The sequence below is a fragment of the Paraburkholderia guartelaensis genome (assembly GCF_004353905.1).
Classification (GTDB): Bacteria; Pseudomonadota; Gammaproteobacteria; order Burkholderiales; family Burkholderiaceae; genus Paraburkholderia; species Paraburkholderia guartelaensis.
This window is the reverse complement of the sequence record NZ_SMOD01000032.1, coordinates 1-57,168: the sequence shown is the minus strand read 5'-3', so window position 1 is coordinate 57,168 and position 57,168 is coordinate 1. Positions and strand designations below refer to the sequence as shown.

Sequence of the window (57,168 nt, the reverse complement as noted above, 5' to 3'; positions counted from 1 at the left end):
CGACGTGCCGATCATCGTGCTCTCCACCAAGGAAGAACCCGCCATCAAGAGCGCGGCGTTCGCCTCGGGGGCCAACGATTACCTCGTCAAGCTGCCGGACAGCGTCGAGCTGATCGCGCGCGTGAAATATCATTCGCGATCCTACGTAAACATGCTTCAGCGCGACGAGGCGTATCGCGCGCTGCGCCGCTCGCAGCAGGAACTGCTGCGCGCAAATCTCGAACTGCGCCGCCTCACGCATTCGGACGGCCTGACCGGCCTCTCGAACCGGCGCTATCTGGACGAATTCCTGAGTGCGGAGTGGAAGCGGGCGGAGCGCGAGCGCACCGAAGTGTCGCTGCTGATGATCGACGTGGACTACTTCAAGCCCTATAACGACACCTATGGCCACGTGGCGGGCGACAACGTGCTGCGCTCGGTGGCGACGACGATCCGCCGCGAAATACGTCAGCCGCGCGACCTCGTGGCGCGCTTCGGCGGCGAAGAGTTCGCCGTGGTGCTGCCGGGCACGGGCAGCGCGGGCGCGCGGCTGCTCGCCGAGAAAATGCGCCGCGACGTGGCTGCGCTCGCGTTACCGCACGTGGGCTCCGCCGTGAGCGAGCACCTCACGATCAGCATTGGCGTGGCGACGCTCACGCCCGCGCCGGGGCTCGCGGAAACCGCGCTGATCGAGGAGGCCGACGCCGCGCTGTACCGCGCGAAGCGCGACGGGCGCAATCGCGTGGCGTTTTCCACGCACGTGTCGGGGCGGTCGTAAAGGCGCAGCGCCTCAGCCCGGCGTCCAGTCGTACATCAGGATCTTGGCGCGCGCGTCGTCTTCCACGAGCACCACGTAATCGCCGTTATCGCGCTGCGCGGCGCTCATGCCCATATAGATGTCCACCCACCCGCTCGTGTTGCCCACGTTCGCACCGGGCGTCATCGAGCCGACGATCTGGCCGCTGCGCGCGTCGTACACGTCGATCTTCTGCGTGTATAGCTCGGCGATGAACACATAGTTGCCGGCCACGGCGATCCCCACCGTCGTCACCTGCGGGCTGCTGCTCGTGTTCCAGGGCAACGATGCCTGCCACGTGAGCGTGGGCGAACCGCTCGACCAGTTGTCATAACGCGCGAGCACGGGCCCGGCTTCCTTCCAGTGCGAGGCATCCCACGGAATGTTCGCGGTGAAGCCCGTGATGTACATCGTGTCGGTTTCGGCCACGTAGACGATCCGCGCGATGCGGTTGAACGGCGCCGGCATCGGGAACATCTTCGACGATGCATAGGTGTACTGCGGATTGCCCTGCGCGTCGAGCCCTTGCATCGGCATCTCGCGAATCCCCGAAAGCGGCGTCGCGAGCCAGACGTTGCCGGGCGTGTCCACCCACCAGTAGCCGTTGCCGACGGTCGCGCCCGTCGAAGGGTTCGAGGTGATCTCGCTGGCGTCCACGTGGCCGTCGCCGTTCGCGTCGCGCCACATCCACTCGCCGTAAGTGGGCGGGCCGGCGGGCCAGTTGCCCGGCATCGGATTCTGTGCGAGCAGGCCCGAGGGAATCGCGACTTCGCCATCGGTCGCGCTCGAGAAGCGGTAAATGTTCAGGTAGTGCGCGTACTGGTCGAGCGTATAGAGGAATTGCTGGCCGTTGAAGCGGCGCACCATGGGCGAGCCGCGCACGCCGCGTGTGGAGTGCAGCGCGGGATCGTCGGGATACGCGAAGCGGTTGAGCGTGAAGCCCGCATAGGTCCATTGCTTGCCAGGCGCCTGGCTGTAGTCGAGCGTGAAGCGCTTCGAGCCGGTGAAGACGTTCGCGGTGTTGGCGGGGTCGAAGGCGGCGGCATCGACGAAGGTCAGGCCATCGAGGCGCCAGCCCAGCGTGCGCGTGCCCATTGCGTAACTTTCGAGCACCGCCCCCTGGCCGACGAGCGCGGTGCCGTACGGCCGCGGCCCCTGGCCGTTTTGCGCGACGTACAGGTTGCCCGCCTGGTCGTAGCCGATGCTGGTGATGCCGTTGAAGCGCCAGTCGCCGGGCGTGCCCTCCACGACGTGGAAGATACCCTGGCGCGTGCCCAGCGTGCCCGCCGCCGCCATCTGGCCGCCCGACGCGCGGGCGTAGAGCAGAATCTGCTGCGAGGGGCCGTTGTCGGCAATCGAGAGCTGGCCGGAAGGCGCGAAGGCGAGGTCGGTGGGCACCGTGCCCGCGGGCAACACGGGCGCATCGTTGAGCGCGGTGCCGTCCTTGCGGTAGTGACCGATGCTCGGGCCGTTCGCGTCCTGCATGCCCTGGATCACCCAGAGCGTACCGTCGGTGGCCAGCGCAATGCGGCCCGGTGTAGGCGCGGTGAAAGAACGCAGCTGACGCATGGTTTGTGCGTCGTAGACGACGATGCGGCTGTCCGCGGTATCCGAAACATACAACTCCGCGTCGGTGGCGGCGAGGCCGCGCACGGCGCTGTCGCTGCTGCTCGGCGCGGCGAGCACGCGCAGGAAGCTGTTTTTCGTCGCGTTCGCGCTGTTGCCGATGCCGCTCGCGAACGGCGCGCCCTGCGCCACGTTCGAGCGCAGCCGGCGCGTCACACCGAACCATGTCTGGTTGGCCGGCGGATAGTCCGCGCCCACGAGCCCATTGCTCTGGTTGCCGATCGACATCGCGGCATAGACATAGGTACTGTTCGCCGCGATGGCGTCGCCGCCCGCATTGCCCCAGCCATGCGTGTTGCCGGCCACGGCGAGCTTGTCGCCGCCGCGGTAGACGCCGATCTCGCTGCCGCTTTCGTCCCAGGGCGCGTTCGCGTAGACGGTGCCGTCTGGCGCGACGGCGATGGCCTGTACGTCCTGCTGCATCCACTTGCCGTCGCCGAAACCGAAGCTGTTGCCGATCCAGGACGTGGTGTAGTTGAGCGTGCTTTGCGCAACGCAGGGTTCAATGGCGAGACCTTGCAGCGCTAACGACAAGGCAATGAGGCGAGCAGCATTTTTCACTTGAATTCCTGTAAATCACGAACCTGCCGCAGGGCATGTGGCAGTTGGGCGTGATGCTCGCATGCGCTTTTAAGGAAATAATTCAAATATTATTCAATGCGGGTAATGTGGCCTTTTTTTATGCGGATGCGATGAACGGGCTGCCCCGTATGGAGCAAAATCGCTCGAGCACCGCGCAAAAGGGGAATTTCGCCGCCCGCTGGAATAATCGGCGCCTGCCGCGTGTTTGCCCCCGCATCGCCACCTATTCAGCATTGGTTCACGACCATGAAGTTCCGCGGGCCGCTCGACGAGCCGCCAGTTTCCGAAGCCGATATCCAGGCCTATAGCGACGGCACGCTCGCTGGCGCGCGGGCGGCACACGTGCGCCGCTACCTCGCGGGCAAGCCCGGCGAATGGCATCGGATCCTGTTCTACCGGCGCCTGAACGCCCAGATCCGCGATGCCTACCCGGCGCCAGGTGCGCCGACGGCACCGACTGCGCAGACGGCGCACTCGCTCAGCGCTCCGGCTCGAAGCAGGCGGGTGTTGCGCTACGCTATGGCTCTCGCGGCCGCCCTGGCGTTGGCGGGCGCCGCATTGGCGTGGGTCGGCGTGACCGAGCCGTCGCAGCAAGTGCTGAACAACGCCGCGGTGATGGCGCTGATGGAAGCCGAAAACGCGCAGCCCGAGGCGCTGGAAGCGGGCGCGGCGCGTGCGCCGTTCGATTTCGGCGCGGCAGGCCTGCACTTTCTCGGCGGCGGAGAAGTGCGGGTTGGCCCGTTCGCGAGCGCGCAACGCTATGTCTACGAGAACAAAGAGGGCGAGCGCGTGGTGCTGCTCGCGAGCCGCGCCTGGCTGGCGGGCGCGGCGCCTCAGTGGAGCGCCCACCGCGCGGGTCCGCTGCGGCTTCTGATGTGGCGCGAGCGTGGCACGCGCTGGGTGCTCGCGGGTGACGCACGAACGCGCGGCTTGATGCGCGCGGCGGACATCGCGACGCTCGCCACGCCGCAGTCGCGCGAAGGCGAAGGATCGTGAACCAGCCCGACGATGCGAGCCGCGCAATGACCCTTGCAGCAATCCAGGATGAAACATGGACATCCGTGACGAGTTGATAGAACACGTGCCGCGCCTGCGACGCTACGCGCGCGCGCTGATCAACAACCGCGAGCTCGCCGACGACCTCGTGCAGGACACGCTCGAGCGCGCCATCGCCCGCACGGAGTTGTTTCGTTCGGGCACCGATCTGCGCGCCTGGCTTTTCACGATCATGCACAACCTCTTCGTGAACCAGGTGCGTAAGTCGGCGGCACGCGGCGCGCACGTTTCCGTCGACGACGACAGCGTGCCCGAAACCGACTACGCCGTGCCCGCCACGCAGACGGGTGCGCTCGAAGTGCGCGATCTGGACTTTGCGCTGCAGCGACTGCCCGTGGAGCAGCGCGAGGTGGTGCTTCTGGTAGGACTGGAGGAGATGAGTTACGCCGATGTCGCATTGGCGCTCGACATACCGATAGGAACGGTCATGTCGCGACTGTCGAGGGGACGCGAGCGCTTGCGGGCGCTCATGGCCGGTTCCGTCCCGCGTGCGAATCTGAAGGTGGTGCGATGAGCGAACAACAAAATCCAGTCACGCAAGACGAGATCCACGCCTACGTGGACGGCACGCTTTCCGAGGCTCGCCGCGCCGATGTGGAGCGCGAGCTCGAGCGCAACCCCGAGCTTGCCGCGCGCGCGAGCGACTTCTTCGCGCTGAACAATCTGCTGCACGAGCGTTACGACCGCGTGCTCAACGAGCCGCTGCCTGCGCGCCTGCGTGTGGCCGCCCCCGAGCCCGAGTCGCAGACGGTACGCAACGCGCGCCCGGCCGCGAACTGGCCGCGCTTCGCGGGCCTGGCGGCGGCACTCGTTCTGGGCGTGGGCATCGGGTGGGGTATGCACTACGGCATGGGCGGCACGGGAGGTCCCGCAAGCGCGGCTGGCGGCGGCGAGCTGCGGGCGGTGAGCGCGGACAACTCCATGCGCTTCGCGCAGCAAGCGGCGCTGGCGCATGTCGTTTATATGCCGACGGTGGCGCGGCCCGACACGATGGACGACAGCCAGGAGCAGGACTTCGTGAAGTGGCTCGCCAACCGGCTCGGCACCAACGTGCACGCGCCGATGCTATCGAAGAGCGGGTTCGAGCTTTCGGGCGGGCGGTTGTTGCCGGCCGACGACGGCGGCGAAGTCGCGCAATTCATGTATCACAATGCGCGTGGCGAGCGGGTGACTCTGTGTATCTCGCATCGCAAGACTAGCGCCAATACCACTGCGTTCAAGCTCTATCAGGATGGGCCTGTGAATGTGTTTTATTGGGTGGATGGGGATTTTGGGTATGCGCTTTCTGGGGGGATTGATCGTAAGGAGTTGCTGCAGCTTGCGCATGATGTTTATGCGCAGTTGACGCAGCGGTGAGGGTTGGGTTTTTGGTTTTTGTTCCTGGCGCTTTGGCCTTTTCTTGTTTTCGCGGTGGTCTGCCTGGGTTGCCCCTGTGCGGGGCGGCACCTACTTTCTTTGCGGCGGCAAAGAAAGTAGGCAAAGAAAGCCGCTCAAACCGCTAATGCCTGCCACCGTTCACCTCGCGCCGTAAATGGTGAATGGCTCCGGAGCGTCTGTCACCACTCGCCCACAAACGAAGTGACAAGGCGCTCATCCTTCCGGCGGCGCTACGCGCGCCGAAGGGCATAACCAAAAACCAACGGGGCACTGAGTTTTCGCGAATGCGCATTCGTGCCCCCGGTTTCCCTTGCAGACCCAACCGCAGCGCGCGAAGCGAGCAGCGGGATGAATGAGCGCCTTGTCACTGACATTGAAGGTGCGAGGTGACAGACGCTCCGGAGCCATTCACGAAGAATGGCGCGAGGTGAACTGTGGCAGGCATTGGCGGTTTGAGCGGCTTTCTTTGCCTACTTTCTTTGCCGCCGCAAAGAAAGTAGGTGCCGCCCCGCACAGGGGCAACCCAGGCAGACCACCGCGAACACAAGGAAACGCGAAAGCAGCCAAAAACCGAGCGCAGCGCCAATCACCTAACCTTCACAGCCACAAAGCTCCTCGCATTATTCCGCTGAATCAGCAGCGACATACTCTTCGTCGCCTTCGCCTCGAGCGCGACAGCTTGCTCCTGCGATTCGACCAGCGTGTCATCGAGCGACAGCACGACGTCTCCAGCCCGCACACCCGCACTCGCAGCGGGTCCAGTGGAGGCTTCCACCATCAAACCAAGCGGCAACCCGGTCGAGCGCTTCTCCTCGGCGCTCAGCGCGTGCGCGATCAGACCGAGGCGGTCCGCGGCATGGCGCGGGGGCGGTGCTGCCGCAGCGGCAGGCTGCGCGCTCGTATCCGTCATCACCGTTTTGACGGCATGCACGTCGGACGGCGGCGCCTTGCTCACCGGATCCGCTACGGCGGGCGCGACCGGCGCGTCGGTCTTCTCCGCCGCCTGTGCGGCATCGGTTGCTTGAGCTGCTGTCGCACCTGCGGCTGCGCCAGCCGCCGCCGCAGGCGCATCCGCCGCCTTCGCCTCGAACGCCGTGTTCGAGAAGCCGGCCACCGCGGGCTGACGGTTGCGGATCACCTTGAGGGAGGCCGGCGTGGCGGGCGGGACGGAAGCGAGCGCGGCGGCGAGCGTCGCGGCCCGGTCGACGGGCTTGGTGCCGACCTGCACGATCACGTCACCGGTCCGGATGCCCGCTTTGCCGATGGGCGAGGCGGGATCGACTGCATCGACGAGCGCGCCGCCCGCGTGCGGCAAGCCGAGCGCCGCCGCGAGCCCGGGGCTCACGTCTTCGACTTGCATGCCGAAGGTGCGGATCGTCCCGCCATTGCCCGCGTTTGCCGCGTTCGCCGCGTTGGCGCTGCCGGCGGGCGCCGCCTTGCGCGCCTGCAACTGGGCGCGGAACTGGTTGGCGGCGTCGATCGGAATCGCGAAGGTCAGGCCTTGGTAGCGGCCGCCATCCGCGTAAATCTGCACGCCGATGCCGATGACCTCGCCCTCGCGATTGAAGATCGGGCCGCCGGAGTTGTCGGGGTTGACCGCCACGTCGGTCTGGAGGAACGGAAACGCCTTGCCGTCGGGCAGCGTGCGCGAGGTCGCGCTGAGGATGCCCGTCGTCACGGTGTTCTGATAGCTGTCCGGCGACCCGATCGACAGCACGGGCTCGCCGGCGTGCACCTTCGCCGTATCGGCGAGTTTCACGAACGGTAGATCGTGGGCGTCGATCTGCAGCACGGCAACGTCGCTTTGCGGATCGACGGCGACGACCTCCGCCTTGAACTCGCGCTTGTCCGTCAGCCGCACGGTCACCTGCTCGGCGTTGTCGACGATGTGCGCCGTGGTGAGCACGACGCCATCAGGGCTCACGATGAATCCGGAGCCCGCGCCCATCATCACGCGCGGTCCGCCGGCCTCGGCGTCGGACGCCGGCTTCGGCGCGCGCTTGAAGAACGCGAAGAAAGGATCGTCGGCGTCGATAGCCTCCTGCTCGGGCGGCGACGACGGGTCGTCGGGACTGCGCGCGATCACGTGCACGACGGCGGGGCCGTAGCGCTCGGCGAGCGAAAAGAAGTCGGGTGCGGCCACGGCCGCCGGCGCGGTTGCCTCGGCGGTGGTCTTCGGCGCGGCGGCCTTGTCGCTAGCCGCCTTGTCGCTGGCCGCCTTGTCGACGGCGGCTTTGTTGGCGGGCGGCTTGTTGGCCGGCGGCTTTGTGGCGGCCGGAGGCGTCGTTGCGGCGTTCGCCTCGTAACAGAAAGCGCTGGCAAGCGCGAGGGCAAGCGCCGCCGCAGGGCGCGAAGTGCGGGCGAAGATCAGGCGGAGCACAGCACACCTCCCAGTGGTCATCGTGCTGGCGGGCGGCACGCGAACGCGGATAGCAAACGAATGCCGACGAACATAGTGTAGTCACGCCACAAGACAATTGGGGGGCAGGGTTTGTCCTGTAGCGCACGCAAATCTGCAGGCACGCGTCACGGTGCATGCCCGGCGCATCGAAGATGACGCGTTGGTGACTTTGCGGCTGGCGAGGATGCTCGGGGTCGGGAGGGGAGGCGCCGAAAAAGCGCGCGAGACGCCCCGCTCGTTGCGAGCGGGGCGTTCTGCGGTGGCCAGGATGGGGAGCGGGTTTCGGCGACGGCTTTCAGCTACCCGAATACAGGTTGCAGAAGCTCACCGGCCCGACACACGTCCTGTGCGGTGCGCCGGCGTCGCTCGTGCCCTGCATCGGCGCGCCCATGCCGCTGGGTTCCTGCTGTTGATGTTGTGCCTTCGCACGCGCAACTTGTTGCGCGGATACGGGGCTCACGTCGGGATACGAGCTGTCGGTCACGAATTGCGAGCCGTTGGCCTGTGCTTCGATCAACTGTTCGCGCACCTGGGCACGCGTAAGTCCCTGCGCGGACGCGGTGGATGCCGCGCCGATGCAGGCAGTCACGACGAGCAAGGCGTAAAGCGGGCGGCGGATGATCATTTCGAACTCCTGATTAAAAGCATGGTTCGGCGACCGGCTGGAGCACGGTCGAATCAACGGAGACTGCAATGGGTATACTGCCGCGGGTGCGCTGTTATTCCCGTGGAGTTGCAGCGGCGGTGTGTTTTTCTACGTGAGCCGCACCTGGACCCAATACGGCAGGCCGGCGCCGACCAGGCTGACGCCGACGAGCGCGAGCGCGCCGGCAAGGAGAAGAACGAGCGGACTGACCCGCGTTCTGAGCAGCACGCAAAGCGACACGATAGCAATCGCCTTGGCGGGAAGGCCGCCGTTCAGCGACTTGAGCAGCACCCAGCCAGCCGCGAGCATCATGCCGGCCGCGATGGGGCGCAGGCCGCGCTCGAGCGCCAGCTGCCACGCCGCACCCTGATAGCGGCCCCAGATATGCGTGACGCCATAGATGAGGATGCCGGTTGGCAGCAGGAGCGCTGCGGTCGCCACGAGCGCGCCCCAGAACCCGGCGACCTGCCAGCCGATCAACGTGACAAGCAGCGAGCCGGGGCCCGGCGCCATGCGCGAAATCGCGAAGTCGGCGGCGAATTGTGAATGCGTCATCCACGGATGCACTTCCACGACCTGGCGCTGGATCTCCGCGACGATCGCCTGGCCACCGCCGATCGTCACGAGCGAGAGTGGCGCGAAAATGGCGGCCAGCTGACCGAGCAGGCGTGAATTCATCGCGCACCCCGGCGGATCGCCACGTATTCGTAGAGCACGCTCACGGCGCCGCCTGCCAGGACCACCCACACCAGCGACAAACGCAGGATGCCGATCGCAAGAAAGGTCGCCGCCATGAGGAGCAGCGGAAGCACTTGCCGCCGCACGCGCCGCGCGGTGACGACGCCCATCGACAGCGACAATCCCGTTGCCGCTGCGGCGGCGCCAGCGATCAGAATCTGCGTGAGCGGATGGAAGATGAGCGCGCCAACCACGCTGCCGATGACGACGATCAGACACGCGGGCGGCACGAGGATGCCCGTGACGGCCACGGCGGCGCCGCGCCAGCCGAGCAGCCGATGCCCGATCCAGATCGCCATGTTCTTCACGTTGATGCCGGGTAGCGCCTGCGAGATGGCGAGCCCGTTGAGAAAGTCCTCTTCGCTGATCCAGTCGCGATCCTGGACGAATTCGCGCAACAGCCAGCCGCTCAAACCGCCGCCGAAGCTCGTCAAGCCAATGCGGCTGAAGATCAGAAAGAGTCCGAACAGCGTGGGGCGCGGCGAGGCGTTTGGCGTGGAAGCAGTCACGGGGATGACGGAAAGGAGGTAATGCCGAATAGCTCGGCGATCGTCTCGTGCGGCCTTTCTTTCCGGTTCCTGCTCGATTGGGTCGATCTTTTACCGGTGTTCGAATTGGCATCGCGGCAATGGTCGGCGAAATTATAGCGCCGCGGCACTTGTGACGCGGCGCGCCCAGCGGCGCGCGGTCATGCAAAACTCAGCGCGAGGTCAGGGCCGTTATGATGGTCGGACTCGCAGCGGTTCGATCGCTGTGATCGCCGTACCGCGCTGTCCGCCGTGTGCCGCCTGGCGTGACGTGATCAAAACGCCTTGTCGCCATTGCTCATGCCCAGGAAAAAGACCAACGTCTGGCTCAAAGGTCTCGAACTGCTCACCCGCATGAGCACAACGCGACCGAAGAAAAAGGCCGCCGTACGCAAAGCGGCGCCCGCAAAGGCTGCCCAGGTCGCGAGGCCGGCAGCCAAACCGGCGAAGGGCGGCGGCAAGGCGCACGTGGGGCGTGCGCAACCGGTGGGCACGGGCGGCAGGTGGATCCGCTCCTATCATTCCGCGCCGCCCAGGGCCGGGCATCTCGTCAACCATCTCGCGTATGCGCTCTATTTGCCCGCCGGCGCGGCCAAGGCCAGGGTAACGGGCACGCCGCTCGTGGTCATGCTGCACGGCTGCAAGCAGACGGTAGAGTCGTTCGCCGCGGGCACGCGGGTTTGCCGGCTGGCGGATCGCGCAGGCTTCGCCGTGCTGCTTCCCGAGCAGGCGAAAACGGCGCACGCACAGCGATGCTGGCACTGGCACGGCGACCATGCGCAATCGGAGGCGCCGGCGGTCGCCTCGCTCGTCGATGCCATCGTGCGCGAGCACGGATTCGATCGCGAGCGTATCTACCTGGCGGGCATCTCGGCGGGAGCCGGTCTCGCGTCCGTGCTCGCCATGCGCTATCCGTTGCGCTTCGCCGCGGTTGGCCTGCACTCGGGGCCGGTTTTCGGCGCGGCCACTTCCACGATGAGCGCGATGAACGTCATGCGTCACGGCAGCCGCGAAGACCCGGCGCATCTGGTCGATGCCGCGGTCGACGTCGCCACCCATCCGGGTGTGCCGACCTTCATCGTGCAAGGCGAAATCGATGCGGTCGTGGCGATGCGCAACGCCGCGCAACTCGGCATGCAGTTCGCGCGTGTCAACCGGCTGCTCGATACGCAGGGCGAGTTGCGCGTTGGCGAGATCCGGACCTATAGCCGCGACGCGGTGGCGTACACCGACTATGTCAAGTCGGGCAGGCTCGTCGTGCGGGTGTGCCTCATTCGCGGACTCGGGCATGCATGGAGCGGCGGCGATCCGCGCGAAGCGTTTCATTCGGATCGGGGCCCCGATGCGATGGCGATGATGTGGCAGTTCTTCCGGCGGCAGCGCCGAAGTGCGGCAGGTGAAATGGCGTGAGCGGGGCGTTAGCCCTCGTTTGCGCGGCGTACTCTTGCGGGAAGCAGCATGGCCGCCGCGAAGCACAGGAGATGCAGGCCGCAAAGCGCCGCGAACGCCGGCAGGAATTGCCGCGGTTCGGCAGCGGTGGAACTCGGGACTGCCAGGGAAACCGCGATAGAGATGAGCGTCGTGGCGAACGGGCCGCCAATTCTCTGCGCGATATTCAATGCGGTGTTCGCCACGGGAAGCCGGGCTTTCGGCATCCGGGCATACGCGGCGGAAATCGAAGGAATGCTAATGGTTCCCTGTCCTACGCCCGCGATGAACAGACTGGCCAGCGAGAGGCCCGTGGAGAACGCGTTGCCGGTCATCCACAGGAACGGCAGCGTCGCGACCAGCGCCAGCAGCGCCCCGCCTGCCGCGAGCGCGCGGCAGCCCAGCCGCTCAGTGAGAGAGCCCATGCAGGCGAACGAAGCCATCATCCCCGCGCCCGTCGCCGCGAGAAGCCAGCCCGCATGCGCGGCACTTAAGCCGCAGCCTGCTATGAGGTAGAGCGGAACGGCAAGCTGCCGTCCATACATGATGCCGTTGGCGAAGAATTGCGTGACGGCGGGAACCGCGAACGTCCGGTCCGCAAAGAGGCGCACGTCGATCAGCGCCGCCGTAGGCCGGCGTAGCGAGTGCCACACGAATCCCGCGAGCAGCGCGGCACCGGCTAGCAGAAGCCCTGCGCCTTCGGCGTGCATGGCGCTCTGGAATCCATAGACGAGCGCGGCGAGCCCAGGCGAAATCAAGGCAAAGCCCGCGAAATCGAAGCGGCGCCTTTGCGCTTGACGGGCGTCGGGCGCGAGCAGGCGCGCGGCCAGCGTGACGCCGAGTATGCCGACCGGCACGTTGATCAAAAAGAGCCAGGGCCAGGTTGCCCGAGCCAGCACGGCGCCGGCAAGCACTGGCCCGAGGATCGGCCCGAGCAGGATGGGCAGTGTGGCATAGCCCATCACGCGCTCCATGTTCTTGCCCGCGACGCGCCCGATCATCATCTGCGCCATGGGGGCGAGCAGCCCGGCCACGAGTCCCTGGAATATGCGCGCGGCGATCAGTTCCCCCATGTTTTGCGCTGCGCCGCACAGTACCGAAGCGAGCGTGAAGGCCGTGAAGGCAAAGAGATAGAGCCGCTTCGCACCGACACGGTCCACGAGCCAGCCGTTGAGCGGAAGCATGAGCGCCATCGCCAGCAGGTAGCCGCTCATGATCCACTGCGTCGTGGCAACGGGCGAGTGGAGCGCATGGCCGATGGCGGAGAGGGAGACGTTCACGAGCGTCGAGTCCATCTGCGCCATGAACGAGCCGATCGAGACGACGACGGCGACCTTCCAGACGGACCGGGGAATCCGGCTGGCGGCGCCGCTGGGATCTCGCGTTCCGCTCATCGTTCAGCCAGCCTTCTCATGATGTCGCCCGCCTTGAAAAGCGCGGCGCGCTCATCTTCGTCGAGGTTCGCGATGGCTTGCGAGAGCCACAGTTGTTTCGCGTCGCGGTTTTTCTTGCGCAGTTGCTTGCCCTTTTGCGTCAGCTCGATGAGCACCTGGCGGCCGTCGGTCGCGTGTGGCGTGCGCGTGACGAGGGCCATGTCCTCGAGCGCCGCGACGGTAGCGCCCATCGACTGGGGCCGCATGCCTTCGGCGCGTGCGAGCGCGGCAATCGTGGCGGGGCCGTCGTTGGCCAGCCGCGACATGACGACGGACTCGGTCATCGAAAGGGCACCCGCATACGACTCGTTGCGCGTGCGCCGCACGAGCATGCCGATCGCCTGCATGAAGTCGATGACGGCGGGTTCAGGGGTTTTGGCAGACATGACGATCCACGCGGATTCGGATGCGATATGTCATCGAATGATGAGGATAAACAGCCAAACTTGCAAGTTTACCTGTTTAAATTTTGAAGACCTGAGGGGAGGGATGCCAAACGGTTAACGCCAGGCGCGCGCCAATTGAGGCGTATGCTTGCCATCAAACGACGGCATTCAACCCCGATGGAGACACGCATGGCGGCACTTCAAATCGACGATGTACCGGCCGCGATCCGGCAGGCCAAGCGCATGTTGCGCGCGCAACTGCCGAATTATCGCGAAGTGTTCGAGGAAGTCGCGCAGGTCATTGGTGAAGAAGCGCGGCACATTGCCCAGCTGCGCGAGGCGGGCGAGGCCGTGATTCCGGAGATCGCGTTCGCCGATATCGCGGCGCAGCGCGTAAGTCCCGAGGCGATCGCGCTCGTGAAAGCGCGCGGCGCCTGTGTGATACGTGGCGTGTTCGAGCCGGAGCAGGCCGCGCGCTGGGACGCCGAAATCGCCGATTACGTGGCGCGCAACGATCTCGACGCGCGTGCCGCCGAACGCGCGGCGCAACGCAACGCCCTGCCGCCGCAGGCGAGCCGCCCGTTGATCTATGGCCTCTACTGGTCGAGGCCGCAGGTGCAGGCGCGCGAGTCCGCCGAACTGACGGCCGCGCGCGTCTTCCTCAACCGCCTATGGCGCCACGAGAGCGAAGGGCGCGTGCATTTCGATCCTGATGTCGTGCCCGTCTACGCCGACCGTCTGCGGCGCCGGCCGCCCGGAACGGCTGCCCCCGGCCTCGCGGCGCATTGCGACGGCGGTGCGGTCGAACGGTGGGTCGACGAAAATTTCCGCCAGGTCTATCGCCACGTGTTCTCGGGCGACTGGCGGCGCTACGACCCATTCGACGGCGCGTACCGCACGCACGCGAGCGAGATTCCCTCGCGCATCGCCTCGTCGATGTTCCGCACCTTCCAGGGCTGGACCGCGCTCACGCCGCAGGGCCCCGGCGACGGCACGCTGCAGATCGTGCCCATCGCCAACGCCATGGCGTACGTCCTTTTGCGCGCGCTTCAGGACGACGTGGCCGAGGACGACCTGTGCGGCGCGCAGCCGGGCCGCGGACTGCCGATCAGCCATGAGTGGCATGCGCCGCTGTTCGATGCGCTGACATCGATTCCTCAGATGCAGGCCGGCGACACCGTGTTCTGGCACTGCGACGTGATTCACTCCGTGGAAGACGAGCACCGCGGCAGCGGCTACAGCAACGTGATGTATATTCCGGCCACGCCGGGTTGCGCGAAGAACGACGCCTATTTGCAGCGCCAGTTGCCGAGCTTTCTCGAAGGCCGCAGCCCGCCCGACTTTCCCCCAGAGCATATCGAAGCCGATCTGGCGGATCGTGCGGGCGTGGCCGATCTCACCGCGCTCGGGCGCACCCAGCTCGGCTTGCCCGGCGTGGCCTAACATGTGCAGATGACCCACGCGTGTCGGCGCACCGATTCGCGCGCTTGCCTGCAAAAGCACGCGTATGGCATGCTGTGCGCCGATCAACCGGCCATGACGACCATGGATTTCGCTTCGTCCGTCGCAACGTATGGCGCCGACCTGTCGGGCCTCATTTGCGGTTTTCGCTTCACGCCTGGCCAGCCCGGGCAGCCCGTCACGTGCGACGATGTCCTCGAGGCGCTGCGGCGCACGCACGAGAGCGGCGAGCCGCAAGTCGCGCGCGACGACACGTTTTACTGGCTGCACTTCAATCTCGCCCACGCCGCGGCGCAGCCGTGGATGCGCGCGCATCTCGACCTGCCCGACGCCTTCTTCGAGATGCTCGTGGAAGGCTCGCACTCCACGCGTATTGAACACGTCGACAACGGGCTGTTCGCCGTGGTCAATGACGTGATGTTCGATTTTGAACTCACGCCCTCGCAGATCGCGACGCTCTGGTCGTACACGCACGAGCGCATTCTTGTCTCGGCGCGCCTGAAGCCGCTGCGCTCCATCGACCGTCTGCGTGGCTACGTGCGCAGCGGCGAGACGTTCCGCTCGCCGGCCGAACTGCTCATCCACCTGATGCGCGACCAGGCCGACCTCATGGTGGAGATCGTGCGACGCACGAATGTCGACGTCGATCGCGCCGAGGATCAGTTTCTCGCCTTGCGCCGCTCTGCGAGCCGCCACGAACTCGCGGCCATGAGGCGCATTCTGGTGCGCCTGCAACGGATGCTCGCGCCGGAGCCGGGCTCGATTTTCCGTCTGCTCGCGCGCCCGCCGCGCTGGCTCCAGACAGCCGACATGCAGGACCTGCGCGAGGCGACCGAAGAGTTCTCGCTTGTGCTGGGCGACATGGCCGGACTCGTCGAGCGCATCAAGCTCTTGCAGGAAGAGATTGCCGCGCGGCTCGAAGAGCAGAACAACCGCACGCTCTTCACGCTCACGCTCGTCACCGTGCTCGCGCTGCCTATCAACATCGTCGCGGGCTTCTTCGGCATGAACGTCGGTGGCATTCCGCTCGCGGAAAACCGCCACGGCTTCTGGCTCATGGTGGTGCTGGTCGCGACCTTCACGGCGTTGCTGGGATGGTGGGTGTTCCGCCGGCGCGGCGACACCTGAGGTTTGCGGGGTCGCCGGCGGCCTCCCAGACGCGCGCTATATACTAGGCGCTCGAATTTCCTGTTTGAGCGCCTGCCATGACCGTTCCCTCGTCGATGCCCGAGGCCGTGCCGCCCATAAGCAAAGCCGGGTGCGCCGGGGTGCGGGAGCAGGGCGGACCGTTGCGCTCGCACGATCATGCGTTTTCGCTCCCCGCCGGGCACGACGCGGCGGATCCGTTGCTCGACGGCCTGCTGAGGCTCGTCGCGGCGCATTTCGGCGTGGCGGCAGCCTGCGTGGTGCCCGGCGAGGCGCCCGCTGAGCGTGGGCTGGGTGCCGGCGTGGACGAAACGCTCTACGAGGCGCTGCGCGTGCTGGCGCATGGCTGCGGCGCCGGCGAGGCGCGCGAGCCGCTCATCGTGCCCGATATTTCCGAGGATCCCGCCTGGCGCGACGTGCTTGCACACGCAAGCAAGCCGCTTCGTTTCGTGGCAGCGTGGCCCTTGTACGGCGCGCAGGGCGAACACGTGGGCAGCCTCTGCCTGATCGACCCCGCACCGCGCGAACTGGATGCCGCCGGGCGCGCGAGCCTCGGCGACTTTGCGCGTGTGGCGGCCGCGCTGGCCGTGCGGCCCACGCTCACCACGAGCGGCGACATCGCAACTTCCGCCACCGGCGAATCCACGCTCCATACCGAACTCGAAGCGTTGCGCGAGCACGAACGCCTGCTCGCGCATGCCATCGCGGGCAGCGGCACGGGCATCTGGGACCGCGACGTGGTGACGGGCGAGATCCGCTATTCGGTGGGCTGGAAGGCGATACTCGGCTACGCAGACCACGAGCTGACGAGCCGTATCGAAGACAGCTATCTGCGGCTGCATCCTGACGACCGCGACTACGTGAAGGCCGCGATGCAGGCGCATTTCGACGGCCGCACGCCCACTTACGAGGTCGAGCATCGCATTCGCTGCAAAGATGGCCGCTACAAATGGATCTGCAGCCGCGGCAAGGTGATGAGCCGTGACGCGCACGGGCGGGCGCTGCGCATGATCGGCACGACCACGGACATCACCTCGATGCGCGAGATGGCCGAGCGTTTGCGCGAGAGCGCGGCGCTCATCACGAACCTCACGAACGAAGTGCCGGGCCTCGTGTTCCAGCGCCGCCAGTTGCCCGGCGGCCGCGCGTTCTTCTCCTATGCGAGCGCGGGCATTGCCGAGATCTACGAACTCACACCTGAGCAGGCCGCGCACGACACGGCGTGCATCGACGCGCTGATTCATCCCGACGATCTCGACGCATGGCGCGACTCGTTCGAACTCTCCGCGGCGAACCTCACGCCGTGGCATCTGGAGTTTCGCGTGCTGCTGCCGCAGCAGGGCCTGCGCTGGCGCCAGGGCGACGCGAGGCCGCAGCGGCTCGCAGACGGCACGACGGTCTGGCATGGCTTCATCACGGACGCCACCGAGCGCAAGCGCATCGAAGCCGAACTGCAGGAATTCGCGAGCACCGACGGTCTCACACGTCTGGCCAACCGCCGTCATTTCATGGCGCGCGTCGAGGCGCAACTGACACAGGTGCGGCGCGGCGGCGCGGGCGCGGCCGTGATGATGTGCGACCTCGATCACTTCAAGTCGATCAACGACCGCTGGGGCCACGCAATCGGCGACGACGTGCTGCGCCATTTCGCCGAGATCCTGCGCACGCAGTTGCGCACGGGCGATATGGCAGGGCGCATCGGCGGAGAGGAGTTTGCGATTCTGCTCGCGGCTGCCGACCTCGAAGGCGCGCAAAGCGTCGCGCGGCGCATTCAGGAGCACTTCGCGGCGCAGCCGCTCGGCGTCGACGGCGATGTGGTCGCGCTGACCGTGAGCATCGGCATCACGCTCATGAATGCGGCCGACATGAGCGCCGAAGGCGCGCTCACGCGCAGCGACTTCGCGCTCTACCGCGCGAAAAAGGGCGGCCGCAACCGCATCGAATGCGCATAAAGTGCGTTCACGTTAGCTGACGTTTGCGTGCGCCGGGCACTGCGCGCGCCCGCTGCCAGCGCGTTGGTGTATGTTGGCGTCATACCGTAGCCGCCCTCCATGACGGCCCTGGTGCGGAGGACGCCTTGCCCGAAGTCTCGCCCAACCCCGGCGCGGTCCGCTCGCGAGTCTCGCGTTTGCTCGTGCTGCTGGTCGTGGCGCTGATTCCGATCCTGCTGTGTGTGGTGCTCGGGCGTTACGAGGCCGAGCGCATCGCACAGCGCGAGGCGAATCTCGCTTCCGCATTTATCGTCGGGCAGGTGGTCTCGATCGTCGAGACGGCGCAGAGCGCGGCGCGCACATTCGGGCCGCGTGCGAACGAAGCGTGCAATACGCTCTCGCCGGATCTCACGCGCAAGGCCGCCGCCGTGCCCTATGTGCGCACGCTCAACATCCTTTACGAAGGCCGTATCGCCTGCTCGTCGGCGTACTCGCAACAGGCTGTCCCCGATGGCGGCTGGCTCAACGGCAGCGTGCCGGCCTCGAAGGACGAATGGCTCCTGATCGTCAACGACACGCCGATGGTGCGCAACCGCCCCTCGCTGCTGGTTGGCGTTGCGGGTGAAGCAGGGCGCGCGGTCGTGGCCGTGGTGGACGTGCAGTATCTGATGGACCTGCTGCATGGCGCGGCGCCGCTCACGGTGTTTCGCCAGGCCGAGCTGAGGGTGGGCGAGGGCAGCGTATTGCGCGAAGCCATGGCGCTCGTGAACGTGCGCGGCGCACCGTTGCTGGCCGATGTGCAAAAGCCCATGTCGGGCACCATGATCGAATTGAAGATCTACGGGCGGCCCGAGCGCATTCTCGAATATTGGCGCGGCCTGCTGCTGCGCTATATGCCGTGGGCGGTTGCCTTCTCCGCGTGGCTCGTCTGGCTCGTGCGCCGCTTGCAGCAAAGCGGGCAGTCGCGCCGCGAACAACTGCTGCGAGCGATTCGTGCGAATGAATTCCATGTCGAATACCAGCCGCTCTACGGCGTGGAGACAGGGCGGTGCGAGGGCGTGGAGGCGTTACTGCGCTGGGTGCGGCCAGGCAAAGGCGCGATTCGTCCGGACGAGTTCATTCAGGTGGCCGAAGAAGAGCACGTGATCGTGCCGCTCACGCAGCATCTGCTGAAGCTCATCGAGCGCGACGTCGCGACGTGGGACGTCGCGTCGGGCTTTCACCTTGGCGTCAACTTCGCGCCCGAGCATCTGTCGGGCGTACAGCTCGTGAGCGACGTGCAGGCGCTACGGGCGGCTGTTGCGCCGCGCGGCGCGACGATCACGCTGGAGATCACGGAGCGCACGCTGGTGCGCAATACCGAGCAGGCGCGCAGCAATCTCGTGGCCTTGCGGCGCGAAGGCGTGAAGGTCGCCATCGACGACTTTGGCATGGGCTATTGCTCGCTCTCGTATCTCGAGAAATTTCCGTTCGATATCCTGAAGATCGATCGCGGCTTCGTGCTGACGATCGACTCGGAAGGCAGCAAGGCGGCCGTGCTCGACGCCATTATCGATCTCGCGCATAGCCTTGGCGCGCGGCTCGTGGCCGAGGGGGTGGAAACGCAGGTGCAACGCGACTATCTGTGTGCGCGCGGCGTCACCTATATCCAGGGATTTTTCTATGCGAGGCCCATGCCTTCGGAGGCGTTCGTGCGCTGGTATCGCGCGAATGGGGCGCATATGTCGCCGAATCCGCACATGACGGCCGGCACATAGGGCGTGCGCGTTGCACGCCCGCGTATTCCTGCCGGCGTGATTTGCTTAGCGCGAAACATCGGTTCTGCGAACGCGTGCGGCCCGGTAGCATCAACGCTTCGATGGCTGCGCCGTGTGGGTGCATGCCCCATGCCAACACGGAAGCGCTGAAGATGACTCGCCCCACGCCGCCCAGGCCCTATACCCGCCGCCATTTCCTCGCCACGCTGGGCGCAACGCTCGGCAGCGCTGCGCTGCCCGCCACCGCGTTCGCGAAATATCAGCCCGACCAGTTCCGTATTGGCTATCAGAAGGCGGCGAGCACGCTCGTGCTGCTCAAGGCCAACGGCACGCTCGAAACGCGCCTGGCTCCGCTCGGCATCAAGGTGTCGTGGACCGAATTCCCGGCCGGACCGCAATTGCTCGAAGGCCTGAACGTGGGCGCGATCGACTTTGGCTATGTGGGTGAAGCGCCGCCCGTGTTTGCCCAGGCCGCGGGCGCGGATTTCGTCTATACGGCGTATGAGTTGCCCACGCCGCACGCGGAAGGTGTGGTGGTGGCGAAGAACTCGCCGATCCGTGATGTGGCAGGACTGAAGGGCAAGAAAATCGGCCTGAATCGCGGCTCGGACGTGCACTGGTTTCTCGTCGCGCTGCTGCAAAAGCAGGGCCTTTCGATCGGCGACGTGCAGCCTGTGTATCTGGCGCCCGCCGACGCGCGCGCGGCGCTGCAAAGCGGCGCCATCGATGCGTGGGCGATCTGGGACCCGTTCCTTGCGGCCGTCGAATCGCAGGACGGCGCACGCTTGCTTGCCGATGCAAGCGGCGTGGCGAGCCATCATCAATTCTTCTTGAGCCAGCGCGAATTCGCGCAAAACCGCAAGGACGCGTTGGCGATTGCGCTGGATGAACTCGGCAAAACGGGGCAATGGGTGCGCGCCAATACGGCGGCCGCGGCCGCGAAACTCTCGCCAATCCAGGGCCTGGACGCGGCGACAATCCAGACCGGCCTCACGCACTACGCGCATGAATACCGGCCTATCGACGCCGCCGTGATCGCGCAGCAGCAGAAGATCGCGGATACGTTCTACGACCTGAAAATCATTCCGCGCCGCGTGGTGACGAAGGACGCCGTGCTCGCCTGAACGCGCGAGCACGGGCGCCCCGTGCTCAGATAACGCCTGGCGCTTAGTGCTGCGACGACCAGCCCTTGTAGCTGCCCACGTTGTCGCGCGTGACGAGTTGCGGCGTCATTTCGATCATCGGGTTGGCGGGCTTCTTGCCGTTCATGATGTCGTAGCCCACCTGCACCGCCGTTTGCGCCATCTTCCACGGGTCCTGGCTCGCCGAGGCCTGCACCAGCGTATCGGTCTTGAGCGCCGTTTCGATATCAGGCGCGCCGTCCACCGACGTAATCACGATGTTGCTGCGATGCAGCTGCTTCGCCGCAAGGTCGCTGCCAATGGCCTGCGGATCGTTGATGGCAAACACGCCGGCAATCTTCGGGAAACGCGTGAGGTAGCCCTGCATCACGTTCATGCCGCCTTCGCGCGAGCCCTTGCCGTCCTGATCGTCGGAGAGAATCTTGATGCCGGGCGTCTTGGAGAGCACCTGCTTGCAGCCGTTCACGCGGTCGATTACGGCCGAGACCTGCGGCCCGTTCTGGATGATCACGTTGCCGGTGTTGTTGATCTTCTTCGCGAGGTATTCGCACGAAATCTCGCCGGCCTTCACGTTGTCGGTCTGCACGGTGGCGTCGGCGCCCGCGGCGGCCACGTCCACGGCCATCACCACGATACCGGCCGCCTGCGCCTTCTTCACCGCGGGCAGGATCGCCTTCGGATCGGTCGCGTTCAGAAGGATCATGTCCACGTGCGCCGAAATGAAGTTGTCGATCTGCGTGAACTGCTTGTTGAGGTCGTAGTCGGCGGAAACGGCCGTGACCTTGGCATTCGGGTTGATCTGTTTGGCCTTCGCTTCCGCACCCTGAACGATCGTCACGAAGTAGGGGTTGCCGAGCGAACCCACGGTAATGCCGATCGACTTGAGCTGCTTGTCGGCGGCATGCGCGCCTTGCAGTGCGAAGCCGAGCGTGAGGGCGACAGCGGCGAGAGCGGCTTTCTTCTTGAACATGAGGTTGTCTCCTGAGGGGTCCTGTTTGGGTGATTTCCCGGCGAGCGCAGCAGGACCGCCTGCGCTCGCAATTGTTTCCGGCTGATGCATGTCCGATGCTGCTTACGTGCGGGCCGAGCCGCGCTGGCGGTAGCGGTCGAGCGCCACGGCGCCGACGATCACGAGGCCCTTGATGATGTACTGCCAGATGTCCGAGACGCCGAGCAGAACGAGACCATTGGTCAGGACTGCGATGATGAGCGCACCGATCAGCGTGCCGATGATCGAGCCCACGCCGCCCACGAAGCTCGTGCCGCCCAGAATCACTGCGGCGATCGCGTCGAGTTCGTAGGACTGGCCCAGTTGCAGGCCGTTGGCTGCGTAGAGACGGGCCGCCGACATCACCGCGCCGAGACCTGCGAGCAGGCCCGACACGGCATAGACGAACATTTCGATGCCCCACACCTTGATGCCCGAGAGGCGCGCCGCTTCCGGGTTGCCGCCCACCGAGTAGATGCGCAGGCCGAGCACGGTACGGCGCAGCACGAACCACGAGCCGGCCACCACCACGAGCGCGATGATCACGAGCCAGGGCACGCCGAGCACCGTGCCGTTGCCGATGAACGCGAACGACAGCTGCGGGTTGAAGATCGTGGTGTCGTGACCCATGAGGCGCGCAATGCCGCGCACCGCCGTGAGCGAGCCGAGCGTGACGATGAACGGCGGCAGGCGCAGGAGCGCGATGAGCGCGCCGTTGATGAGGCCGAAGCCGAGGCCCACCGCGAGCGCCATCGGTACGCCGACCCAGCCCCAGCCCGCGAAGTTCGAGCCGATCATGGCGGCCATGGCGGCGGCGGCCAGCACCGAGCCCACCGAGAGGTCGATGCCGCCCGTGAGAATCACGAAGGTCATACCGGCGGCGAGCACGATGTTGATCGACGCCTGCTGCGTGACGATCGAAAGATTCTCCAACGTAAAGAAGCCATCGTTGAGCAGACCGAAGCCGATACACAGCAGCACCAGTACCGGCAGCATGCCGGCGGTGCGCACGAGCGACTTCATGCGCTGGCGATGACCGTCCACCGCGACGCTGCGTGCGGGTTGAGCGCCTTGCGCGGGCTGTGTGGGCGAGGCCGCGACACCGTGCCGGGGAAGAATGCTTTTCATGTCGTACTCCTGAGGGACGTTTCTTGCGTATGCGGTGAAGGTCAAGCGGCTTCGTCGAGCGGGTGCTGCGAGCCTGTGGCGAGTTCGATGATTGCTTCCTGGGTGATGGGCTTGCCGGTGTAGCCGCCCAGCTCGCCGGCGAACAAGCCTTCGCGCATGACGAGTACGCGGTCGGCCACGCCGATAATTTCGGGCAGCTCGCTCGAAATCACGATGATGCCCACGCCGGTTTTGGCGAGGTCGTTGATGATGCGGTAGATCTCGGACTTCGCGCCGATATCGACGCCGCGTGTGGGCTCGTCGAGAATCAGCACGCGCGGCTTCGTTTCCAGCAGTCGCGAAAGCAGCACCTTCTGCTGGTTGCCGCCCGAGAGCGCGCCCACGTTCACGCGCGCGTTCGGTACGCGAATGGAGAGCGAGCGTATGGCTTCCTTCGCACGCTCGCCGCCGCGCGCGAGGTCGAGCACGCCCATGCGCGCGTCGCGCCCGGCCACGGCGACGTTGATGTTGTCGCGCACGCTCATGTCGAGAAAGAGGCCCTGATGCTTGCGGTCTTCGGTAAGGTAGACGAGGCCCGCATTGATCGCGTCGCGCGGCGTGTGCACGTTGAGCGTCTTGCCGTCGATGGCGATCTCGCCGCGCACGCGCGGCTCCGCGCCGAAGATGAGGCGCGCAAGCTCGGTGCGGCCCGCGCCCACGAGGCCCGCAACGCCGAGCACTTCGCCTGCATGCAGGTCGAGGCTGCAGCCGCGTACGCGCTTGTCGTCGGCCACGTCGCGCACGGTGAGCACAGCCTTGCCCGGATCGTAAGGCGCGTGCGCTTTTTTGTAGAAGCCCGAAATATCGCGGCCCACCATCATGCTCACGAGGCTTTCCGCGTTGAGCGCGTCGCGCATGAGCGTGCCCACGTAGCTGCCGTCGCGCAGCACGGAAACGCGGTCGGAGAGTTCGTAGACCTCGGCCATCCGGTGGCTGATGTAGATGATCGCAAGCCCTTCGTCGCGCAACTGGTTGATGAGCTTGAAAAGGCGCTCCGTTTCGCGCGAGGAAAGCGGCGTGGTGGGCTCGTCCATCACGATGATGCGCGCGTCGCTGTGTACGGCGCGTGCGATTTCCACGAGCTGACGCTCAGCGATGGAGAGCGAGCCCACCAGCGTGGTGGGCCCGAAGCTCGCGCCGAGGCGCTTGAGCACGTCTTCGCAGCCGCGCTCCATGGCGCGCCGGTCGACCGTGCCGAAGCGGCGGCCGCCCTTGCGCAGTTCGCGGCCCGCATGAATGTTCTCGGCAACGGAGAGATTGGGCGCGAGGCTCAGTTCCTGATAGATCACGGCCACGCCCAACTCGCGCGACGCATGCGGCCCGTCGATCACGACCGGCTTGCCTTCGATGAGAATCTCACCGCCGGGGTCGGCCTGGTAGGCGCCCGAGAGAATCTTCATCAGCGTGGACTTGCCCGCGCCGTTCTCGCCCATGAGCGAGTGGACCTCGCCGGGGTAGACGGTGAGGCGCACGTTGTCGAGTGCGCGCACGCCGGGGAAGGTCTTGGTGATGCCCCGCATTTCCAGCAGCGGCGGCGTGGACTCAGAGGGCGACATGGCTCTCCTCCTGCGCTTGTGCGTAAGTTTGTGCGCCGGCACCCATGAGGATGCCCGCGCGCGGCGAAAAGTTGAAGAACATGGGGAGCGTGGCTGCGCCGAGCGCCCCCGCATCGGGACCGAAAGTGCCGCGCACCAGAGCGGGCGTGCCGCGCGCCTCGGGCGCGGTAGCGGCGACTGCGAGGCGCAGGCGCTGCATGAGCGTGTCGATCAGGCCCGCGTCCACGTCGGCGTCGAGCACCACGGCCGGCACATCGAGCACGCAGAACGCCGAGCGCAGCGCGGGCGCGAGCGCATCGATGCAGTCGTCGAGCCATTCCTGCACGCCGGGGTGGCCGCGCGCGATGCACGCTTCCAGGTCGGCGCGGCTGTCGATCGTCTCGCCGCAATACTGCAGATGGCGGCGCAGCGCGATGAGCGAGGCGCGCGAAAGCAGGATGTCCCACTGGCCCGGCGGCTTATGCGCCGAGGGCAGGCGGCTCGGCGGCACGGGCATCACTGCGAAATCGCCCGCGTTGCCGGTGAGGCCGCGCACACAGTCGCCGTCGATGGCGATGCCGCCGCCGATCGCCGGGCCGAGAAACAGGTAGAGGAAGTCGTCGCGCTGGCGCCCGCAACCGTAGAAGATCTCGGCGATGGCGGCTGCGTTGCCGTCGTTTTCGCTGAACACGGGCAGCGCCGTGGCGCGGGCCAGTTCGCCCGCGAAGTCCACGTCGTTCCACACGCGGAAGGTGTCGGCAGGCAGGCCCAGTTCGCGCAGCCAGCTGCCGAGGTTGTACGGCTGCGCCACGCCGATGCCGGCGAGGCGGCTGCGTTCCTCGGTTGTGAGGAGCCCTAATAGCTCGGCGATGTCGCGCTGCACGATCTCCTGCGCGACCGAGGGTTGCGGCAGCAGCATGTCGCGCGAGCGGCGCTCGATCATCTGGCCCGCGAAATCCACGAGCACGGTTTCGATGTTGGTCCGGTCGAGCCGCACGCCGATGGCGAACGCGCCGCGTGGCGAGAGGCGCAACAGCGAGGCGGGCTGGCCGCGCTGACCGTCGCGGCGGCCGCTCACCTCGATCAGGCCGTTGGCCGTGAGCGACGTGATGATGGTGCCCACCGCGGTGCTCGTGAGATTCGCGAGACGCGCGAGATCGGCCTTCGACGCCTCGCCCGCGCGACGCAGCGCCTGCAGCAGCAGGCGTTCGTTGAAGCGGCGGACGTTGGCGGAATTGCTGCCCTGACCGACATGCGGACTTCTCACGTGTCTCCTCCTGTCGATCCGGAGTTGGCGCTTTAGCGCTGACTCCGGTCCCATGCAAAGCAAAAGAGAGGGTCGGCCTGGAACTGCGTGACCGACTAAATAAATCAAGTTGATTTATTTAATGCCAGAAATCGGGGGCTGTCAGCCTGGGGAAATCCCGTTAAGGGTAATGGGGCGTGATAAGCGGGACGGACGCGATGCGCGCCTTGATGCAAAAGCTTAGGAGACTTTTGCGCAGAAGGGGAAGAAGCGGGGAACGAGCAGCCGGCGTGCCCGCGCGCGTTCGTGTGGCGCGCGGGCGGCAGGGGATGAGGGAGCGGGACAGCGTGTTACGAGCGCACTTCGCTCGCGTCACGGCAAGCGAACAAACGGCGCGCCGACCAGGGCCGCCTGGTGCTTTCTGCGCTTTCCGCCACCTCACGCCACCAGCGCTCCCCCCGATGCGGCTCGGCCAGATCGAGCCGCTCGCCGATGCGCGGCGTGGAGAGCGTCACGCCGCGCGCGAGCGCGAGCCCGGTCACGCGCTCGAACGGATCCTGCCAGCGATGCATCGCGAGATCGAACGTGCCGTTGTGAATCGGGACGAGCCACTCGCCGCGCAAATCCACGTGCGCCTGCACCGTTTCTTCGGGCTGCATGTGGACGTAGGGCCATTGCGGGTCGTACGCGCCGGTCTCGATGAAGGTCGCGTCGAACGGGCCGAGGCGTTCACCAATGGTGCGAAAGCCGTCGAAGTAGCCGGTGTCGCCGCTGAAGAACACGCGCAGGTCGGCGTCGGCGATCACCCACGACGCCCACAGCGTGCTGTTGCCGTCGAACAGGCTGCGCCCCGAGAAATGCTGCGCGGGCGTGGCGGTGAACTCGATGCCCTCGACACTCGCGCCTTGCCACCAGTCGAACTGGCGCACCTTCGCACCGTCGATGCCCCATTCGATCAACCGATCGCCCACGCCAAGCGGCGTGAGAAACACGCCCGTCGTGGCGGCGAGCGCGAGCACGGTTTCGCGGTCGAGGTGGTCGTAATGGTCGTGCGAGAGGATCACGCCGCGCAACGGCGGCAGGTCGGCAAGCGCGATGGGCGGCGCGTGAAAGCGCTTGGGCCCGAGGTGCCGGAACGGCGAGGCGCGCTCCGCGAAAACCGGGTCGGTGAGCCAGAACTGGCCGCGCAGCTTGAAGAGCAGCGTGGAATGGCCGAGCCGGTAGACGCTGCGGTCGGGCGCAGCCTCGAGCTGTTCGCGCGTGAGCGCCTGAACGGGCAGCGAGCCGGCGGGCACGGTGCCGCCCGGCTTGTGGAAGATCATGTTCCACATGATCTTCAGCGTCTTGCCGATCCCCTCGGCCGGGCGCGGACGCACGTTGCGAAAGCGCTCGCCGTCGTGTTGCGGCGAGGTGGACGAGAGCTCGCGGCCGCGTTGTGCGGCGCTCAGGCCCAAGGTACGGCTCAGCGATGCGAAAGGCGAGGTCATGTCGGCGGCTGCCTTTGGAAACAGGAAGTAGACTGCACAGTGTAGTTTATTCTGGCGAAAAGTAAACTGTCTGGTGTAAGATTTGGGAATGGATTGCATCCCCGCCACCCCTCAGCGCCTGACCGACCGCAAGCGCGCCGCCATCGTCGCGGCGGCCATCGACGAATTTCTGGCCTCCGGATTCGACGCCACGAGCATGGACCGTATTGCGGCGCGCGCGAGCGTCTCGAAACGCACGGTCTACAACCATTTCCCGAGCAAGGAGGCGCTGTTCGCGTCGATCCTGTGTCAGCTCTGGGATGCGAGCGCGACCGCCGATGCGCCGACCTACCGCGCCGGCGAACCGCTGCGCGCGCAGCTCGTCGAGTTGCTGATGCGCAAGCTGCGGCTCCTGAGCGATGAAGCGTTTTTCAAGCTTGCGCGCGTGGCGATCGCGGCGGGTATCCACTCGCCCGAGCGCGCCCGCGACATGGTGGCCCGCATTGGCGAGCGCGAAGAGGACGTCACGGTCTGGGTGCGCGCCGCCGCCGCCGATGGCCGCCTGAAAACGACCGACCCGGCATTCGCCTCGCAGCAACTGCATGGCGTCGTGAAGGCATTCGCCTTCTGGCCGCAGGTCGCGATGGGCCAGCCCCCGCTCGACGAGGCGCAGCAACGCCAGATCGCCGAGTCCTCCGCCGATCTCTTCCTCGCGCGCTACGCGTGAGCGTCCGAAAGCGCGCCTGGTCGCGACGCGCAACGGTTCATCTGGAATAGACTCTTGCCTTTCAGGATCGCAGGCTGACTGAGAGGACACGTTCATGCCATTCATGCTGCTCATCGCCGAGCCGCGCGGCCAGCGCGAGACGCGCGCGCAATCCGAAGGCGAGGCGCTCTACGCACGCATGGTCGAGTTCGCGGATGAACTCGCCGCCGAGGGCAAGCTGATCGACGCGCACGCGCTCACCTCCGACACCAGCGGCGCACGCGTGCAGGTGCGCGAAGGCCGTACGAGCATCGTCGACGGCCCGTTCGCCGAGGCGAAGGAGATGATCGGCGGCTTTTTCCTTGTCGATTGCGCAACGCGCGACGAGGCACTGGCCATCGCGCGGCGCTGTCCCGCGGCGCAATGGGCGAGCGTTGAGGTGCGCGAAACCGGTCCGTGTTTCCGCTGAGGCGGCGCTTCACCAGGTACTTTCCCCAGGCACGTAAAAAATTTCGCTGTCGTTTGTCGATTTCCGCGCGCCCCGCGCGTCGTGTTCATGAGCGCACCCAAGGGTGCCGCTTGCTTCGAGTGTCCCCAAACATCACATTCAGGAGAAGGCAATGCGATTCATGATCATGGTGCGCGCCAACGCGCTGACCGAAGCGGGCGAGCCGCCCGACGACGTGGAAGTTTTCGCCGAGATGGCCCGCTATCACGAGGAGCTGGCGAAGGCCGGCGTGCTGCTCGACGCCTCGGGCCTCCAACCCAGCTCGCGTGGCTTTCGCGTGCACTACACGAACGGCAAGCCCACGATCCTTGACGGTCCGTTTGCCGAAACGAAGGAGCTAATCGCCGGCTATACGCTGATCCAGGTCCGCTCGCGCGACGAAGCGCTCGAATGGGCGCGCCGGTTCCCGTCGCCCTTCGGCAAGCACACCGAGGGCGAGGTCGAAGTGCGGCAACTCTATGAACTCGACGAACTTCCGCAGTGCGAGGGCGTCGAGAGTTTTCGCCAGCTGCAGGAACAACGTAAGGCATCCTGAGCATTTGCTCGATCACCGTGAGGCTCCAAACATGCATAAGCACATCTTCGTCAATCTGGGCGTGCGCGACCTCAAGCGCTCGATGGACTTCTTTGGCCACCTCGGCTTCAAGTTCGACCCAAAATTCACCAATGACCAGGCCGCCTGCATGGTGCTGGGCGAGAACATGTACGCCATGCTGCTCACCCTCGATTTCATGCGCGGCTTCACCGACAAGGCGCTCGTGGACGCACGCGAAAGCACCGAAGTGCTGACCTGCCTCTCGTGCGTGTCGCGCGAGGAAGTGGACGGGCTCGTCGACAAGGCGCTCGCGGCGGGCGGCACGTCGAAGCGTCCGCCGATGGAGTGCGGCACCGACATGTACGGCCGCAGCTTCGAAGACCCCGATGGCCACATCTGGGAACTGATGTACATGTCGCCGGCGGCGGTCGAAAAGGGCGCGCACGGCTCGTGACGCAAGCGCGCGACCCTCACGACCCATTCACGGCAACGCGCCGCGCGGTCGAGGCCGTGTGGCGCATCGAGTCGGCGAAGGTGATCGCCCACGCCGCGCGCATCGTGCGCGACGTGGGTGTGGCCGAGGAAATCGCGCAGGACGCGTTCGTCGCCGCGCTCGAAGGCTGGCCCGCGAGCGGCATTCCCGACAACCCCGGAGCGTGGCTCATGACCGCCGCGAAACATCGCGCGCTCGACCGGCTGCGTCGCGCGGCCTCGCATGCCCGCGCGCACGAGGCGATGGGAGCGGATCTCGAAGCGCTCGAAGCGCACTTCGCGCCCGACTTCGTGGAGGCGCTCGACGCCGCGCGCGAGGACGAGATCGGCGACGATTTGCTGCGGCTCGTGTTCGTGGCGTGCCATCCCGTGCTGCCGAAGGAGGGGCGCGCCGCGCTCACGCTGCGTCTGCTGGGCGGCCTCACCACGGCTGAGATCGCGCGTGCGTTCCTCGTGCCCGAGGCAACCGTCGCGCAGCGCATCGTGCGGGCCAAGCGCACGCTCGCGGCGGCGAAAGTCCCCTTCGAAGTGCCGCGCCTCGCCGACCTCGAACCCCGGCTTGCTTCGGTGTTCGAAGTGATTTATCTGATCTTCAACGAAGGCTACACGGCCACGGCGGGCCCGGACTGGACGCGCCCCGCGCTGTGCGAAGAAGCGCTGCGCCTTGGCCGCATGCTGGCGGAACTCGTTCCGCTAGAGGGCGAGGCGCACGGCCTCGTTGCGTTGATGGAACTGCAGGCTTCACGCCTGCCCGCACGTGTGGACCGGGCAGGGCGCGCCGTGCTGCTCGCCGACCAGGACCGTAGCCGCTGGGACGCGCTATTGATTCGGCGCGGGCTTGCCGCGATCGCGCGCGGCGCGGCCTGCGCGGGTACGCCGGGCCCGTACGCGCTGCAGGCGGCGCTCGCGGCTTGCCACGCGCGCGCCCCGAGCGCGGCGCAGACCGACTGGGCGCAGATCGTCTCGATCTACGACGCGCTGCTGAAACTCGACGCCTCGCCCGTCGTGCGTCTGAATCGCGCCGTGGCGGTGGGCATGGCACAAGGGCCGCAAGCGGCGCTCGATCTCGTCGATGCGCTGTGTGCGGAACCCGCGCTGCGCCACTATCCGTGGCTGCCGGCCGCACGCGGCGACCTGCTCGAAAAGCTGGCGCGCCGTGCCGAAGCGCGTGCGGAATTCGAGCGCGCAGCGGCGCTCACGCAAAACGCGCGCGACCGCGAAGTGCTGCTGGCGCGTGCGCAATCGTGCGTGCCGCGCGCTTGAGGGAGCCATCGCCGGAAGGGTCACGCTTGCGCTTCTGAAATATCGGGGCACAACGTTTGCTACCAGTGCGCGCGAACCCACTCACTTTGCGCGGCCCGCTGCGCAGGCTTCCGATGATTTCAAAAGCGACGATTCTGGCGGTTTCGTGCTCGGCCTTGCTGGGCACGGCGTGTGTGCATCTCGGCCCGACGCGCTTGCGCGCCGATCAGGTCGACTACGCAAGAGCGCTCGGCGATGCAAAAAAGCGTGGAATACTCGCGGCGGTGGTCGGATTGCGCTACGGCGACGCGCCGGCCTTTCTCACGGTAAGTTCGATCATCGCCGCGTATCAATTCGATTCCACGGCGGGCGCCACAGGCAATATCGGCTCGGGCGCGCAGCCGAACTACGCGCTTGCGACCGGTAATATCTCCTGGTCGAATCGCCCGACTTTCACGTTCACGCCAACCACGGGCGAGGCGTTCGCCTCGGCTTACATCCGGCCGCTCGCGCCGGAACTCATGATGCCGCTCGCCGAAGGCGGCATGCCGGTCGATCTGCTGCTGCGTATCGGCGCGCAATCGATCGGCGGGCTGCAGAACGGCAGCGCGCTAGGCGGAGAGGGCAGCGCGGGCTCGGCGGGTTTCTTCCAGTTGCTTCAGACGCTACGGCGCCTGCAACTGGAGGGGGAACTGAACGTGGAGTCGCGCAGCGAAAACGGCAAGACCAGGGTGTTTCTCGCGCTCGGCGCGACGAATAGCGCGCAGTCGCCGCAGGTTTCGGCGGACCTGGCGCGGGTGCGCGAACTGCTCCATCTCGCGGCGGACACGCGCACTTACGAGATCGTCTACGGACCCTCGGCGCAGAGCGGCAATCGCATTCCGATGGTGACGCGCTCGGTGCTCGGCATCCTCACGGATATCGGCGCGCAGGTGCAGGTGCCGGACGCCCAGGTGCAGAGCGGCGCGACGAAACCGACTGTCGGGCTCATTGGGGGCGAAACGCGGCCGATCATCATCGTGCACCAGGGGCCCAAGGCGCCCGCGGACGCCTACGTTGCGATCGAGTACGACGGCACGGCGTATTGGGTAGAACGCTCCGACTTCGACTCGAAATACGCGTTCACGGTGCTGCAAAACCTCATGGCGCTCGCGGAAGCCGAGACGAGCAGCAAGGCGCCGGTCGTGACGATTCCCGCGAACTAGGCTTGAGCCGTCTCGCTACGCAAAGCGCTTGCGCGCGAACATCCCAAGGTCGATGCGGCTTTCGCCCTGCGTGATCCGCTCGGCCAGGGCCTCGCCGATCGCGCTGGCGAACTTGAAACCGTGTCCGGAAAAGCCGGTTGCGATGTGCACATTCGGGCAGGTGGGCACGCGGTCGATAATGAAATGCTCGTCCGGCGTCATGTCGTATTCGCAGGCACGGCCCACGCGCAGCCTGCCCGCGCCCGGCAAGTAGCGTTCCAGGAAGGCTTGCAGATCGCCGAGATCGGTTGGCTGGGTGCCGAATGGCGCGAGTGGCGCGTCCGCAGCGACGGGCTCGCCGGTGTCGTGGCGGCCCAGTTTCAGGCCGCTGCCGTCGAGATCGGGAAACCCGTAAAATCCGCCCACTTCCGAGGCGACGAAAAAGCCCGGGAAGCGCTCCGGCGCAAAGAGCCCGGGCTCGCACTCGAACCACGCGAAACTCTTGCGCACGCGCGTGACCGGCACGTCGAGGCCTAGTGGCGAAAGCAGACCGCGAGTCGATTTGCCGGCGCACACGATCAGGTCTCGCGCGGTGAACTTTTCGTCGTTGTCGGTCCAGACGTTGACGCTCTCCCGCCCATGGCACTCGATGCGCGCGACGCGCGTATTCGTGCCCAGCGTGGCGCCGAGCGCGATCGCGAGCTGGCGGTACGCGCTGATCGCGCGCTCGCAATACAGCACGCCCGCACCGGGTTCGAAGTTCGCGATCTGCTCTGGCCGCAGCCGCCACGCGGGCCAGCGTTTGCCGGCAGTGGCTGAGTCGAGCGTTTCCAGCGGGATGCCGTAGCGGGCGGCGCTCGCCTGCACCTCGCGCAGGAACGTGTCGTCGGGCGAGCCGATATTGACGACGCCCGTGCGCACAAAAAGGGCCGTTTGCGCTTGCTGCTCGAGGTCTTCCCAAAGCTGCTGGGCGCGCAAGGCGAGCGGCACGTAGGCGGCGCCTTCGCCGTAGGCGTGGCGAATGAGGCGCGTACCGCCGTGATGCGCACCCTGATCGTGAGGCGGATCGCCGGCGTCGAGCAGGAGGACCTTGTTGCCGAGACGGCTCAGATAATAGCCGGCCGCCATGCCCATCGAACCCGCACCGACGATGAGCGTGTCGAAATGTCGATTGCTTGCGTTTGTGTCCTGCATGGATGCCCCGTGCGCGCCGCGGCGCGCGAACGTGAGCGCGCCCGGTCCCGCAGATCGGGACGGGCGCGCCGTAAAGGGCATTCATTGTCGGCGCTTCGCGGGCGCCTGTCGAGCGAGGCCGGGCGCGTGCCGGATCAGGTCCGTTTGTGCGGCGGCAGGCTGAGGAGGGCGTCGCGCTCGAGCTTGTCGAGCAGGCCGACAATGCGGCTGCGCTGAGTTGCAACCAGATCGTAGGTTTCGGCTACGGCGCGCAGGCGCTTGCGCCAATAGGCGTAGTCGAAGCCCTTCACGGCGGCGTCGCCGTTGTGGGCGTAGTGCTGCACCATGCGTTCGACGTGGTCGAGTTGCGTATCGGCCAGCGCCGCCGGCAGAAGTCCCGAGGCCTTCTGAGGCGTCGGTTTGGCTAGGGTGCTCATGTTTTTTTCGGTTCTCTCAGGTCGCCTTTACGGCTGCACGGCCCCGGATCGGCGCGTTCCTGGCACATGAAATGCCGCGCACGGCTTGCCTAAACTCCCCCGGCAGGCAAAGCAATGCGGAATGCGCGAATTCGGACCATCCATCGACAGGCCAGCCGCCGCCAAGCGGGCAGATTCGCCTCGTCGTCGCACAAATCTAGCGCGCTTTTTCGGGGCGGCTTGACCGTGCGTCTCAATATTTGGCGCCGTGGCGGTTTCGCCACGCTGCCTGCGCGTCAGGCCCGCGCGCGCCGCCTGCGCGGCCCCGTGGACATGCGCGTGACAAGCTCGGGCGGCGGCCCGAGCACCATGGGCGGCTGCTGGTCCGGTTCGTCGATCAGCCGGATCAGGCTGCGGATCGACAGTTCGGCCACGGCCTCGGTCTGGATCGCGACCGTGGTGAGCGCGGGGCGCATCTGATGGGCGAGCTGAATGTCGGTGATGCCGATCACCGACACATCGTCGGGCACGGCGCGCCCCATGCTGACCAGCGCCTGAATCGCGCCGATCGCAAGCAGGTCGTTGGTCGCGAAGATCGCGCTCACGCGCGGGTGTCGCGCGAGCAATTCCTGGCAGGCCGCGTAGCCGGAGTCGATCGAATCGCGTACCTGCATCTGCGCCACGTTCGCGGGATCCACGCCGCCTTCGCGTAGAGCCGTTCGGAATCCTTCCGAACGCGCATCCTGCAAGCCGCCGCAGCCGTCGCCGATCAGCATGGCGATATTTCGGTGTCCCAACTCAAGCAGATGCTGCGCCGCGAGTGCGCCTGCGCGCGCGAAGTCAACGGCCACGCATGGCAACACGGGCGGGTTCTCTGGGTGCTCCCACATCGCCAGCAGAATGGGGCCGTTGTGCATGGCCGAGATGCACAGTTCGTTCATGGCGATGTCGGTGTTCATCACGAGCACGCCGTCCGCGAAAGTGCCCGCGATCTGGTTCAGGTAGGCGCGGCCGATTTGCGCGTCGTCGTCGGTGTTGCAGACCATGAGGAAGTGGCCCGCCTTGCGCGCGGCGCGCTCGGCCGCGAGCACGAACTCGGGATAGAACGGGTTGGAGATGTTCGAGAGCATGAGCGCGAGCGTGGACGAGCGCCCCTGCGCGAGCGCGCGCGCATTGAGGTTGGGCCGGTAGCCCAGTTCGGCGATGGCCTGCAGTACGCGCTCGGCCGTCTCGGGGCGAACCTTCTCGCGGTTGCGCAGCACGTTCGAAACGGTAGCCGCCGTGACGCGTGCGCGCCGCGCGACTTCTGACAAGGTGACCATGTCGGACCTTTCCCACATTCAGGGAAGATGATTCAAATGTTGCAATGCTGCGGCCGGGTTTGCTACTTTTCTCCCACAACATCAACGGAGACAACGAATGCGCGATTATGCCGGATTCGAATTTAAGCGGTTAAATGCCCGCTGCGCAAGGGCTGTGGGAAGTTTTCTGCATAAAAATTTAAGCGCTTAAATTTCGAGGCGAGAACATGGCGACGATACAGCTCTCGGGCGTCGGCAAGCGCTACGGCGATCATCCGCCGGTGGTGCGGCGTGTCGATCTCGACATTGGGCATCATGAGTTTTGCGTGTTCCTCGGGCCTTCCGGCTGCGGCAAGTCCACGCTGCTGCGCATGATCGCGGGCCTCGAAGAATTGAGCGAAGGCGAACTGCGCATCGGTTCGCGCGTGGTGACGGACGTGCCCGCCGCCGAGCGCGGCGTGGCGATGGTGTTCCAGAGCTACGCGCTCTTTCCGCACATGACGGTGTTCGAGAACATCGCGTTCGGCCTGAAGATCGCCAAGGTGCCGAAAGCGGAGATCGAGCGGCGCGTGCGCGACGCCGCGCGTAGCCTGCAACTGGAAGCGCTGCTCGACCGGCATCCCAAGGCGCTATCGGGCGGACAGCGGCAGCGCGTCGCCATCGGCCGCGCGATCGTGCGCGAGCCCGGCGTGTTCCTGTTCGACGAGCCGCTTTCCAATCTCGACGCCGCGTTGCGCAGCCATACGCGCATCGAGATCGCGCGCCTGCACCAGCGCTTCACGGATGCGAGCGTCGTGTACGTCACGCACGACCAGGTCGAGGCGATGACGCTCGCCGACCGCATCGTGCTGCTGCACGCGGGCGCCGACATGGAGCGCCACGGCAGCGTGGCGCAAAGCGGCGCGCCGCTCGATCTCTATCACCACCCGAAGTCACGCTTCGTGGCCGGGTTCATCGGCTCGCCGCGCATGAACTTCATCGACGCGAGTGTCGACTCGGTGGATGAAGAGGGCGTGCGCGTCACGCTCGAAGGCGGGCAGACGCTGTTAGCCTGCGTCGACGGCCGCACATTGCAGCGCGGCCAGCCGGTCACGCTGGGCGTGCGGCCCGAGCATCTGCGGCTGACTGGCGACGATCAATCGATTGCGTGCGCAACGGTCCTCGCCGAGCGCCTGGGCGAACATAGCTATCTGCATGCGGATCATGCGGCTGGCACACTGGTCGCCAAAGCGCCGGGAGATTCGCTTATCGGTGTGGGCGAACGCATCCGTGTGCATGTGCCGCCGCAGGCGTGCCATCTGTTCGACGCCGAAGGCGCGGCGTTGCGCCGGCTCGCGGCAGCGCATGCGCCGGCGCTGGCCTGATTTCGTTATACCCCGCCGGTAGAGCGGGTCACCAGGTCTGGCGGCGCGGGTGCCGTCAGTCGACAAAGGCAGTCCAACAGCATGTTGGATGGATCGACACAGGAGACAACAGATGTTTTCCAATCGCATGAAAACGTTCGGTTCGCTGGCCCGCGCCTCGGCCGCCGTTGCGATCGCTGCGGCGACGGCGTTCGCGAGCATCGCCGCCAACGCCGGGACGCTCACCGTCAACGTCTCGGCGCGCGCCAACCAGCGCTCGACATGGCAAGACGCCTTCGACCAGTTCAAGAAAGCCAATCCCGACGTCGACCTCAAGGTCTCCTATATCACCGAGGAAGCCTACAAGGTGCAGATGGGCGGCTGGCTCGCGACCGATCCGCCCGATGTGGTGTCGTGGCACGACGGCGAGCGCATGGCCTATTACGCCGAGCGCGGCCTGCTGGAAGACCTTTCGCCGGACTGGGCAAAGAACGGCTGGAACGAGCAGTATGCGTCGGTGAAGAGCGCATCCACATGGAACGGCAAGCAGTATGCCGCGCCGCTGGGCTATGACGCCTATGGCTTCTTCTATCGCAAGGACCTGTTCGCGAAGGCCGGCATCAATTCGGAGCCGAAGACCTTCGACGAATTGCTGGAAAGCTGCAAGAAGCTCAACGCCATTGGCGTCGCGCCCATTGCCGTGGCCGCGCGCGACAGCTGGACGCTCGCTGCCTGGTTCGACTATCTCGACCTGCGCATCAACGGCAACGAGTTCCATCAGAAGTTGATGGCCGGTCAGATTCCCTATACCGACCCGCGCGTGAAGAAGGTCTACACGACGTGGAAGACGCTGATGGACAACCATTGCTTCATGGAGAACGCGCTTTCCTACGACGTGGATTCGATCGCGCCGGTGCTCGTGAACGGCAAGGCGGCAATGATGCTGATGGGCACGTTCTTCTCGGCGAGCTTCCCTGAGAACATGAAACAGAACGTGGGCTTTTTCCGCTTCCCGATCATCGACGCCAATGTGCCGACGGCCGAAGACGGTCCCGTGAACGTGCTGCTCATTCCGGCGAAGGCCAAGAACAAGGCCGACGCGCGCCGGTTGCTCGCCTTCATGGAAACGCCCGCGATCAACGCCGAACTCGCGCACGGCTGGGGCCAGCTGCCTTCGAACAACAAGGCGGCCGAGCCTGACGATCCCATCTCCAAGGTGGGCTTCCAGACGCTCGCGAGCACGAGCGGCGGTATTGCGCAGTTCTACGACCGCGACATGCAGAAGGAAATGGCAGACGAAGGCATGAAGGCCATGCAGCAGTTCTACAGCGATCCGTCGCAGCTCGATACGCTGCTTGCGCGCCTCGAAACGACGCGTCAGCGCATCTATCACAAGTAAAGCCGCGGTGCGGCCGGCGCATTGCGCCGCCGGCCGCACCTTCTTCGATCACCGGCGAGACTTCACCATGTCCGATACCTTGGCGCGCCCCATCGGGGCGGCGCGGCCGCGTCGCGTCTCTACTGTGCGGCGGCAGCAGAATCGTGCCGCGCTGTTTTTCCTGCTACCGGGCTGCGCGCTCTTCACGCTGTGCGTGGTCTACCCGATCTTCAGCAGCATCACGCTCAGCTTCTATAACTGGGACGGGATGACCGCGAAGACATTCGTCGGTCTCGCCAACTACGTCGAGCTGTTCCAGACCGACACGTTCTATACCGCGCTCAAGAACAATCTGTTGTGGCTCGTGTTCTTCCTGCTCGCGCCGCCGCTCGGTCTCGTGTTCGCACTTTATCTGAACCAGCACGTGCGCGGCATACGGGCCGTGAAGTCGCTGTTCTTCGCGCCGTTCGTGCTCTCGGGCGTGGTGGTGGGCCTCGTGTTCTCGTGGTTCTACGATCCGACCTTCGGCTTGCTCAAGATGATCGTCGGCCATGGCATTCCCGTGCTGGGTGACCCTAAGCTCGTGACGTTCGGCATTATCTTCGCCGCACTCTGGCCGCAAACGCCGTTCTGCATGATCCTGTATCTCACGGGACTCACGGGTATCAACCCGGAGATCGTGGAAGCCGCGCGCATGGAAGGCGCGAAGGGCTGGCGGCTCTTCTGGCACGTGGTGCTCCCGCAGCTTCGCCCTGCCACGTTCATGGCCATCGTGCTCACGGTGATCGGCGCGTTGCGCAGCTTCGACCTCATCGCCGTGATGAGCGGCGGCGGCCCCTTCGACAGCTCCACCGTGCTCGCGTACTTCATGTACGACCAGGCGATCAAATACTACCGAGAAGGCTATTCGGCGGCGATTGCCGTCGTGCTGTTCGCCATCATGCTCGTTTATATCGTGTTCCATTTGCGCCGCATGCTGCGCGAAGAACGCTGAATTTTCCGTCGCTTTCTCGTCGCTGTTCACGGAGTCGCTGCCCATGTATCCGCTTCCCGTCGATCGCTGGAAACCCGCGAATCGCGCGCTCTACAAGATCTCGTTGCCCATTGCGCTCGTCATCTGGCTGCTGCCCATGCTCGCCGTGCTCGTCACGTCGATCCGGTCCACCGAGGAACTGCAGCAGGGCGACTACTGGGGCTGGCCGAAGCACTTCGCGCTGCTGGAAAACTACGGTGCGGCGCTCACGCAGACGCCGATGCTCCATTACTTCGCGAACAGCGTGCTGATCACGGTGCCTTCGGTGATCGGCGCCATCGCGCTGGCTTCGATGGCGGGCTTCGCGCTCTCCACGTATCGGTTTCGCGGCAACACGGCGGTGCTGTTCGCCTTCGTCGCAGGGAATTTCGTGCCGATCCAGATTCTCATGATCCCGGTGCGCGACATGGCGCTGCGCGTGGGGCTCTACAACACCGTGTGGGCGCTCATCATCTTTCACGTGTCGTTTCAGACCGGATTCTGCACGCTGTTCCTGCGCAATTTCATCAAGCAGCTGCCGTTCGAGCTGATCGAGGCCGCGCGCGTGGAAGGCGCGAGCGAGTGGGCCATTTACTGGCGCATCGTCATGCCGCTCGTGCGGCCGGCGCTCGCCGCGCTCGGCATTCTCGTCTTCACGTTCGTCTGGAACGACTACTTCTGGGCGCTGTGTCTCACCCAGGGCGACGACGCCGCGCCGATCACGGTGGGCGTAGCGGCGCTCAAGGGACAGTGGACCACGGCGTGGAACCTCGTGGCTGCGGGCTCGGTGCTTGCGGCGCTCCCTTCGGTACTGATGTTCTTCGCCATGCAGAAACACTTTGTCGCGGGGCTTACCTTCGGCGCGAGCAAGGGCTGAGCGAGCCCGGCCGCAGCCGAAGGCCCTTTTTTATCTCATTCGTATTACTGATGTTATTCCGAGGCGGATTGTCACTCATGCAAATCGGTGTCTGCTACTACCCCGAACAATGGCCGCACACGATGTGGGCGGACGACGCGCGCCGCATGGCCGAACTCGGCATTACGCACGTGCGCATTGGCGAGTTCGCCTGGAGCCGCATGGAGCCGCGCGCAGGCGTTTATGAGTGGGCCTGGCTCGACGACGCGATCGAAACGCTCGCGGCTCGCGGCCTGAAGATCGTGCTCGGCACGCCCACGGCCTCGCCGCCGAAGTGGCTCGTCGACGCGACGCCCGACATGCTCCCTGTGCGCGCCGACGGCACGCCATGGAACTACGGCTCGCGCCGCCACTACGACATTGCAAGCGAAGCCTACCGCGCGCATTGCGTACGCATTACGGAGGCGATGGCGCAGCGCTACGGCGCGCATTCCGCCGTGGTCGCATGGCAGACCGACAACGAACTGGGCTGCCACGACACCGTGCCGAGCTGGTCGAGCGCCGCGCAGCGCCGCTTCCAGACGTGGCTCGCGAAGCGCTACGACACGATCGAGGCGCTCAACGAGGCATGGGGCAACGTGTTCTGGAGCATGGAGTACCCGTCGTTCGAAGCGGTGGGGCTGCCCGTGCGCACGCCGACCGACGCCAACCCGGCGCATCATCTGGACTTTCGCCGCTACATGTCGGACGAAGTCGCGAGCTTTCATCTCGAGCAGGCGGAAGTGCTGCGCCGCCACGCGCCGAATGCCGACGTGTTGCACAACTTCATGGGCTTTTTCACGACCTTCGATCACTACCGGTTCGCAGCGGACAAGGCCATCGATGTGGCGACGTGGGACAGCTACCCGATTGCGCGCACCGAAGTGATCGGGTTGCCGGAAGCGCAAAAGGCTCGCTACGCGCGCACCGCGCACCCCGACGTCTCGTCATTCGATCACGACCGTTACCGTACGATCGGCGGCGGACGCTTCTGGGTGATGGAGCAGCAGGCGGGGCCGGTGAACTGGGCGCCATGGAACCCGGTGCCCGCGCCGGGCATGGTGCGTCTGTGGGCCTACGAAGCGTTTGCGCACGGCGCGGAACTCGTGTCGTATTTCCGCTGGCGGCAATGCCCGTATGCACAGGAGCAGATGCATTCAGGCCTCAATCTGCCGAATAACGAGCTTTCCCCCGGTGGCCGAGAGGTGGAGCAGGCCGCACGAGAGATCGCGGCGAGCGACGTGTTGCGCACGCTCGCGCCGGCGGGGCGTGCCCAGGTGGCGCTCGTATTCGACTACGAGACGCAGTGGATGTTCGAGATCCAGCGCCACGGCGCGAGCTTCGACTATCAGACGCTCGCGTTCGACTACTACAGCGCGCTGCGCGAACTCGGCCTCGATGTCGAAATCGTTTCGCGGCACGCGGATCTTTCGGCGTACCGGCTCGTGGTGGTGCCGTCGCTGGCTGTGATCGATGACGCCTTTGTCGATCAGATCGAGCGCAGCGATGGGCTCTGGGTGTTCGGGCCGCGCAGCGGCTCAAAGACCGCGCACTTCGCCGTTCCCGGCGACCTGCCGCCCGGCGCTTTGCAGCGCGTGCTGCCGTTACAGGTGCTCGAGGCGGAATCGCTGCGGCCCACGCTCGCGCCAGCGGTCACGATAGGCGGCGTGCAGGGCGAGGCACTGCATTGGCGCGATCACGTGCGCGCCAACGGCGCCACGCGCGTTCAAGCGCAATTCGAAGACGGCTGGCCGGCGTTGCTCTCGCATGGCCGTGTGCGTTACGCCGCTGCGTGGTTTTCGCGCGACTTGCATCTCGCCATGCTCGACGAAGCCGCGCGCGGCGCGGGCCTCGAAACGCAGCGCTTGCCGGAAGGCTTGCGCGTGAGCCGACGCGGTGGACTATGCTTCGCCTTCAACTTTGGCGAGCAGCGTACGCAGGCGCCGGCCCCTGCAGGGGCGCAGTTCGTGCTGGGAACGCGCGAGCTTGCGCGAGGCGACGTGTGCGCGTGGCGCGAAGTTCGCTGAGCCGCGGCTAGCCTGAGCGCGTGTTCCGCGTCGCGCGACGCACGCGCCGCGGATCACTTGCGCGCATCAGAACAGATGGCGGATGCCGATGCTCGCGCCCACGGTCGAGCCGGAGACTTCAAAGAGCGCGTTGTTGATCGACAAGCCCGTGTCCATGCGCCCATGGTTGTTCACGTAGCCCACCTGGCCATAGAGCGTCGTGCGCTTGGAGAGGAAGAACTGCACGCCGCTCGACGCGAGGAGCGAGTGGTTGGTGCCGTCGTTGCCGTCGCGCGTGTACCAGACGCCCGCGTCGACGTCGAGGTAGGGCGTGATCATATAGCTGAGTCCACCGGAGTAGACGCTGTTGTCGAACGACTGCGCAACCTTGTAAAGCGCATACGAAGCGGAGATCGTGAGCGAATTCGGGAAGCGATAGCTCGCGCCGATCGTGCGGCCCACGAACTCGATGGTGCTCGGCACCGGCGTGGTGGCAGCGCTGCCTCCGGCGTTGCCGCTATACAGCGCGCCTGTGATCGTGAAGCCCGCGATGTGGTAGCGCAGGCTCGCCGAATACTGGCGTCCCGCCTGGAAGTTGCCCGCTGCGCCGCCCATGGCGAACATGCCCATCGCCTGGATGCCGGCGATTTCCGGCGACGTATACGTAATCGCGTTGCTGTTGAAGAGGCCGGTTACATACACGTTGTTCACGTAGCTCACGAGACCGCTGCCGAAGTACGACATGCCGCGCGGGTCCGTTTGGTAGAGCGAGAGGAAGAACGGTGAGTACTGCAAACCGGCTTTGACCGTACCGTAGGGGCTTTCCATGCCGACCCACGCCTGACGCCCGAAGAAGTTGCCGTTGGAATTGCCGAACTGGCCGTTCGCGACGCTGATGCCGCTTTCGAGCGCGAATACTGCGCGCATCCCGCCGCCCAGGTCCTCGGCGCCGCGCATGCCGAAGTTCGAGCCGGACATGCCGCTGTCCGTAAACGAGAACTGATGACCCGCGTTTTGGCCCGTCTGCGTGTTCAGCGTATGGCTCGTGTAAAGGATCGAGCCGTCGACGATGCCGTACAGTGTGACGCTGCTCTGCGCGCTTGCGACACCCGCTGTGCCCATCAAACCGGCTGCCGCGAGGCAGCGGACCAGCCGTTTCATACCGAGGTTGTCGCGTTGTAACATTTCGTCGTCCTTAGTGTTATTTATGGATTGAGATCGATGTGACAGGGTGGTGCACACGCTTTCGGGCAATGCTCCAGGCAAAGCTTCAGGTCAAGCTTCGGGCAATAGGGGACCGGGGTTCCTCGCGGAACCACACGAATCGGAATACTGGGAGTGCTGCCTGGAGTACTACGCGGAGTACTGCGCGGAGTACTGCGGTCTGGCGCGGCGGCCGGGGTCCTCTCGCGTGCGCAGGAGCAGCGTGGACGAGCGCGTGGTCATCGTGGGCTTGCGGCTAGGCATGAGCCGGATTGAATGCGCGTTCACCGATCGCTTCTCCCCTGACAAGAGGTGTGCAACGTTGACGGAATGCTACGTTCGATGGAGGTATTTTTGTACGACCGTGCGGAATCTGTCACCCTGGGAGAAACGATCACATTTGCGCATCAATTTATTGCACTCGGTGCATGAATCGACACACGGGCGTCTGAATCACCCCGCCGGATTCTCCTCATCCTGCGGCGGCGCGCTGCCCGCGGGCGCACCCAGGATGCTGACCTGGAAAACCCGCGTGCCTGCAAGCGATTCGAGGTTGGGGTCTTCGGGGTAGCTGAGCAGCAGCGGGAAGATGACTGAGCCGCCAATCACGGCGCGGCGGCTGTTGTCGGCGGGGCGCAGGCCCCACACGTCCTGATAGACGAGCGGCACCGTCTTGCCGTCGCGCTCGGTGTTGCCCAGGTACAGCATGACATGGCCGCCTATATAGATGAGCGTGCGCATGGGCGCGCCGTGCTGCACGAGCCAGTCGAGGCGTTGCGCGGGCGTGGACGCCGAAAGATCGGTCATCGCCCCCGCGTTCATCTGCGTGGACGAATGGCGCGGCAGCCACACGCCGAACGCCGCGAAAATGCTCTGCAGTTCGGCCGAGCAGTCGTTGTCGAAGTTCGTGTTGCCCCAGCCGTAGGGGCGGCCGATCAGCGCCTTCATCAACTGCGCGAGATGGCGCGGCGTGGCCGCGAGCGGCGCAGGCACGATGGCGTTCGCGTCGAGCACTGCCGTGCGGATGGCCGCGCGGCCGTCTACATCGCGGGCGGGCACGAGCACTTCTCCCGGCGTCGCGCCCGATGCGGGCCGCAGCGGCAGCAGCGTGCCGGCGGGCGCATCGAAGCGGAACACGCCGCCATCGTCGCGCAGCGCGGCGGAGGGCACGACCACGACGCCGAGCGACCGGTGCGCCGCTGCGCGCCACGTCGAAACGAAGGTTTCATCGACGCTCGCCACGCCGTCGCTGCGCACCCAGCCCTGCACATCCGGCGTCTGCACGTAGCGCCAGGCGCCGTCGGCGCTCGTGCCGAGCACGTAGAGCGGCGTGCCCGGCCGCACGGCGCTGACCTGCAGGTTGTCGAAGGGATAGCCTTCGCCCGCTATGCGATGTGAATAGAACGACGGGTCGATGGTGGGCAGCTCGCGCACGTAAAGCGCCGTCGTGGCGATGGCGCGACGCGCGGCGTCGAAGCCGCTGGCCTGCTCGAACTGGTTGACGTTGGCGTTGCGCTCGATGGCATCGATCCACGCCTTCGTGTGCGGCCGGAAATTCATGCCGTAGCCAATGCGGCGCGGCTCCTTGCCGGTGTTGTCGAACTCGGCGAGGCGGCGCGTTTGCAGCGCGGCGATGTCGCTGCCGCCGTCGCGATACACGCGCTGCTCGACAAACGCGTGATTCCACGGCGAGGGATCGTTCGGCCCTGCACCGAAATAGCGCGCGACGAGCGCATCGAATTGCGCGCGCTGGACGTCGGGCGAAAGGAAGGGCTTGTCGTAATCGGCGCTGGCCGGATCGATCCAGTGATCGACGTTCTGGTCGTAGTGCTCGATCGGGAAGAGCGTGACCGTATCGGGCGGGAGTGCTTGCCCGGCCTGACTCTGCGAGGCCGGCCCGGTTGCGCATCCCGGCAGCACGCACGCGGCGGCTAGCGTCAGGGCTAGGAAGCGGGCGCGCGGAGCCCGGGCAAAAGCGGAAAGGCGAAAGGAAGAATCGAGGGCGGAGCGCATGGGCGAGCGGGCGGTTCGACAACCCGTGGATGATACAGGACGCGCCGTGCCCGCCGCCCTCGCTATTGCCCGAAGATCACACGATCACTGCTCGATCTGCCGGTTCCAGCGCGAATCCCATTGCGCGCGGTGCTCGTTGATCACGTCCCAGTCGACCACCGTCACCTTCTTTACGAGCTGGTCGAGATTGCCCAGGCTCTTTTGCATGTCGGGCGGCATGGTCGCGTTCTGGTTGGTCGGAATCTGCTTGCCGGCGGAGGCCGCCTTGCTCTGTGCGGGCGCCGACAGCAGGAACTGCGCGAGCTTTTGCGCGAGCTGCGGGTCCGGATTGTTCTTCACCACGCACAGGTCCACGAGCAGCAGCACGGCGCCTTCCTTCGGGTTGGCGTAGGCCACGGGCAGGCCCTTGTCCTTCAGGTCGCCCACTGCGGTTGGCGTGAGCGGGAAGATGCCGGCCTCGCCGGTCTGGATCATCTCCGAGAGCTTGGCCGAATTCGGAATGTATTCGACGACGTTCGGCCCCACCGTGCTCGCCCACTTCGTGAAGCCCGGCTCGACATTGCTCTCGCTGCCGCCCATCAGGCGGTTGATGGCGAGAAAGCCATGCAGCCCGAAGGTGCTGCTCGAAGCCGACTGGAACACCACCTTGCCCTTGTATTTCGGATTGGCGAAATCGAGCCACGAAGTGGGCGGCGCCCAGCCTTTATCCGCGAACAGCTTCGTGTTGTAGCCGATGCCCGTCATGCCGAGTTGCACGCCCGCGCCCACGTCGCCTTTCATGCGCGCGAAGGGATACAGTTCCTTGAGCACCGGCGAATCGTCGAGCTTCTCGCACACGCCCATGCTGACGGCGCGCGCCATCACGCCGTCGTCGAGAAAGGCGACATGCATCTGCGGGCTGTTGCGGTTGGCGAGGAGCTTCGCGAGCACGTCGGATGACGTGCCCGGCACGACCACCACCTTGACGTTGTTGGCCTTCTCGAAGTCGGGCAGGACCTGGCTCGTGTAGGCCTTCTCCATCGGACCGCCGTTCATGCCGACGTAGATCGTCTTCGTTTGCGACCAGGCGCCTTGCGAAATGCCAAGGGCGACGAGTGCGGCTAGCGAGGCCAGGGTGCGTGTGAATTTCATCGTGGGGACTCCTTATTTGATTGGGAGAGCGGCATGAACGGAAGACTGCGTGAAGCGGCCGATTGCGAACGCTTCGATGGGCGTGCTCGTCGCGCCTTCAGTGACGAGTTCGGCGAGGACTTCGCCGACGCCCGGCGCCAGCAAGAAACCGCCGCCGGAAAAGCCGAACGCGTGCACGAGGCGCGGCGTGGTGTTGCTGAAACCGATGATGGGATTGTTGTCCGGTGTTTCGCCTTCCACGCCGCTCCACGTGCGGATGAGCAGCGCATCGCGCAGGCCGGGCAGCAGCGCGCAGGCGTCGCGCATGACGGCGCGCGTGGTGGCGGTGGAGGGCTGCGCGTACTCGCCGTCGCCGTGCCCGCGCCCGCCGCCGATCACGCAGTTGCCGCGCTCGACCTGGCGCGCGTAGACGCCGCCGCCGTAGACGCCCAGGTTGTGCTGGATAAAGCGCGGCAGGGGCTCGGTCACCCACATGTTCGGGTAGATCGGCTTCATCGGCACGGTTTCGCCGAACGCGCCCGCCACCGTATTGGCCCAGGCGCCCGACGAGTTGATGAGCCAGTCGGCGCTGATGCGCTCGTTGCCCGCGCGCATCTGGAAACGCCGCCCGTCGAAGCTCAGGTCGCTGAGCGCGGTCTGCTCCTGCACGTGCGCGCCCGCGCGCCGCGCCGCCGCCGCGAAGCCGGGCGAGACGAGACGCGGATTCGCCTGGCCGTCGCTCGCGCAGAGCGCCCCGCCAATGGCGGCCTTGCCGAGCCACGGGTAGCGGCGCCGAAACGCTTCGCCGCTCATGACCAGTGATTCCACGCCGAAATCGCGCGCCATGGTGGACCACCCGTGAAGCGCCTCGAGATCGCTATCGCGGCGCGCGAGGCGCAAGTGTCCCGACACGACGAATTCGCCGTCGGTGCCGATCAGTTCGGGCAAGCGGCTCCATACACGACGGGCGCGCACCGCAAGCGGCAGTTGCTCGGCGCTGCGGCCGTGGGTGCGCACGCCGCCGTAGTTCACGCCGCTCGCCTGCGCGCCGCAAAAGCGGCGCTCGAACAAGCCGACGCTTACGCCCTTGCGCGCGAGCGCGAGCGCCGCCGATGCGCCGACGAGTCCGCCGCCCGCAATCACAACCTGGAAGTGGCGCGTGTCACTCATCGTGGGCTTCCTCTTCGATGACCTGCACGCCGTCGTCGAACAGCATCGGCGAAATGGGAATCGGCTTGATGGGCGCCTGGCTGCGCAAACGGCCCACCTCGTGCAGCGGCTTGCCGGTCTCCGCGCTCAGGAGCGCCATGGCGGATTCGCCGCACATGCGCCCCTGGCAGCGCCCCATGCCGATGCGCGTGAGCGCCTTCAAGCGGTTGACTTCGGTGGCGAAACCGCCGCGGATACAACTACGCAGCGTGCCTGCGTCGACTTCCTCGCAGCGGCAGACGGTCAGATCGTCGGGCCAGTCGGCGGCGCCGTTGGCCGGAGGGGCGAACGCCTGCTCGATGCCCACACGAAAGCGCGTAATACGCTCGAGGCGCTTGTCGATCGTTGCCGCGTCGGGCAGTTGGGCATCGTGCTGCGGCGCGTTGATGCCCATGTCTTCGAGCATCGCAAGCGCTACGCGGCGGCCCGCGAGTTCGGCGGCATCGGCGCCCGCAATGCCCGCGCCGTCGCCGGCAAGATAGACGCCCGGCACCGAGCTTCGGCCCGCCGCATCGCGCTCGGGCAGCCAGCAGCGGTTGAGGGTGTCGAAGGCGAAGCGGCAGCCCGCGAGATCGGCGAGCTGGGTTTCGGGCCGCAAGCCGTAACCGAGGCCGACCGCATCGCAGGCAATGGCGTGCTCCTTGCCGTCGGCTGCGTGCCAGCGAACATATTGCACGGCCTCGTCGCCTTCGATGGCCTCGAGCGCGACACCATGCTCCATGCGCACGCCATGCGCCTTGAGCCACGCAACGTAATAAACGCCCTTGGCGAAGGTGCCCGGCTGGTTGAGCAGCTTCGGCGCGGCGGCGGCCTGGCGCGTGAACGGGCTCGTGTCGAGCACGGCGGCCACTTGCGCGCCCGCTTTTGCATATTGGTAAGCGACGAGGTAGAGCAGCGGCCCGGTGCCGGCGAACACGGTGCGCTGGCCAATCGCGCAGCCCTGCGCCTTCAGGGCGACTTGCGCGCCACCGAGCGTGTACACGCCTGGCAGCGTCCAGCCGGGCAGCGGCACGATGCGGTCGGTCGCGCCGCTCGCGATGATCAGATGCGACCAGGGCACGCTCGCTTCGCGGCCCTCGCGCAGGGTGTCGAGCCGGCCCGGCTCGCACGACCAGGCGAGCGTGTCGGGCCGATAGTCGATCTTCGCGAGCAGTTCGGCCATGGCGCTATGGACCGCGTCGGCTTTCTTCGCCTCGAAGCCGTAGAGCGCGGCTTTCGTGCGCGAGAAGCCTGCACCGTCAGCGGGCTGGCGATAAATCTGGCCGCCCCAGCGCGCGTTTTCGTCGATCACGGTGGGGCGCAGTCCCGCGGCCACGAGCGTTTGCGCGGCGCGAATGCCGGCCGGTCCCGCGCCGACAATCACAATGCGAGCAGGCGTGGACGTGTTCATTGCGTGTCTCCGCCATAAGATTCGGTATCCGAATCGGTTCGCGTCAGCACACGCATGCCTTCGCGCAGCGGCGTGGAGCAGGCGCGCAGGCGCGTGCCGTCTTCGCTTCGCACCCAGCAGTCCTGGCAGGCACCGATCAGGCAGAAGCCCGCGCGCGGTTCTGTGCTGAACTCGCTGCGGCGCACGTGCCGCTGGTGCGTGAGGATCGCGGTGAGCAGCGTATCGCCCGCGAGCGCCCTGACTTCGACACCGTCTAGAAGAAAGGAAACGCTCGCGCGTGCTGTCTCGGCAACGCGGACGAACTGGGCAAGGGGAGGCGGCGTGACGGTGCTCATGGGAGTTCAGTGGCGCGGCGGCAGGAATCGAAAGAGGCGGGCGGCGGTCAGTGCTGCCCGATCAGAATGCGGTTGAGCCCGTACACGCGGTCGAGCAGGAACATCGCGCCCGCCGTGATGAAAATGACGAGCGCGGAAACGGAGGCCATCATTGGGTCGATCGACTCGGTCGCGTACATGTACATGCGCACGGGCAGCGTGACGGTTTGCGGCGAGGTCACGAAGATCGACATCGTCAGTTCATCGAAGCTGTTGATGAACGCGAGCAGCCAGCCGCCCGTGATGCCGGGCACGATCATCGGCAATGTGACGCGGCGAAAGGTGGTCCACGCGCTCGCGCCGAGCGACGCGGCCGCATGCTCGATGCTGCGGTCGAGGCCGCTCACCGAGGCGAGCACGAGCCGCATGACGAACGGCGTGATGATGATCATGTGCGCGAGGATCAGCCACGCGAACGAGCCGGTCGCGCCGATCAGCGCGAAGAAGCGCAGCAGCGCGATGCCCAGCACGAGCCCCGGAATCACGAGCGGCGAAAGCAGCAGCGCGTTGAGAAAGCCGCGTCCCGGAAAGCGCGCACGACCGATCGCCAGACCCGCAGGCAACGCGATGACGAGCGAAAGCGTGGCCGAGGCGAACGCGAGCTTGAGGCTGTTGAAGAACGCGGTGATGAAGTCGGGATAGTCGAGGATCGCGCGGAACCAGCGCAGCGAGAAGCCGTGTGTGGGGAGCGTCAAGGTTTCGTCGGGGGTGAAGGCCACGAGAATGACGATGACGAGCGGCGCCAGCACGAACAGAATGACGAAGCTATGGAACGTGAGGGCGAGCGGTCCGTTTTTGCGCATGATGTTGTGTCCTGGGGCCTTAGCCCATGCTGCGCGCGTAGCGCCGTTCGAGCACGCGGTAGTAGGTGAGCATCACCACGAGATTGGCGACGAGCAGCAGCACGGCGATGGTCGCGCCAAGCGGCCAGTTCATCGAACTGAGGAACTGGTCGTACACGGCGGTGGCCGCCACCTTCAGGCGCCGGCCGCCCAGCAGGCCCGGAATCGCAAAGGCGCTCGCCGAAAGGCCGAATACCATGAGGCTGCCCGAGAGAATGCCCGGCATGAGTTGCGGCAGCACGATACGGCGCATGGTGGTGAACGGCGAGGCCATCAGTGAAAGCGCCGCGTTTTCGGTTTGCGGATCGAGCCTTTGCAGCGCGGTCCACACCGGAATCACCATGAACGGCAGCATCACATGCACGAGCGCGATGACGATGGCGAAGGTCGTGTATTCGAGCTTGAAGGGTCCCGTGCCGAACAGGCCGAAGAACTGGTTCACGAGACCGTTCATGTTGAGCAGCATGCTCCAGCCGAACGCGCGCACCACCACGGAAACCAGCAGTGGCGCGAGGATCACGAGCAGGAAGAGCGAGCGCCACGGGTCGCGCATGCGCGAGAGGATGTACGCCTCGGGTGTGCCGATCACGACGCACAGCAGCGTGGTGAGCGCGGCAATGCCGAAGGTGCGCAGGAAGATCGTGTGAAAGTACGATGAGCCCAGCACTTCTATGTAGTTGTGCAGATCGAATGCGGCGATGGGGCCGCTCATCGGATCGAAACGATAGAACGTGAGCGCGAAGGTCATGGCGAGCGGCACGAGCACGAGCGCGGCGAACAGCAGCAGCGCGGGTGCGCTCATGAGCCAGAGCGGCACGTAAGCCTGCCAGCCGGCGCGCACCGTGGCGCGCGGGGCAGGCTGAGAAGTGCGCAGCGTACTAGACACGGGCGCCCTCCTGGTGGATGAAGCGGATCGCGTCGCTATGCCAGTCAATGCCCACCTGGTCGCCTTCGGCGAGCGGCTCCTTGCCCTCGTTCTGGCAGCACACGAGCATTTCGCCAGCGCGGCTGTCGAGTCGATAGAGCCACTGGCTGCCGAGGAAGAAGCGGCTCGTCACGCGTCCGGCGAGACGTCCCGAACCGGTTGCGCACAGCTTGAGCTTTTCGGGGCGGATGCACAGCGTGATCGCGTCACCGACACCCACCGCGCGGCCGCGTTCGGGGAGTTGCGCGGTCGAGCCCGTTTCCGCGAGGTCGTTGCCGAGATCCACGCGGATCGTGTCGCCCTCGCGCGCGACGATGCGGCCCGCGAGCATGTTGGCCTTGCCGATGAACTGCGAGACGAAGTCGTTCTCGGGCCGCTCATACGCGCGATATGGCGTATCGACCTGAGTGATGCGGCCGCTTTCCATCACGACCACGCGGTCGCTGATCGAGAGCGCTTCCGACTGGTCGTGCGTGACCATCAGCGTGGTCGTACCGATCTTGCGCTGAATGGCGCGCAGCTCGAACTGCATGTCTTCGCGCAGCTTGGCGTCGAGATTGGACATCGGCTCGTCGAGCAGCAGCACCGGCGGCGCGATCACAATGGCGCGCGCAATCGCCACGCGTTGGCGCTGGCCGCCCGAAAGCTCGCGCGGAAAGCGGTGCGCGTAAGCATCGAGGCGCACGAGCGCGAGCGCCTCGCGAATGCGGTCCCGGCGCTCGGCTTTGGCCACGCCGCGCATTTCGAGGCCGAAGCTCACGTTCTGCTCCACGCTCATGTGCGGAAAGAGCGCATAGCTCTGGAACACGATGCCGAGGCCGCGCTTGTTCGGCGGCATGTGCGTGATGTCGCGCCCGTCGAGCGTGATGCGCCCACGCGTGGTTTCCACGAAGCCGGCGATCATCTGCAGCGTCGTGGTTTTCCCGCAGCCCGAGGGGCCGAGCAGCGAGACGAACTCGCCTTTTTCCACCGACAAATTGACGCCGGCGACCGCTTGCAGGTCGCCAAACGATTTCGATACGTCGGTCAGGGTGAGGAACGACATGGTGTGGCCTTCCAGTGCTTGGGTTGCGCCGGCACCCGCTGGGCGAATCGCAGTGCAGGGCGTTGAGCCGACTGTAGCTAGCCAAATTTTTAGTCGTCAATTTAAAATTCCATCAAGCGATAGAAATCTGACTTATATTCCATTTGACGGAATGTGAGTGCGGCTTGGCTTATTGATTGTTTCATCCGGTGAACTTCGGGAAATCCCTGAAAGCGCCTGCCGCAAGCACAACGGCTTGTGGCGCGCCAACCATTCAGGCAGCACGCGAATTCGTACGAGCTTTCGGCGGATATTCCGCTGAGTGGAATAAATTGAGATCGATATGACGACAGTGGAAGAGAAAAGTGGAACGCCGGCGGACGACGCACGCGGCGCGGGCGTGTTGCAGCGCGCATTCGCTGTCATCCGCGCACTGGGGGCAAGTCAGGCGGAAGGCAGCCGCGTGACCACACTCGCCAGGGCCGTGGGCCTCACCCAGGCCACCGTGCATCGGCTGCTGCAGGGGTTGATCGCCGAAGGCGTGGTCGAGCAGGACGAGGGCACCCGGCGCTATCGGCTGAGTGTGGATTTTTTTGCACTCGCGGCGCAGGCGGGCAATCCGAGCGGCATGCGCACGCTATGCCGGCCCGCATTGCTGCGCCTGTGCGCAAGCCTTGGCGATACGATTTTCCTGCTCGTGAAGAGCAGCTTCGACGCCGTTTGCCTCGACATGTGCGAAGGTCCGTTTCCGATCCGCTCGTTCACGGGCGATATCGGCGGGCGTGTAGCGCTGGGCGTCGGCCAGGGAAGTCTTGCCATTCTTGCGTTCCAGCCCGAGGCCGAGCGCGAAGAAATCATTCGTTTCAACGTGCCGCGTTTGCGCAGTTACGGCGTGCTGGACGAAGTGTATTTGCGCACGGAGATCGAGCGCGTGCGCAAGCTCGGCTATGCGGGGCGCAATACCGGCGTGCTCGAAGGCATGGCGGGCGTGGCCGTGCCGATTCTGGACCAGAACGGTTGTGCCGTGGGCGCATTGAGCGTGGGCACGCTGGCTGCTCGTCTCACGGAAGACCGGTTACCCACGATCGTCGAACTGCTCAAGCGGCAGGCCGAGATCATCGGGCCGCAAACGAACCCGTTCGATGTGGCGGTGCGCCGTCCCATGCATGGGCTCACGCGAGCAATGACGACGCAACCATTGGCTTGAGCGATGATGCGCGGCGAATGAGCATGTGGAATGGATTCCTAACTAAATTGCCTGATCGCGAATCGTTCTCGTTAGATGGTCGGTGTGCAAACGTTCATCAGGTTCGTGCATGCTGCATTGCGAAATCGAGCAGTATGGTCGGACAAAATTTGACCAGGGAGATAACCTATCCGCATGCGTCTTGGTTTTGGCGTAAACGGGCGGGTTGCTGTTCGTAGACTGAAGGCGGTGTACGAATGGCAGTTCGCCGCCATGGAGCTTTGCAATCCATCGCAGCGCGAGCAGGTAGGCCCGGAAACGCAAACAGAAGCGCTCGAAGCGCCGTCTTGCGTGTAGTGTTGCAAGACCCGGGGGGACAAAACGACCCGCCGCGTGGACTGTCACATTGAGTACCTGCCGTTGCCACGTCGACGAGAAGTCATTGAGGAGCGTGGGTGCTGGGGGAGGTGGAGCGCATGTGTGATCCCGCAGCGCTTGCAGTCAGAATATACCGGTGATCGATGACGACCATAAACGACCGGACGTTGCCCGTTTTCGAGGCACCGGCTGCTATTGCTACGCCGGTGCCGGTACGCGCGGCGCCTTCGATCTTTCATGAGCGCTGGTGGCTCGACATCGCCACGCAAGGCGACTGGAAGCTTGCGGTGGTGAAGCAGAACGACGAGGTCATCGGCGAGATGCCGTACGCGATGCAGCGCACGCGACTGTGGCGTGTCTCGCACCTGCCGCCGCTCACGCGCACGCTCGGGCCGGTCATCAAATCCGTGACGGGCAGCGAGGCGCGCCAACTGCATCATGAACTCGACGTCACCGGGAAATTGATCGAGCAGTTGCCCGACTGCGACAGCTTTTTCCAGGTGCTCGATCCGCGCATCGACGACGCCCTTGCGTTCGCACTGCATGGCTTTACCGTGACGGCGCGCTATACCTTCCGTATCGACCGGCACACCACGGCCGACGAAGCGTGGAAGCGCCTGAACAGCAAGACGCGCAATGTGATCCGCAGCGCCTCCCGTGAATTGACCGTCGTGCCGGACATCACGCCAGCCGAGTTCATCGCGTTCTACGAAGCGAATCTTGCGGCGCGTGCGCGTACCAACGCTTACGGGGATGCCATCATGCGCGACCTCGTCAACGCGTTCGTCGAACGCAAGGCCGGGATGCTGCTCGGCGCCTATGGGGAGGGCGGGAAGCTCGTGGCGGCGGTCGGCCTCGTTTGGGACCACCAGGCAATGTATTACCTGCTTTCGTCGCGGGCACAGGACGCGCACAGCGGCTCGATCAGCCTGCTGCTGTGGACAGGCATTGGCCGCGCGCTCGAGCGCAGGCTCACCTTCGACTTCGACGGCTTTTCGAGCCCGTCGACCTTCAGCTTCCTCAATGGATTCGGCGCGACGCTTACGCAGCGCCTCGGCGTCGAGCGCCACGGCACGGTTTATTTGCTGATGCGTACGCTCAAGCGAAAGTTTGCGCCGGGGCGGGTATTTGCGCCCCATCTCTGAGCGGCGGGAAAGGCGACGTCGTGTAGCGAACTATATCGCGCGCTAAACGAGTTCGTGCCGCGCGGGGTCGCTTGCGCGGCGGGTCGTGACCTCGGCAAGCTCCAGCGCGCTCGATGCGAAGAGCAAGGGCGTCCAGCGCCGGATCGTGCTTTGCGCGCCTGCGGCGAAGCGCTCGCGCAGCGCGGGCTCGCCGCCCAACTCGCCGATACGCTGCGCGAGCGTCGAGACGTCGCGCGGTTCGACCACGAAACCGTTCACGCCGTCGATCACCACTTCGCCCGCCACGCCGCATGTGCGCGTGACGATGGCAGGGCAACCGGCCGCGAACGCTTCGTTCACGCACAAGCCCCATTGATCGAATTCGCTCGCCAGGACGACGAAATCCGCGAGCGCATAGAGATTCGGCATCTCCTGGTTGGCGAGCGAGTTGAGTATCGTCACATGCGGCGTGAGGCCGAGCGATGCGATGCGCGCGCGCAATTGCGCTTCGAGCGGGCCTTGGCCCACCAGCACGAGGCCGATATTTTCGTTGTACACGCCGGATTTACGGTAGGCGTCGATCAGTACGTCGACGTTCTTGCGTGCGACGAAGCGGCTCACGCACAACACATAGCGCTGCGGCAGGCCGAAGCGGGATCGCACGGCTTCGGGGTTATCGCTCGCGGCCTGCGCGAGATCCGAAAAATAGTCGACGTCGATCACGTCGAAGCCGATGCGCGACCGTTCTTTCGGTATGCCTAGCGATTGCGCGTAACGGCGATGCTTCTCGCCCGCGACGAGCGCGCCGTCGAAGCGGCTCACGATAAAGCGCTTGAGCCGCTCCTTAGTGCGCTGGCGCAGTCCGTCGTCGGCCTTCGAGTCCGACATGTAGATCAGCTTGAAGCGCCGCGTGAGATGTCTGAGGAAACAGAGCACCGCCGAATAGCCGGTGTTGTAGCCGAGCGTGATGACCACGTCGGGCATGAAGTTGCGCACCTTCGCGATGAGGCGCGCCGTGTCGCGCGCGCTGAGGCCGTCGCTGTCGGCGCCGTTCTCGACCAGCGTTTCCGCCATGCGTGGTCGGTTCGCGAAGAATGCGGCGCGCCGTTCCTGAGGGAAGCCATAGACGCCTGAGCGTGCGAAGACCTCGAGAAGCGCCACCTGGTGGCCGCGACCGGCGGCCGCGCTAACGAGAGCCTCGTAGCGAGGGACGTGATAGTCGCCCAGGTTGCCGATGACGAAGAGGATGCGCATGGACAATGACGGCTCACGGTGGCGCTTGGTTGAGCAGGCAGCGCACCTCGGGTGCCTGGTCTGCATGAAATCCCGGACAGTCGTCCTGACCTGCCGGGCAGCGTTGCCTGCGCCACACCGCTCGCACAATCGCGGCGGGGACCCGCAGTCACGCCGTTTGCTGCATCGTAACCCGATAGTGAGGCGTTTTTACGCAATGTCGGCGATCAGCGAAAACTTGTCCGATATGGCGGAGTCGATGCAAAGCAGATAAAAACCCGCCGGTCAATTCTTCCACGGAAATACGAAAGGGTATGCACGTTGTGGCACAGGACTTGCGTGGTCCCGGCCGATTTACGCGATTTCCGGCTGCCAAAGGGCGGGTTGCGCCTCGCTTGTAACCGATTGTCATCACAACGGACATCAATTGGCGCGGTGCGATGAAAACTGTCATATCAATGCGTCACACTGGAGGTTTGGCATGTTTCAATACGTAGGAAGAAGGGAAAGCGCTTAAGGTCTGCATCAGATTTTCGGCTTAATATCCTAAGGTTGACCCGTGGCGCCCAGGCCTTCAATTCGATAACAAACATGCGAACCGGAATGCCGATCGAATGTTTTGCGTAATGTGTTTCGAGGGAATTGCGCGGCGTAAGACGCCGGCAAGGCTGGCCACGAAGCGTACGCGAGGGCAAACCGGGTTTCACCATACTGCGCGGACAATCGAGGAATATGAAAACGCTGTTTCTGCAGGCCCCGTCGTATGACGGCTTCGACGGTGGCGCGGGCTCGCGCTACCAGGCAAAGCGCGAGATCCGCTCGTTCTGGTATCCCACCTGGCTCGCGCAGCCCGCGGCCCTCGTGCCCGACAGCCGCGTGCTCGACGCGCCGGCCGACGGCCTCTCCGTGGAAGAAACGCTGAAGATTGCAGCCGCGTACGACCTCGTCATCATCCACACGAGCACGCCGTCGTTCCCGACCGACGCGCTCTTCTGCGAAGACCTCAAGAAGCGCAAGCCGTCGATCGTCATCGGTCTCGTGGGCGCGAAGGTGCAGGTCGATCCGCACAATTCGCTCACGGCATCCGAGGCCATCGACTTCGTCTGCCGCGAGGAATTCGACTTCACCTGCAAGGAAATCGCCGAAGGCATGCCGCTGGCCGCGGTGAAGGGCATTTCGTGGCGCGCGAAGGACGGCTCGATCGAGCACAACCCGGGCCGTCCGGTGCTCGAAGACATGGACTCGCTGCCGTTCGTCGCGCCCATCTACAAGCGCGACCTGAAGATCGAAAACTACTTCATCGGCTACCTGAACTACCCGTACGTCTCGATCTACACGGGCCGCGGCTGCAAGTCGCGCTGCACGTTCTGCCTGTGGCCGCAGACCGTGAGCGGCCACGTCTACCGTACGCGCTCGGTCGAGAACGTGCTCGAGGAAGCGAAGTGGATCCGCGAGAACATGCCGGAAGTCAAGGAGCTCATGTTCGACGACGACACCTTCACCGACGACCTGCCGCGCGCCGAAGCGATCGCGATCGGTCTCGGCAAGCTCGGCATGACATGGTCGTGCAACGCGAAGGCGAACGTGCCGTACAAGACGCTGAAGGTCATGAAGGAAAACGGCCTGCGCCTGTTGCTCGTGGGCTTCGAGTCGGGCGACGACCAGATTCTCGTGAACATCAAGAAGGGCGTGCGCACGGATTTCGCGCGCCGCTTCAGCGCCGACTGCAAGAAGCTCGGCATCAAGGTTCACGGCACCTTCATCCTGGGGCTGCCGGGCGAGACGCAGGACACGATCAAGAAGACGATCGAGTACGCGAAGGAAATCAATCCGCATACGATTCAGGTGTCGCTTGCCGCGCCGTATCCGGGCACGACGCTGTACAAGCAGGCCGTGGAAAACGGCTGGATGGAAGAGAACAAGACCATCAACCTGGTGAGCAAGGAAGGCGTGCAGCTCGCGGCGATCGGTTATGCGCATCTGTCGCGTGACGAGATCTATCACCACCTGGAGCAGTTCTATCGCCAGTTCTATTTCCGGCCGTCGAAGATCTGGGAGATCGTGCGCGAGATGCTCACGAGCTGGGACATGATGAAGCGGCGTCTGCGCGAAGGCGTGGAGTTCTTCCGCTTCCTGCGCGCACACGAGGCAT

The 57,168-nt window shown here is 65.6% G+C and carries 50 protein-coding genes (1 of these 50 only partly in view); 24 read left to right on the top strand and 26 right to left on the bottom strand.

The window, feature by feature from the left end; all coding sequences use genetic code 11:
* On the top strand, positions 1-757 hold the 3' portion of the coding sequence (locus E1N52_RS31610) for a diguanylate cyclase (protein WP_205965692.1). Its footprint begins 227 nt before the window's first position; only the last 757 of its 984 coding nucleotides appear in the window; the start codon falls outside the window, past its left edge; its stop codon occupies positions 755-757.
* 12 nt (positions 758-769) lie between these two features.
* On the opposite strand, the gene E1N52_RS31605 is transcribed toward E1N52_RS31610, so the two are convergent.
* On the bottom strand, positions 770-2,962 hold the full coding sequence (locus tag E1N52_RS31605; RefSeq protein WP_133187274.1) for an NHL repeat-containing protein: 2,193 nt from the start codon (positions 2,960-2,962) through the stop codon (positions 770-772).
* Between the two features lie 267 nt (positions 2,963-3,229).
* Here E1N52_RS31605 and E1N52_RS31600 point away from each other — a divergent pair, with 267 nt between their 5' ends.
* Genes E1N52_RS31600 through E1N52_RS31590 form a run of 3 tightly spaced genes read left to right on the top strand, consistent with a single transcriptional unit; the run spans position 3,230 to position 5,395 of the window.
* On the top strand, positions 3,230-3,979 hold the full coding sequence (locus tag E1N52_RS31600; protein ID WP_133187272.1) for an anti-sigma factor: 750 nt from the start codon (positions 3,230-3,232) through the stop codon (positions 3,977-3,979).
* 55 nt (positions 3,980-4,034) lie between these two features.
* Positions 4,035-4,553 carry a sigma-70 family RNA polymerase sigma factor gene (locus tag E1N52_RS31595; RefSeq protein WP_028205375.1) on the top strand — a complete coding sequence of 173 codons (519 nt, stop codon included), beginning with the start codon at positions 4,035-4,037 and terminating at the stop codon, positions 4,551-4,553.
* Positions 4,550-5,395: an anti-sigma factor family protein gene (locus E1N52_RS31590; RefSeq protein WP_133187270.1), complete on the top strand. Its 846-nt coding sequence runs from the start codon at positions 4,550-4,552 to the stop codon at positions 5,393-5,395. The genes E1N52_RS31595 and E1N52_RS31590 overlap by 4 nt, the downstream gene beginning before the upstream one ends.
* A 607-nt stretch (positions 5,396-6,002) precedes the next feature.
* Here E1N52_RS31590 and E1N52_RS31585 read toward each other — a convergent pair.
* The 4 genes from E1N52_RS31585 to E1N52_RS31570 all read right to left on the bottom strand — a co-directional run bounded on the left by E1N52_RS31585 (position 6,003) and on the right by E1N52_RS31570 (position 9,710).
* Positions 6,003-7,796, bottom strand: a complete 1,794-nt coding sequence (locus tag E1N52_RS31585; protein ID WP_165979485.1) for a trypsin-like peptidase domain-containing protein — start codon at positions 7,794-7,796, stop codon at positions 6,003-6,005.
* Between the two features lie 316 nt (positions 7,797-8,112).
* Positions 8,113-8,442: a DUF4148 domain-containing protein gene (locus tag E1N52_RS31580; protein WP_133187266.1), complete on the bottom strand. Its 330-nt coding sequence runs from the start codon at positions 8,440-8,442 to the stop codon at positions 8,113-8,115.
* Between the two features lie 129 nt (positions 8,443-8,571).
* Entirely contained in the window at positions 8,572-9,141 is a 570-nt protein-coding gene (locus tag E1N52_RS31575) for a chromate transporter (RefSeq protein WP_133187264.1), read from the bottom strand.
* Positions 9,138-9,710, bottom strand: coding sequence for a chromate transporter (locus E1N52_RS31570; protein WP_133187262.1), 573 nt, complete (start codon positions 9,708-9,710; stop codon positions 9,138-9,140). The genes E1N52_RS31575 and E1N52_RS31570 overlap by 4 nt, the downstream gene beginning before the upstream one ends.
* Positions 9,711-10,028: 318 nt before the next feature.
* On the opposite strand from E1N52_RS31570, the gene E1N52_RS31565 reads away from it, so the two are divergent.
* Complete coding sequence (locus E1N52_RS31565) at positions 10,029-11,138, top strand: extracellular catalytic domain type 1 short-chain-length polyhydroxyalkanoate depolymerase (RefSeq protein ID WP_133187260.1); 1,110 nt, start codon at positions 10,029-10,031, stop codon at positions 11,136-11,138.
* Positions 11,139-11,146: 8 nt separating this feature from the next.
* Here the strand turns inward: E1N52_RS31565 and E1N52_RS31560 are convergent, their stop codons facing one another.
* Positions 11,147-12,550, bottom strand: coding sequence for a DHA2 family efflux MFS transporter permease subunit (locus tag E1N52_RS31560; protein ID WP_133187258.1), 1,404 nt, complete (start codon positions 12,548-12,550; stop codon positions 11,147-11,149).
* Entirely contained in the window at positions 12,547-12,975 is a 429-nt protein-coding gene (locus E1N52_RS31555; protein WP_133187256.1) for a MarR family winged helix-turn-helix transcriptional regulator, read from the bottom strand. The genes E1N52_RS31560 and E1N52_RS31555 overlap by 4 nt, the downstream gene beginning before the upstream one ends.
* Positions 12,976-13,164: 189 nt before the next feature.
* Between E1N52_RS31555 and E1N52_RS31550 the strand changes: the two genes are divergently transcribed.
* The 5 genes from E1N52_RS31550 to E1N52_RS31530 all read left to right on the top strand — a co-directional run bounded on the left by E1N52_RS31550 (position 13,165) and on the right by E1N52_RS31530 (position 20,394).
* A complete protein-coding gene (locus tag E1N52_RS31550; protein WP_133187254.1) occupies positions 13,165-14,418 on the top strand; it encodes a DUF1479 domain-containing protein in 1,254 nt (417 codons plus the stop codon).
* A gap of 102 nt (positions 14,419-14,520) precedes the next feature.
* Positions 14,521-15,564, top strand: coding sequence for a transporter (locus E1N52_RS31545; protein ID WP_133187330.1), 1,044 nt, complete (start codon positions 14,521-14,523; stop codon positions 15,562-15,564).
* A 77-nt stretch (positions 15,565-15,641) separates the two neighbouring features.
* The gene (locus tag E1N52_RS31540; protein WP_246089301.1) at positions 15,642-17,534 is read left to right on the top strand and encodes a sensor domain-containing diguanylate cyclase; all 1,893 of its coding nucleotides are present in this window, start codon (positions 15,642-15,644) and stop codon (positions 17,532-17,534) included.
* A 125-nt stretch (positions 17,535-17,659) separates the two neighbouring features.
* Positions 17,660-19,270, top strand: coding sequence for an EAL domain-containing protein (locus tag E1N52_RS31535; protein WP_165979484.1), 1,611 nt, complete (start codon positions 17,660-17,662; stop codon positions 19,268-19,270).
* Between the two features lie 152 nt (positions 19,271-19,422).
* On the top strand, positions 19,423-20,394 hold the full coding sequence (locus E1N52_RS31530; protein ID WP_133187250.1) for a sulfonate ABC transporter substrate-binding protein: 972 nt from the start codon (positions 19,423-19,425) through the stop codon (positions 20,392-20,394).
* A gap of 43 nt (positions 20,395-20,437) precedes the next feature.
* On the opposite strand, the gene E1N52_RS31525 is transcribed toward E1N52_RS31530, so the two are convergent.
* From E1N52_RS31525 to E1N52_RS31505, 5 genes are all read right to left on the bottom strand, one after another.
* Positions 20,438-21,382: an ABC transporter substrate-binding protein gene (locus E1N52_RS31525; RefSeq protein WP_133187248.1), complete on the bottom strand. Its 945-nt coding sequence runs from the start codon at positions 21,380-21,382 to the stop codon at positions 20,438-20,440.
* 102 nt (positions 21,383-21,484) lie between these two features.
* Complete coding sequence (locus E1N52_RS31520) at positions 21,485-22,528, bottom strand: ABC transporter permease subunit (protein WP_133187246.1); 1,044 nt, start codon at positions 22,526-22,528, stop codon at positions 21,485-21,487.
* Positions 22,529-22,569: 41 nt separating this feature from the next.
* On the bottom strand, positions 22,570-24,123 hold the full coding sequence (locus E1N52_RS31515; RefSeq protein ID WP_133187244.1) for a sugar ABC transporter ATP-binding protein: 1,554 nt from the start codon (positions 24,121-24,123) through the stop codon (positions 22,570-22,572).
* Positions 24,110-25,369, bottom strand: coding sequence for an ROK family transcriptional regulator (locus E1N52_RS31510; RefSeq protein ID WP_133187242.1), 1,260 nt, complete (start codon positions 25,367-25,369; stop codon positions 24,110-24,112). The genes E1N52_RS31515 and E1N52_RS31510 overlap by 14 nt, the downstream gene beginning before the upstream one ends.
* 329 nt (positions 25,370-25,698) lie before the next feature.
* The gene (locus E1N52_RS31505) at positions 25,699-26,835 is read right to left on the bottom strand and encodes an MBL fold metallo-hydrolase (RefSeq protein WP_133187240.1); all 1,137 of its coding nucleotides are present in this window, start codon (positions 26,833-26,835) and stop codon (positions 25,699-25,701) included.
* A gap of 88 nt (positions 26,836-26,923) precedes the next feature.
* Here E1N52_RS31505 and E1N52_RS31500 point away from each other — a divergent pair, with 88 nt between their 5' ends.
* From E1N52_RS31500 to E1N52_RS31475, 6 genes are all read left to right on the top strand, one after another.
* Positions 26,924-27,541: a TetR/AcrR family transcriptional regulator gene (locus E1N52_RS31500; protein WP_133187238.1), complete on the top strand. Its 618-nt coding sequence runs from the start codon at positions 26,924-26,926 to the stop codon at positions 27,539-27,541.
* Positions 27,542-27,635: 94 nt separating this feature from the next.
* Positions 27,636-27,989: a YciI family protein gene (locus E1N52_RS31495; RefSeq protein ID WP_133187236.1), complete on the top strand. Its 354-nt coding sequence runs from the start codon at positions 27,636-27,638 to the stop codon at positions 27,987-27,989.
* A gap of 151 nt (positions 27,990-28,140) precedes the next feature.
* A complete protein-coding gene (locus E1N52_RS31490; RefSeq protein WP_069269061.1) occupies positions 28,141-28,563 on the top strand; it encodes a YciI family protein in 423 nt (140 codons plus the stop codon).
* Positions 28,564-28,594: 31 nt separating this feature from the next.
* Entirely contained in the window at positions 28,595-29,017 is a 423-nt protein-coding gene (locus tag E1N52_RS31485) for a VOC family protein (RefSeq protein ID WP_133187234.1), read from the top strand.
* Positions 29,014-30,318, top strand: coding sequence for an RNA polymerase sigma factor (locus E1N52_RS31480; protein ID WP_246089300.1), 1,305 nt, complete (start codon positions 29,014-29,016; stop codon positions 30,316-30,318). Before E1N52_RS31485 ends, E1N52_RS31480 begins: the two co-directional genes overlap by 4 nt.
* Positions 30,319-30,431: 113 nt before the next feature.
* A complete protein-coding gene (locus E1N52_RS31475) occupies positions 30,432-31,502 on the top strand; it encodes a hypothetical protein (RefSeq protein ID WP_133187232.1) in 1,071 nt (356 codons plus the stop codon).
* A 15-nt stretch (positions 31,503-31,517) separates the two neighbouring features.
* On the opposite strand, the gene solA is transcribed toward E1N52_RS31475, so the two are convergent.
* The 3 genes from solA to E1N52_RS31460 all read right to left on the bottom strand — a co-directional run bounded on the left by solA (position 31,518) and on the right by E1N52_RS31460 (position 34,392).
* Positions 31,518-32,675: an N-methyl-L-tryptophan oxidase gene (gene solA, locus E1N52_RS31470; RefSeq protein WP_133187230.1), complete on the bottom strand. Its 1,158-nt coding sequence runs from the start codon at positions 32,673-32,675 to the stop codon at positions 31,518-31,520.
* 134 nt (positions 32,676-32,809) lie between these two features.
* Positions 32,810-33,091, bottom strand: a complete 282-nt coding sequence (locus E1N52_RS31465; RefSeq protein ID WP_133187228.1) for a hypothetical protein — start codon at positions 33,089-33,091, stop codon at positions 32,810-32,812.
* Between the two features lie 275 nt (positions 33,092-33,366).
* Positions 33,367-34,392, bottom strand: coding sequence for a LacI family DNA-binding transcriptional regulator (locus E1N52_RS31460; RefSeq protein ID WP_133187226.1), 1,026 nt, complete (start codon positions 34,390-34,392; stop codon positions 33,367-33,369).
* A 206-nt stretch (positions 34,393-34,598) separates the two neighbouring features.
* Between E1N52_RS31460 and E1N52_RS31455 the strand changes: the two genes are divergently transcribed.
* From E1N52_RS31455 to E1N52_RS31435, 5 genes are all read left to right on the top strand, one after another.
* Complete coding sequence (locus tag E1N52_RS31455) at positions 34,599-35,735, top strand: ABC transporter ATP-binding protein (RefSeq protein ID WP_133187224.1); 1,137 nt, start codon at positions 34,599-34,601, stop codon at positions 35,733-35,735.
* Between the two features lie 112 nt (positions 35,736-35,847).
* Positions 35,848-37,113, top strand: a complete 1,266-nt coding sequence (locus E1N52_RS31450; RefSeq protein ID WP_133187222.1) for an ABC transporter substrate-binding protein — start codon at positions 35,848-35,850, stop codon at positions 37,111-37,113.
* A 67-nt stretch (positions 37,114-37,180) separates the two neighbouring features.
* Positions 37,181-38,086, top strand: coding sequence for a carbohydrate ABC transporter permease (locus E1N52_RS31445; RefSeq protein ID WP_133187220.1), 906 nt, complete (start codon positions 37,181-37,183; stop codon positions 38,084-38,086).
* A 43-nt stretch (positions 38,087-38,129) separates the two neighbouring features.
* Positions 38,130-38,981, top strand: coding sequence for a carbohydrate ABC transporter permease (locus E1N52_RS31440; RefSeq protein ID WP_133187218.1), 852 nt, complete (start codon positions 38,130-38,132; stop codon positions 38,979-38,981).
* 77 nt (positions 38,982-39,058) lie between these two features.
* A complete protein-coding gene (locus E1N52_RS31435) occupies positions 39,059-41,026 on the top strand; it encodes a beta-galactosidase (protein WP_133187216.1) in 1,968 nt (655 codons plus the stop codon).
* A 66-nt stretch (positions 41,027-41,092) separates the two neighbouring features.
* On the opposite strand, the gene E1N52_RS31430 is transcribed toward E1N52_RS31435, so the two are convergent.
* From E1N52_RS31430 to E1N52_RS31390, 10 genes are all read right to left on the bottom strand, one after another.
* Positions 41,093-42,166: a porin gene (locus E1N52_RS31430; protein ID WP_133187214.1), complete on the bottom strand. Its 1,074-nt coding sequence runs from the start codon at positions 42,164-42,166 to the stop codon at positions 41,093-41,095.
* 192 nt (positions 42,167-42,358) lie between these two features.
* Positions 42,359-42,496, bottom strand: coding sequence for a hypothetical protein (locus tag E1N52_RS44245; RefSeq protein ID WP_165979483.1), 138 nt, complete (start codon positions 42,494-42,496; stop codon positions 42,359-42,361).
* Between the two features lie 165 nt (positions 42,497-42,661).
* Positions 42,662-44,221 carry an SH3 domain-containing C40 family peptidase gene (locus E1N52_RS31425; RefSeq protein WP_133187212.1) on the bottom strand — a complete coding sequence of 520 codons (1,560 nt, stop codon included), beginning with the start codon at positions 44,219-44,221 and terminating at the stop codon, positions 42,662-42,664.
* Between the two features lie 84 nt (positions 44,222-44,305).
* Positions 44,306-45,352 carry an ABC transporter substrate-binding protein gene (locus tag E1N52_RS31420; protein WP_133187210.1) on the bottom strand — a complete coding sequence of 349 codons (1,047 nt, stop codon included), beginning with the start codon at positions 45,350-45,352 and terminating at the stop codon, positions 44,306-44,308.
* 12 nt (positions 45,353-45,364) lie between these two features.
* Complete coding sequence (locus tag E1N52_RS31415) at positions 45,365-46,501, bottom strand: NAD(P)/FAD-dependent oxidoreductase (RefSeq protein WP_133187208.1); 1,137 nt, start codon at positions 46,499-46,501, stop codon at positions 45,365-45,367.
* Positions 46,494-47,930, bottom strand: coding sequence for an NAD(P)/FAD-dependent oxidoreductase (locus E1N52_RS31410; protein ID WP_133187206.1), 1,437 nt, complete (start codon positions 47,928-47,930; stop codon positions 46,494-46,496). Before E1N52_RS31410 ends, E1N52_RS31415 begins: the two co-directional genes overlap by 8 nt.
* Positions 47,927-48,265 carry a (2Fe-2S)-binding protein gene (locus E1N52_RS31405; protein WP_133187204.1) on the bottom strand — a complete coding sequence of 113 codons (339 nt, stop codon included), beginning with the start codon at positions 48,263-48,265 and terminating at the stop codon, positions 47,927-47,929. The genes E1N52_RS31410 and E1N52_RS31405 overlap by 4 nt, the downstream gene beginning before the upstream one ends.
* Before the next feature lie 47 nt (positions 48,266-48,312).
* Entirely contained in the window at positions 48,313-49,107 is a 795-nt protein-coding gene (locus E1N52_RS31400) for an ABC transporter permease (RefSeq protein ID WP_133187202.1), read from the bottom strand.
* A 19-nt stretch (positions 49,108-49,126) separates the two neighbouring features.
* Positions 49,127-50,032 carry an ABC transporter permease gene (locus E1N52_RS31395; protein ID WP_133187200.1) on the bottom strand — a complete coding sequence of 302 codons (906 nt, stop codon included), beginning with the start codon at positions 50,030-50,032 and terminating at the stop codon, positions 49,127-49,129.
* Entirely contained in the window at positions 50,025-51,116 is a 1,092-nt protein-coding gene (locus tag E1N52_RS31390; protein ID WP_133187198.1) for an ABC transporter ATP-binding protein, read from the bottom strand. The genes E1N52_RS31395 and E1N52_RS31390 overlap by 8 nt, the downstream gene beginning before the upstream one ends.
* A 322-nt stretch (positions 51,117-51,438) precedes the next feature.
* Between E1N52_RS31390 and E1N52_RS31385 the strand changes: the two genes are divergently transcribed.
* Complete coding sequence (locus E1N52_RS31385; protein WP_133187196.1) at positions 51,439-52,302, top strand: IclR family transcriptional regulator; 864 nt, start codon at positions 51,439-51,441, stop codon at positions 52,300-52,302.
* A 500-nt stretch (positions 52,303-52,802) separates the two neighbouring features.
* A complete protein-coding gene (locus tag E1N52_RS31380; RefSeq protein ID WP_133187194.1) occupies positions 52,803-53,804 on the top strand; it encodes a GNAT family N-acetyltransferase in 1,002 nt (333 codons plus the stop codon).
* Between the two features lie 42 nt (positions 53,805-53,846).
* Here the strand turns inward: E1N52_RS31380 and E1N52_RS31375 are convergent, their stop codons facing one another.
* On the bottom strand, positions 53,847-55,037 hold the full coding sequence (locus E1N52_RS31375) for a glycosyltransferase family 4 protein (RefSeq protein WP_133187324.1): 1,191 nt from the start codon (positions 55,035-55,037) through the stop codon (positions 53,847-53,849).
* Between the two features lie 711 nt (positions 55,038-55,748).
* On the opposite strand from E1N52_RS31375, the gene hpnJ reads away from it, so the two are divergent.
* On the top strand, positions 55,749-57,168 hold a 1,420-nt coding region (gene hpnJ / locus E1N52_RS31370), incomplete at its 3' end, for a hopanoid biosynthesis associated radical SAM protein HpnJ (RefSeq protein ID WP_133187192.1).

What these genes read in the sequence shown, in the direction of transcription:
- E1N52_RS31465 (WP_133187228.1), bottom strand. Translation starts at nt 33,091, where the DNA reads ATGAGCACCCTAGCCAAACCGACGCCTCAGAAGGCCTCGGGACTTCTG.
- E1N52_RS31580 (WP_133187266.1), bottom strand. Translation starts at nt 8,442, where the DNA reads ATGATCATCCGCCGCCCGCTTTACGCCTTGCTCGTCGTGACTGCCTGC.
- E1N52_RS31495 (WP_133187236.1), top strand. Translation starts at nt 27,636, where the DNA reads ATGCCATTCATGCTGCTCATCGCCGAGCCGCGCGGCCAGCGCGAGACG.
- E1N52_RS31440 (WP_133187218.1), top strand. Translation starts at nt 38,130, where the DNA reads ATGTATCCGCTTCCCGTCGATCGCTGGAAACCCGCGAATCGCGCGCTC.
- E1N52_RS31400 (WP_133187202.1), bottom strand. Translation starts at nt 49,107, where the DNA reads ATGCGCAAAAACGGACCGCTCGCCCTCACGTTCCATAGCTTCGTCATT.
- E1N52_RS31500 (WP_133187238.1), top strand. Translation starts at nt 26,924, where the DNA reads ATGGATTGCATCCCCGCCACCCCTCAGCGCCTGACCGACCGCAAGCGC.
- solA (WP_133187230.1), bottom strand. Translation starts at nt 32,675, where the DNA reads ATGCAGGACACAAACGCAAGCAATCGACATTTCGACACGCTCATCGTC.
- E1N52_RS31595 (WP_028205375.1), top strand. Translation starts at nt 4,035, where the DNA reads ATGGACATCCGTGACGAGTTGATAGAACACGTGCCGCGCCTGCGACGC.
- E1N52_RS31545 (WP_133187330.1), top strand. Translation starts at nt 14,521, where the DNA reads ATGGATTTCGCTTCGTCCGTCGCAACGTATGGCGCCGACCTGTCGGGC.
- E1N52_RS31390 (WP_133187198.1), bottom strand. Translation starts at nt 51,116, where the DNA reads ATGTCGTTCCTCACCCTGACCGACGTATCGAAATCGTTTGGCGACCTG.
- E1N52_RS31405 (WP_133187204.1), bottom strand. Translation starts at nt 48,265, where the DNA reads ATGAGCACCGTCACGCCGCCTCCCCTTGCCCAGTTCGTCCGCGTTGCC.
- E1N52_RS31485 (WP_133187234.1), top strand. Translation starts at nt 28,595, where the DNA reads ATGCATAAGCACATCTTCGTCAATCTGGGCGTGCGCGACCTCAAGCGC.
- E1N52_RS31600 (WP_133187272.1), top strand. Translation starts at nt 3,230, where the DNA reads ATGAAGTTCCGCGGGCCGCTCGACGAGCCGCCAGTTTCCGAAGCCGAT.
- E1N52_RS31575 (WP_133187264.1), bottom strand. Translation starts at nt 9,141, where the DNA reads ATGAATTCACGCCTGCTCGGTCAGCTGGCCGCCATTTTCGCGCCACTC.
- E1N52_RS31435 (WP_133187216.1), top strand. Translation starts at nt 39,059, where the DNA reads ATGCAAATCGGTGTCTGCTACTACCCCGAACAATGGCCGCACACGATG.
- E1N52_RS31550 (WP_133187254.1), top strand. Translation starts at nt 13,165, where the DNA reads ATGGCGGCACTTCAAATCGACGATGTACCGGCCGCGATCCGGCAGGCC.
- E1N52_RS31525 (WP_133187248.1), bottom strand. Translation starts at nt 21,382, where the DNA reads ATGTTCAAGAAGAAAGCCGCTCTCGCCGCTGTCGCCCTCACGCTCGGC.
- E1N52_RS31430 (WP_133187214.1), bottom strand. Translation starts at nt 42,166, where the DNA reads ATGAAACGGCTGGTCCGCTGCCTCGCGGCAGCCGGTTTGATGGGCACA.
- E1N52_RS31530 (WP_133187250.1), top strand. Translation starts at nt 19,423, where the DNA reads ATGACTCGCCCCACGCCGCCCAGGCCCTATACCCGCCGCCATTTCCTC.
- E1N52_RS31420 (WP_133187210.1), bottom strand. Translation starts at nt 45,352, where the DNA reads ATGAAATTCACACGCACCCTGGCCTCGCTAGCCGCACTCGTCGCCCTT.
- E1N52_RS31425 (WP_133187212.1), bottom strand. Translation starts at nt 44,221, where the DNA reads ATGCGCTCCGCCCTCGATTCTTCCTTTCGCCTTTCCGCTTTTGCCCGG.
- E1N52_RS31475 (WP_133187232.1), top strand. Translation starts at nt 30,432, where the DNA reads ATGATTTCAAAAGCGACGATTCTGGCGGTTTCGTGCTCGGCCTTGCTG.
- E1N52_RS31415 (WP_133187208.1), bottom strand. Translation starts at nt 46,501, where the DNA reads ATGAGTGACACGCGCCACTTCCAGGTTGTGATTGCGGGCGGCGGACTC.
- E1N52_RS31490 (WP_069269061.1), top strand. Translation starts at nt 28,141, where the DNA reads ATGCGATTCATGATCATGGTGCGCGCCAACGCGCTGACCGAAGCGGGC.
- E1N52_RS31560 (WP_133187258.1), bottom strand. Translation starts at nt 12,550, where the DNA reads ATGAGCGGAACGCGAGATCCCAGCGGCGCCGCCAGCCGGATTCCCCGG.
- E1N52_RS31565 (WP_133187260.1), top strand. Translation starts at nt 10,029, where the DNA reads ATGCCCAGGAAAAAGACCAACGTCTGGCTCAAAGGTCTCGAACTGCTC.
- E1N52_RS31445 (WP_133187220.1), top strand. Translation starts at nt 37,181, where the DNA reads ATGTCCGATACCTTGGCGCGCCCCATCGGGGCGGCGCGGCCGCGTCGC.
- E1N52_RS31410 (WP_133187206.1), bottom strand. Translation starts at nt 47,930, where the DNA reads ATGAACACGTCCACGCCTGCTCGCATTGTGATTGTCGGCGCGGGACCG.
- E1N52_RS31460 (WP_133187226.1), bottom strand. Translation starts at nt 34,392, where the DNA reads ATGGTCACCTTGTCAGAAGTCGCGCGGCGCGCACGCGTCACGGCGGCT.
- E1N52_RS31375 (WP_133187324.1), bottom strand. Translation starts at nt 55,037, where the DNA reads ATGCGCATCCTCTTCGTCATCGGCAACCTGGGCGACTATCACGTCCCT.
- E1N52_RS31515 (WP_133187244.1), bottom strand. Translation starts at nt 24,123, where the DNA reads ATGTCGCCCTCTGAGTCCACGCCGCCGCTGCTGGAAATGCGGGGCATC.
- E1N52_RS31450 (WP_133187222.1), top strand. Translation starts at nt 35,848, where the DNA reads ATGTTTTCCAATCGCATGAAAACGTTCGGTTCGCTGGCCCGCGCCTCG.
- E1N52_RS31380 (WP_133187194.1), top strand. Translation starts at nt 52,803, where the DNA reads ATGACGACCATAAACGACCGGACGTTGCCCGTTTTCGAGGCACCGGCT.
- E1N52_RS31505 (WP_133187240.1), bottom strand. Translation starts at nt 26,835, where the DNA reads ATGACCTCGCCTTTCGCATCGCTGAGCCGTACCTTGGGCCTGAGCGCC.
- E1N52_RS31520 (WP_133187246.1), bottom strand. Translation starts at nt 22,528, where the DNA reads ATGAAAAGCATTCTTCCCCGGCACGGTGTCGCGGCCTCGCCCACACAG.
- E1N52_RS31590 (WP_133187270.1), top strand. Translation starts at nt 4,550, where the DNA reads ATGAGCGAACAACAAAATCCAGTCACGCAAGACGAGATCCACGCCTAC.
- E1N52_RS31540 (WP_246089301.1), top strand. Translation starts at nt 15,642, where the DNA reads ATGACCGTTCCCTCGTCGATGCCCGAGGCCGTGCCGCCCATAAGCAAA.
- E1N52_RS31555 (WP_133187256.1), bottom strand. Translation starts at nt 12,975, where the DNA reads ATGTCTGCCAAAACCCCTGAACCCGCCGTCATCGACTTCATGCAGGCG.
- E1N52_RS31455 (WP_133187224.1), top strand. Translation starts at nt 34,599, where the DNA reads ATGGCGACGATACAGCTCTCGGGCGTCGGCAAGCGCTACGGCGATCAT.
- E1N52_RS31385 (WP_133187196.1), top strand. Translation starts at nt 51,439, where the DNA reads ATGACGACAGTGGAAGAGAAAAGTGGAACGCCGGCGGACGACGCACGC.